The sequence below is a fragment of the Acinetobacter baumannii genome, assembly GCF_009759685.1.
Classification (GTDB): Bacteria; Pseudomonadota; Gammaproteobacteria; order Pseudomonadales; family Moraxellaceae; genus Acinetobacter; species Acinetobacter baumannii.
In genome coordinates this window covers 2,248,330-2,306,000 of record NZ_CP046654.1, presented here as the reverse complement: position 1 = coordinate 2,306,000, position 57,671 = coordinate 2,248,330, and the positions used below count along the sequence as shown (strand labels likewise).

General features: G+C 37.5%; 52 protein-coding genes, 1 other RNA gene and 1 CRISPR repeat array (2 of these 54 only partly in view). Of the genes, 15 read left to right on the top strand and 38 right to left on the bottom strand.

The window, feature by feature from the left end:
* The 6 genes from GO593_RS10960 to GO593_RS10935 form a co-directional block, all read right to left on the bottom strand.
* Positions 1 to 219, bottom strand: partial view of a lipase family alpha/beta hydrolase gene (locus GO593_RS10960; protein ID WP_000167377.1) — the start only. It extends 1,695 nt beyond the left edge of the window; the window shows 219 of its 1,914 coding nt (coding positions 1-219); it begins with the start codon at positions 217 to 219; its stop codon lies off the left edge, out of view.
* Positions 220 to 342: 123 nt separating this feature from the next.
* Positions 343 to 1,050 carry a YoaK family protein gene (locus GO593_RS10955; RefSeq protein ID WP_001115353.1) on the bottom strand — a complete coding sequence of 236 codons (708 nt, stop codon included), beginning with the start codon at positions 1,048 to 1,050 and terminating at the stop codon, positions 343 to 345.
* A gap of 299 nt (positions 1,051 to 1,349) precedes the next feature.
* Positions 1,350 to 2,864, bottom strand: coding sequence for a T6SS phospholipase effector Tle1-like catalytic domain-containing protein (locus GO593_RS10950; RefSeq protein ID WP_000189497.1), 1,515 nt, complete (start codon positions 2,862 to 2,864; stop codon positions 1,350 to 1,352).
* A gap of 28 nt (positions 2,865 to 2,892) precedes the next feature.
* Positions 2,893 to 3,408 (bottom strand): DUF3304 domain-containing protein, encoded by a 516-nt coding sequence (locus GO593_RS10945; RefSeq protein ID WP_000789223.1) that lies wholly within the window; start codon positions 3,406 to 3,408, stop codon positions 2,893 to 2,895.
* Positions 3,409 to 3,613: 205 nt separating this feature from the next.
* The gene (locus tag GO593_RS10940; RefSeq protein ID WP_000402326.1) at positions 3,614 to 4,516 is read right to left on the bottom strand and encodes a DUF4123 domain-containing protein; all 903 of its coding nucleotides are present in this window, start codon (positions 4,514 to 4,516) and stop codon (positions 3,614 to 3,616) included.
* A gap of 2 nt (positions 4,517 to 4,518) precedes the next feature.
* The gene (locus GO593_RS10935) at positions 4,519 to 7,155 is read right to left on the bottom strand and encodes a type VI secretion system Vgr family protein (RefSeq protein WP_000933794.1); all 2,637 of its coding nucleotides are present in this window, start codon (positions 7,153 to 7,155) and stop codon (positions 4,519 to 4,521) included.
* 413 nt (positions 7,156 to 7,568) lie between these two features.
* Here GO593_RS10935 and GO593_RS10930 point away from each other — a divergent pair, with 413 nt between their 5' ends.
* On the top strand, positions 7,569 to 7,844 hold the full coding sequence (locus GO593_RS10930; protein WP_000061134.1) for a hypothetical protein: 276 nt from the start codon (positions 7,569 to 7,571) through the stop codon (positions 7,842 to 7,844).
* Between the two features lie 14 nt (positions 7,845 to 7,858).
* On the opposite strand, the gene GO593_RS10925 is transcribed toward GO593_RS10930, so the two are convergent.
* The gene (locus tag GO593_RS10925; protein ID WP_001105555.1) at positions 7,859 to 8,749 is read right to left on the bottom strand and encodes a LysR family transcriptional regulator; all 891 of its coding nucleotides are present in this window, start codon (positions 8,747 to 8,749) and stop codon (positions 7,859 to 7,861) included.
* Between the two features lie 187 nt (positions 8,750 to 8,936).
* Between GO593_RS10925 and GO593_RS10920 the strand changes: the two genes are divergently transcribed.
* The 4 genes from GO593_RS10920 to GO593_RS10905 all read left to right on the top strand — a co-directional run bounded on the left by GO593_RS10920 (position 8,937) and on the right by GO593_RS10905 (position 13,785).
* The gene (locus GO593_RS10920) at positions 8,937 to 9,881 is read left to right on the top strand and encodes a dihydrodipicolinate synthase family protein (protein WP_000050876.1); all 945 of its coding nucleotides are present in this window, start codon (positions 8,937 to 8,939) and stop codon (positions 9,879 to 9,881) included.
* Between the two features lie 172 nt (positions 9,882 to 10,053).
* Complete coding sequence (locus GO593_RS10915; protein WP_000182793.1) at positions 10,054 to 11,439, top strand: MFS transporter; 1,386 nt, start codon at positions 10,054 to 10,056, stop codon at positions 11,437 to 11,439.
* Between the two features lie 78 nt (positions 11,440 to 11,517).
* Positions 11,518 to 12,864, top strand: coding sequence for an OprD family outer membrane porin (locus GO593_RS10910; protein ID WP_001046227.1), 1,347 nt, complete (start codon positions 11,518 to 11,520; stop codon positions 12,862 to 12,864).
* Positions 12,865 to 13,500: 636 nt separating this feature from the next.
* Complete coding sequence (locus GO593_RS10905; protein WP_000675277.1) at positions 13,501 to 13,785, top strand: hypothetical protein; 285 nt, start codon at positions 13,501 to 13,503, stop codon at positions 13,783 to 13,785.
* 261 nt (positions 13,786 to 14,046) lie between these two features.
* Here GO593_RS10905 and GO593_RS10900 read toward each other — a convergent pair whose 3' ends face one another.
* The 7 genes from GO593_RS10900 to GO593_RS10870 form a co-directional block, all read right to left on the bottom strand.
* A complete protein-coding gene (locus GO593_RS10900; RefSeq protein ID WP_001099955.1) occupies positions 14,047 to 14,481 on the bottom strand; it encodes a hypothetical protein in 435 nt (144 codons plus the stop codon).
* An 82-nt stretch (positions 14,482 to 14,563) separates the two neighbouring features.
* Complete coding sequence (locus GO593_RS10895; RefSeq protein ID WP_025079738.1) at positions 14,564 to 15,049, bottom strand: NF045616 family extracytoplasmic (lipo)protein; 486 nt, start codon at positions 15,047 to 15,049, stop codon at positions 14,564 to 14,566.
* 73 nt (positions 15,050 to 15,122) lie between these two features.
* Positions 15,123 to 15,371 (bottom strand): hypothetical protein, encoded by a 249-nt coding sequence (locus GO593_RS19250; RefSeq protein ID WP_000221456.1) that lies wholly within the window; start codon positions 15,369 to 15,371, stop codon positions 15,123 to 15,125.
* A 221-nt stretch (positions 15,372 to 15,592) separates the two neighbouring features.
* Positions 15,593 to 16,075 carry an NF045616 family extracytoplasmic (lipo)protein gene (locus GO593_RS10885; RefSeq protein WP_000772280.1) on the bottom strand — a complete coding sequence of 161 codons (483 nt, stop codon included), beginning with the start codon at positions 16,073 to 16,075 and terminating at the stop codon, positions 15,593 to 15,595.
* Positions 16,076 to 16,081: 6 nt separating this feature from the next.
* Positions 16,082 to 16,786, bottom strand: coding sequence for a hypothetical protein (locus tag GO593_RS10880; RefSeq protein ID WP_001984294.1), 705 nt, complete (start codon positions 16,784 to 16,786; stop codon positions 16,082 to 16,084).
* Positions 16,779 to 17,297 (bottom strand): PAAR domain-containing protein, encoded by a 519-nt coding sequence (locus GO593_RS10875; RefSeq protein WP_001051772.1) that lies wholly within the window; start codon positions 17,295 to 17,297, stop codon positions 16,779 to 16,781. The genes GO593_RS10880 and GO593_RS10875 overlap by 8 nt, the downstream gene beginning before the upstream one ends.
* Before the next feature lie 3 nt (positions 17,298 to 17,300).
* Positions 17,301 to 17,741, bottom strand: a complete 441-nt coding sequence (locus GO593_RS10870; RefSeq protein ID WP_000203571.1) for a PAAR domain-containing protein — start codon at positions 17,739 to 17,741, stop codon at positions 17,301 to 17,303.
* Positions 17,742 to 18,045: 304 nt separating this feature from the next.
* Here GO593_RS10870 and GO593_RS10865 point away from each other — a divergent pair, with 304 nt between their 5' ends.
* Positions 18,046 to 18,573 (top strand): hypothetical protein, encoded by a 528-nt coding sequence (locus GO593_RS10865; protein ID WP_000837436.1) that lies wholly within the window; start codon positions 18,046 to 18,048, stop codon positions 18,571 to 18,573.
* Positions 18,574 to 18,775: 202 nt separating this feature from the next.
* On the opposite strand, the gene GO593_RS10860 is transcribed toward GO593_RS10865, so the two are convergent.
* Both GO593_RS10860 and cas3f read right to left on the bottom strand, forming a co-directional pair.
* Positions 18,776 to 19,168 carry a hypothetical protein gene (locus GO593_RS10860; RefSeq protein ID WP_000143474.1) on the bottom strand — a complete coding sequence of 131 codons (393 nt, stop codon included), beginning with the start codon at positions 19,166 to 19,168 and terminating at the stop codon, positions 18,776 to 18,778.
* Positions 19,169 to 19,338: 170 nt separating this feature from the next.
* The gene (gene cas3f, locus GO593_RS10855; protein WP_000558149.1) at positions 19,339 to 22,575 is read right to left on the bottom strand and encodes a type I-F CRISPR-associated helicase Cas3f; all 3,237 of its coding nucleotides are present in this window, start codon (positions 22,573 to 22,575) and stop codon (positions 19,339 to 19,341) included.
* Between the two features lie 605 nt (positions 22,576 to 23,180).
* On the opposite strand from cas3f, the gene GO593_RS10850 reads away from it, so the two are divergent.
* The 7 genes from GO593_RS10850 (at position 23,181) to GO593_RS19370 (ending at position 32,056) form a co-directional block, all read left to right on the top strand.
* Positions 23,181 to 23,399, top strand: a complete 219-nt coding sequence (locus GO593_RS10850; RefSeq protein WP_001984286.1) for a hypothetical protein — start codon at positions 23,181 to 23,183, stop codon at positions 23,397 to 23,399.
* Positions 23,400 to 23,574: 175 nt separating this feature from the next.
* Positions 23,575 to 24,741: a hypothetical protein gene (locus GO593_RS10845; RefSeq protein ID WP_001114925.1), complete on the top strand. Its 1,167-nt coding sequence runs from the start codon at positions 23,575 to 23,577 to the stop codon at positions 24,739 to 24,741.
* The gene (gene csy2 / locus GO593_RS10840; RefSeq protein ID WP_000092766.1) at positions 24,738 to 25,622 is read left to right on the top strand and encodes a type I-F CRISPR-associated protein Csy2; all 885 of its coding nucleotides are present in this window, start codon (positions 24,738 to 24,740) and stop codon (positions 25,620 to 25,622) included. Before GO593_RS10845 ends, csy2 begins: the two co-directional genes overlap by 4 nt.
* A gap of 29 nt (positions 25,623 to 25,651) precedes the next feature.
* A complete protein-coding gene (gene csy3 / locus GO593_RS10835; protein ID WP_000151792.1) occupies positions 25,652 to 26,713 on the top strand; it encodes a type I-F CRISPR-associated protein Csy3 in 1,062 nt (353 codons plus the stop codon).
* Positions 26,714 to 26,715: 2 nt separating this feature from the next.
* On the top strand, positions 26,716 to 27,324 hold the full coding sequence (locus GO593_RS10830; RefSeq protein WP_000339854.1) for a type I-F CRISPR-associated endoribonuclease Cas6/Csy4: 609 nt from the start codon (positions 26,716 to 26,718) through the stop codon (positions 27,322 to 27,324).
* Positions 27,325 to 27,335: 11 nt separating this feature from the next.
* On the top strand, positions 27,336 to 28,289 hold the full coding sequence (gene cas1f / locus GO593_RS10825) for a type I-F CRISPR-associated endonuclease Cas1f (protein ID WP_000080845.1): 954 nt from the start codon (positions 27,336 to 27,338) through the stop codon (positions 28,287 to 28,289).
* A gap of 97 nt (positions 28,290 to 28,386) precedes the next feature.
* Positions 28,387 to 31,106: direct repeats of the CRISPR family, unit length 28 nt; unit sequence GTTCTTCATCGCATAGATGATTTAGAAA.
* Positions 31,107 to 31,927: 821 nt separating this feature from the next.
* The gene (locus GO593_RS19370) at positions 31,928 to 32,056 is read left to right on the top strand and encodes a hypothetical protein (protein WP_262385337.1); all 129 of its coding nucleotides are present in this window, start codon (positions 31,928 to 31,930) and stop codon (positions 32,054 to 32,056) included.
* Positions 32,057 to 34,556: 2,500 nt separating this feature from the next.
* Here the strand turns inward: GO593_RS19370 and GO593_RS10820 are convergent.
* The 21 genes from GO593_RS10820 to GO593_RS10715 form a co-directional block, all read right to left on the bottom strand.
* Positions 34,557 to 35,762, bottom strand: coding sequence for a hypothetical protein (locus tag GO593_RS10820; protein WP_001985968.1), 1,206 nt, complete (start codon positions 35,760 to 35,762; stop codon positions 34,557 to 34,559).
* A gap of 2 nt (positions 35,763 to 35,764) precedes the next feature.
* Positions 35,765 to 36,811, bottom strand: a complete 1,047-nt coding sequence (locus GO593_RS10815; RefSeq protein ID WP_000027065.1) for a nucleoid-associated protein — start codon at positions 36,809 to 36,811, stop codon at positions 35,765 to 35,767.
* 973 nt (positions 36,812 to 37,784) lie between these two features.
* Positions 37,785 to 38,360 (bottom strand): hypothetical protein, encoded by a 576-nt coding sequence (locus GO593_RS10805; RefSeq protein WP_000067109.1) that lies wholly within the window; start codon positions 38,358 to 38,360, stop codon positions 37,785 to 37,787.
* A gap of 144 nt (positions 38,361 to 38,504) precedes the next feature.
* Positions 38,505 to 38,693: a hypothetical protein gene (locus GO593_RS10800; protein ID WP_000642900.1), complete on the bottom strand. Its 189-nt coding sequence runs from the start codon at positions 38,691 to 38,693 to the stop codon at positions 38,505 to 38,507.
* Positions 38,693 to 39,367 carry a DUF3800 domain-containing protein gene (locus GO593_RS10795; RefSeq protein WP_000560650.1) on the bottom strand — a complete coding sequence of 225 codons (675 nt, stop codon included), beginning with the start codon at positions 39,365 to 39,367 and terminating at the stop codon, positions 38,693 to 38,695. Before GO593_RS10795 ends, GO593_RS10800 begins: the two co-directional genes overlap by 1 nt.
* A gap of 342 nt (positions 39,368 to 39,709) precedes the next feature.
* On the bottom strand, positions 39,710 to 41,152 hold the full coding sequence (locus GO593_RS10790; RefSeq protein WP_000003532.1) for a hypothetical protein: 1,443 nt from the start codon (positions 41,150 to 41,152) through the stop codon (positions 39,710 to 39,712).
* A gap of 136 nt (positions 41,153 to 41,288) precedes the next feature.
* On the bottom strand, positions 41,289 to 41,492 hold the full coding sequence (locus GO593_RS10785) for a single-stranded DNA-binding protein (RefSeq protein ID WP_001984265.1): 204 nt from the start codon (positions 41,490 to 41,492) through the stop codon (positions 41,289 to 41,291).
* Between the two features lie 323 nt (positions 41,493 to 41,815).
* On the bottom strand, positions 41,816 to 44,281 hold the full coding sequence (locus tag GO593_RS10780) for a DUF927 domain-containing protein (RefSeq protein ID WP_001022433.1): 2,466 nt from the start codon (positions 44,279 to 44,281) through the stop codon (positions 41,816 to 41,818).
* An 11-nt stretch (positions 44,282 to 44,292) separates the two neighbouring features.
* Entirely contained in the window at positions 44,293 to 44,571 is a 279-nt protein-coding gene (locus tag GO593_RS10775) for a hypothetical protein (RefSeq protein ID WP_001064706.1), read from the bottom strand.
* A gap of 114 nt (positions 44,572 to 44,685) precedes the next feature.
* Positions 44,686 to 44,997 (bottom strand): hypothetical protein, encoded by a 312-nt coding sequence (locus GO593_RS10770; RefSeq protein ID WP_000787400.1) that lies wholly within the window; start codon positions 44,995 to 44,997, stop codon positions 44,686 to 44,688.
* A 9-nt stretch (positions 44,998 to 45,006) separates the two neighbouring features.
* Positions 45,007 to 45,375 (bottom strand): hypothetical protein, encoded by a 369-nt coding sequence (locus tag GO593_RS10765; RefSeq protein WP_001046480.1) that lies wholly within the window; start codon positions 45,373 to 45,375, stop codon positions 45,007 to 45,009.
* Positions 45,368 to 45,922 carry a BRO-N domain-containing protein gene (locus GO593_RS10760; RefSeq protein WP_000991775.1) on the bottom strand — a complete coding sequence of 185 codons (555 nt, stop codon included), beginning with the start codon at positions 45,920 to 45,922 and terminating at the stop codon, positions 45,368 to 45,370. Before GO593_RS10760 ends, GO593_RS10765 begins: the two co-directional genes overlap by 8 nt.
* Positions 45,919 to 46,128: a helix-turn-helix domain-containing protein gene (locus tag GO593_RS10755; RefSeq protein ID WP_001016479.1), complete on the bottom strand. Its 210-nt coding sequence runs from the start codon at positions 46,126 to 46,128 to the stop codon at positions 45,919 to 45,921. The genes GO593_RS10760 and GO593_RS10755 overlap by 4 nt, the downstream gene beginning before the upstream one ends.
* A gap of 2 nt (positions 46,129 to 46,130) precedes the next feature.
* Positions 46,131 to 46,346, bottom strand: a complete 216-nt coding sequence (locus GO593_RS10750) for a hypothetical protein (RefSeq protein WP_000153154.1) — start codon at positions 46,344 to 46,346, stop codon at positions 46,131 to 46,133.
* A 127-nt stretch (positions 46,347 to 46,473) separates the two neighbouring features.
* Entirely contained in the window at positions 46,474 to 47,100 is a 627-nt protein-coding gene (locus GO593_RS10745; protein ID WP_000151565.1) for a hypothetical protein, read from the bottom strand.
* Between the two features lie 149 nt (positions 47,101 to 47,249).
* A complete protein-coding gene (locus GO593_RS10740) occupies positions 47,250 to 48,479 on the bottom strand; it encodes a tyrosine-type recombinase/integrase (protein WP_002134292.1) in 1,230 nt (409 codons plus the stop codon).
* Positions 48,480 to 48,658: 179 nt separating this feature from the next.
* Positions 48,659 to 49,018, bottom strand: a transfer-messenger RNA (tmRNA) gene (gene ssrA, locus GO593_RS10735).
* Between the two features lie 161 nt (positions 49,019 to 49,179).
* Positions 49,180 to 51,165 (bottom strand): gamma-glutamyltransferase, encoded by a 1,986-nt coding sequence (gene ggt, locus GO593_RS10730; RefSeq protein WP_001042928.1) that lies wholly within the window; start codon positions 51,163 to 51,165, stop codon positions 49,180 to 49,182.
* Between the two features lie 303 nt (positions 51,166 to 51,468).
* Positions 51,469 to 52,992: a DHA2 family efflux MFS transporter permease subunit gene (locus GO593_RS10725; RefSeq protein ID WP_000857095.1), complete on the bottom strand. Its 1,524-nt coding sequence runs from the start codon at positions 52,990 to 52,992 to the stop codon at positions 51,469 to 51,471.
* A gap of 6 nt (positions 52,993 to 52,998) precedes the next feature.
* Entirely contained in the window at positions 52,999 to 54,150 is a 1,152-nt protein-coding gene (locus GO593_RS10720) for an EmrA/EmrK family multidrug efflux transporter periplasmic adaptor subunit (protein ID WP_000128703.1), read from the bottom strand.
* Between the two features lie 269 nt (positions 54,151 to 54,419).
* A complete protein-coding gene (locus tag GO593_RS10715; RefSeq protein ID WP_002019577.1) occupies positions 54,420 to 54,917 on the bottom strand; it encodes a thioesterase family protein in 498 nt (165 codons plus the stop codon).
* A gap of 142 nt (positions 54,918 to 55,059) precedes the next feature.
* On the opposite strand from GO593_RS10715, the gene hemB reads away from it, so the two are divergent.
* Entirely contained in the window at positions 55,060 to 56,073 is a 1,014-nt protein-coding gene (gene hemB, locus GO593_RS10710; RefSeq protein ID WP_000222569.1) for a porphobilinogen synthase, read from the top strand.
* 25 nt (positions 56,074 to 56,098) lie between these two features.
* Entirely contained in the window at positions 56,099 to 57,214 is a 1,116-nt protein-coding gene (locus GO593_RS10705; protein ID WP_000546700.1) for an NAD(P)/FAD-dependent oxidoreductase, read from the top strand.
* Here the strand turns inward: GO593_RS10705 and GO593_RS10700 are convergent.
* Positions 57,206 to 57,671 carry the 3' portion of a TIGR01777 family oxidoreductase gene (locus GO593_RS10700; RefSeq protein ID WP_001039359.1) on the bottom strand. Its footprint extends 440 nt past the window's final position, so only the last 466 of its 906 coding nucleotides appear in the window; its start codon lies beyond the right edge, outside the window — the gene reads right to left on this strand; its stop codon occupies positions 57,206 to 57,208. The two genes, GO593_RS10705 and GO593_RS10700, sit on opposite strands and share 9 nt — an antisense overlap.

Sequence of the window (57,671 nt, the reverse complement as noted above, 5' to 3'; positions counted from 1 at the left end):
ATTTAAACAAACATTGAAGTTTTGCAGACAAGACGTTTCACTTTCTTTGACCAAATACAGCAAGTTTTGGGTTTGATGACTTAGAGTATTATCGGTCAAAATGCTTTCATTTTTACTTTTTAAAGCACTGCTTAAGTTACTTTCTTTTAAATGAATGACCTGACAACCGCTCAGCAGTCCCATTATTGTAAGCACTAAATAATGGCCGGATTTTGTCATTGTGCATTCCTTTATCGAATGTATTTCCCCACTCAACATTATGCCTGTAAAGCTGTGCCTGAACAATTTCGGCTCAGCTTTGATTGGAATTTATTTGGAAAATAAAATTGACCGTATATTTTATTAAGCTTGTTTAAACTTCTGCTGGGAAGCCAAATAAGAAAAATAGAGTATGGGTAAAATAAACGGCGCTACGCTCCAAAAGTCAAAATAGACATAGAGTACCGCCCCCATCAAAGCACCTATAACAAAGCCAATTACAATACTGGCACTTTTAAGCAAACTTGCCCGATTGGCAGCATTATTATTTTTAAGCAAGTTAGCAATATCAATCCCAAGCTGGGTAGTGTTGCCTGTCATCATGGTACTGGGGCTAATATTTTTAATAAGGGTTTTGCTTGATGTATTACGAATCGCTAAAGCAATTAAACCGAGGCCACCTGTGATTGCAACCGTAATCGAATCGGCATTTTTAAATGGCTCAAAGTAAAGCCCAGCAGCCATAAAAGCAAAGAGAAAAATAGCTTCAAATAAAAATAAATAAGACAGCGTTTTGTGTTTGGTCTGACTACGGTCAATTAAAAGTTTGGTAATCACCACCGTCACAATAAACAATGGAATAGCCGCAAGTTTAATCCATAAACCGGCACCACCCTTCACCAACGCAGCCCCCGCCAATACCAAGTTGCCCGTCACATGAGCAGTAAAAAAACCAAATAACGCGATAAAGCCAATGGTATCAATTGCCCCGCCCACCATGGTCAATAAAACAGGATCTCGACATATTGCCCATGTACTTTGTGTTTCTTGTTGAATTGACGTCTCTGGCATTACCTTTCCTATCAAATATTGGTTTTTAATTAGAAAATTTTTGTCAGAAATTTAATATAAATTCCATTCATTAATAACAACAGATCTTAATGTAAAAACCTAGCTGTTCATTTTAAGACAGAGTGTATTTATACAAGATACAATGCAATTGGACTTTTTATTTTTAAAGATAAGGGATTTTAAATGCATCACTAAGATGCATTTAAAAAGTTCTCTATTAGTTGAGCTTGTTCATAAGCATCAATAAACTGCTTTTGCGGTATTTCTTGTTTAGGAATAATACAAATTGCTTTATTGGATTAAGTAGGTCGAACAATTCCTCTAGGGATAAAATAATTAGGTGCTTTACCATCATTGAGAATTGCTTGGAAGTCACTGGCCTCAGCAATAAAACCACCTACTGAATCACAAACATAATTTTCAAAATAGTAAATCACTTCTTTTGGTAAAGTACTTTTGCGATCTCTGCCTTTTATCACATCATACGGTCTTGCGCCTTCTGGTACATAAACATTTAGGGCCTGACGAATATTTTCAAACAAGCCATCATTAAGTTTTGTTATGGCAGTAATTTTTTCTTTTCGCCCTATTCGCTCTCTCGTTTTACGATGAATAAAACGAGCATATCCACCTTCGCGTATCCATTGATGATATAACGCTATTTGGCCCTGCATTTGCTGTTCAAAAGAGGTTCCCCCTTTGACATATGCCATAAAGTTATTTAAATCTTGTTGCCATTTGGAATCAAAAGCATAAAACCTTGTAAAAACTATTTTACGTTGCTTCGCAGCATTTAATTCATTCAAGGTAAAAAATTTTAATCCATAAGCACAGGCACGGTTATACATAGCATGTAAAGTAATACGAGACAAACCTAAAATACGTGCCTGTTCCATAGGCATATAACCTCCCCCGACATTAGAATGTACACCTGGGTAAACCTTTTGGTCATGAATAAGTCCTTTTACAGTATTTGCAGTAGGTTTACCTGTAGGTGTTAAGGGAAAAGACTGCCGCATTTCAAGAGACGCGACCAAGTGCATACTATGTTCTATATAGTCTTCAATACGTGTTCTATATAATTCAGGATTTTTATTTTGTGCAGCATTACCAATTGACTCTACTGTGTCAAAAATACCTAAAAACTTTGCTTTTAAAGGTTTCCCCCGATAAAATAATTTTTTACCACTACCTGTGCCTTGGGTAGTCACATTCGGTGCATGCTGTAACCAGTTCATAAAAATACGGGCTTCAGTTGCACCACGTGAAAATCCAAAAGCAGAAATATTAATTTCAGTAATTCCTTTCTGCGTATAAATTTTATCCAAATAATCGACTAATTCAAAAATAGCTTTCTGTAAGCGTTGTTTGATACCTAATGCAACACCTAACCCCAGAGCTCCTTGTACACCCTTACCACTTTCACTGTAACCTTGTTTACGCCACTCAGCATCGGTAATATCAATTTTTCTTCCTTGTAAACTTCGTGCAGCAGCGGTAATTTTTCCTGAGTCTACTACTGAATATTTATCAAATCTAAACTGTGTACCTAAACCTTCATAATAAAATTTTTCTATACCATTTTTAGAATCTTGTTTATGTGCTTCAAAAAGAGCCACAACATTACTCTGGTTTAAAGTTGCTGCATCAGCATCTTTATTATTTCCTGTACCATCAAAAAAGAAACTAACCCAAACCGGTACACGACAAGTTTTACATGGGCTTTCTGTAGCCTTACCATCTTTTGCTAAAACTTTAGCTGCTATAAGCATATCTCTAACAGAACGAGTTTCATTTTGTATTGCTTGAGTCATAACCGTTATCTTGATATTTTAAAATTTTTTAATCAGGAAATTGCATACGTGCTGCTTGATTTTCAGAAATGGTTCTCCACATTGTTGGAGAATCTAACTGAATATTTTTTGCTTTATTTCCAAGAGCTTTATCAAATAAATCTTTTCTAAAACTTGGTCTACGCATTGAAACCTCTATTACCCCCGTATTATTTGGGAAATAATGTAAAACCGCATATGAGCGTGGAGTGTCTTTGAGGTTTTCTACGGGAACTTTAATATGATACTGCTTATAACCATCGCCTCGATCAGTATAAAAGCTTACATCAGCTGTATCACTGTTTTCTACTAAATGAACACAACAAGCAGTTCCTGCTTCCCCAATACTACCTAAACGTTCAGCCGCATCAGCAATAGTACTTCCTTTACCATTGACCTGAATTTCGCCAAGCCCTTCCGTACTGTAGTTATAAACTAAGAAAGTTAAGTCGACAGTTTGGGCTTGACACGCAACCATTAGTGGTAATAGTGCTGCTGACAGCACTAATTTAAAAATATTCTTCATGATTTCATTCCAATTTCATCGTATTTAATCTGGGCACTCTATTCGAACTGATTCCTTTTCAGGGATATTGCTCCATATTGTTGGAGAGCTTAAAGTAATTTTCTTAGCTTTTTCAGCTTGACATGCAACCCTCAAGGGTAATGTTACTGTACAAAATAATATTTTTAGAGGGTTTATCAATGTATTATCTCTGTAATAAATATATTTAGACTTGAACTTCTTGATATCTCTTATACCAATCGTCCAGCTCTTCTAAATCAATTTCATCTGTCGTTTTTTGAAAACTCATTGCTGTCATTTGAGTTTTGTTTAAAGCTTTTTTAAAAGGCCCTTCGGCAAGAAGGAACTCGCCAAATTTGTGATATAAAGTACTAAATAAAATTTCATCTTCAAAACTGATTAACTGTTGTTTTTTAGCCTCTTTAAGCAAGTTTATTGCTATTTCATAGAGCTGATAAAAAGGTAAATCTTTTAAATTTTCATCATATTCTTTTAATAGAGGCATTAATCGCATTGGCTTAAGATTAATATTGATGTCTTTAAACTCATCTTCTGAAAAACTTAATGTAGTAAGAATAGAGCGATTGGTTGGAAAATTATCTAAACGATGAAAAGTATTATCAATATTTTGCCAAATCCAATAGTTAATTTTAAAGGATAATATTTTTCTCCATTTCAATTCATTTAATACACTTACCGTTGCATGAAAAGCAAAACTGTCTTGAAATCGAAATAAAGCACTTTTCCCATTAGGTTGCTTAATTTCCATAAGTTCTTCAAGATGTTCTTTAATTTGTTCAATTTCAAAATAAGAATTGAAGAAATTTAGCCCACCTTGGTCTCTAATGTTTTTAATTAGCTCAATATTTTTAATACATTCTTCGTGAGTAAAAGAATAAAGTAGTGCTCCATTTTCTTGTAAATTTTCAGAAAAATCTAAGTAGAGGTTTATTTTCTGCCCACCATCAAATGGAAAATCCTTACAAAAGCTATCCACACCTGAAAAAGAACTACTATCGATTAAAAAATAATAAAAGCTTTCATCAATCTCTTCTGTAGGTGCAAATATATTTTCCAAAAAATCTGCCGATTGAGTAAAAATTTCCATGACTATCCCTCAAAGCCAACGAAGGCTTCATGTGATTCACTCGCGTTCTTCATACAACTCGCAGTTTTCTCTTTAAATGACCACGTTAGTTTTGGTAAGTCAGCCTTTGCACCACTCAAAAAGACATGCTGCCCTGCTTTAACCTCAAATTTTCCATTAGTGGTAATAAATACACCACTTCCATTGATTTTGATTTGGGATTCTTTAGCAGTTAAAGTAATTTCTTCTGGTGAAGTAAGTTCAATATTGGATTTAACAGACAAAATCTTAACAACCTCATTTGCAATCATTTCAATTGATTTTTCATGAGTTTGTATTTCTAACTTTCCTTTGGCACTAATAATTTGCATAAAGTCTTCATAAGAAAAAAGACTTAATTTCTTTTGACTTGCTAAAACCGTATTTTGATCACTCATTAAATTAATATTTTCTTTAGCTGAAATATGGGTATTTGACTGGCTTTGAAGAAAAATATTTTTAGATGAGTTTAAGGTAATATCTGCTGGACTCGTTAGAATAATAATCGCTTCTTTTAACGTTTGTACTTCTGTCTCTTTACCTGCTGCCTCTAAAGCCTCAATACTTTTTGTTAATGTTGCTAAAGCATCTAGTGCCATGACTTTATGTTCTTTTACATTATCTTCTAGAACTGTATTCCATTCTTTATGTGTTTTTAAATCAGCAATTGTCTGCTCTAAATTAAGCGCATCATGAGCTGCATTTTTTTGTTTATATGTTGAAATCAGTAAACCGTCACCTGCGCGTACGGCTCCCCATTGATCAGTTCTGAGTTCAAAGCCTTCTCCCCAGCCTTCGCTTGTCGCGCTGTCTTTAGGATAACTTAAGTTACCTAAATTTAATTGACTTGCCCCATGGCTACTATGGAGCTGAGTACTAATTTGCCCAGTCGTATCATCAAACCGAAGTTGGTTAAAACCAGACCCACTTACTTCTTTAGTACGAATACCACTTAACTTTTTGGTATCCGGTAGCTGGCCTTTAATATCAAATTTGGTAGGCGACCGTTGCCCTTCATGGACTCGCCCTGTAACAAATGGACGATCAATATTTCCATCAAAAAAGTCAATTACAACGATTTCACCCACTCGTGGCAAAAAGCGTGCACCGTATCCTTCCCCTGCCCATGGCGTTAATACATCTACCCAAGCCGAGTCAGTATCATTGTCATTGCTTCCTGCACCTCCATCATGTTGATGGTCATCGGTACGGGTGAATAAAAAACGAACCTTGATACGCCCCCATTCATCTACATGAATTTCTTCTCCATCTAAACCCACTACTTTGGCCCGTTGCACATGAGCCGAGGGACGATGTATTAATGGGTCAAACTCTGGAACAATATCGATATAGCGGCGTACAACCATGAGTTCATTGGCTTGACGTTCTTGCGCTCGATCATGGCTGACTTGCCAATGGCTCAAACTTAATAGTTGTTCAACTTGATCACGTATATCTTTTGGTAAATTGTTCTGGTTATAAAACCGCTTACTTAAAATCAAAAACTCTTTATCAGAACTTTCATGATTTCTTTCAAGTTCAGGATGTTCATTTAACTTGAACCAATAACCAACTTGAGCATCTCGTACGCTGCTTCGAGCAATAAAATACTTTGCCTGCAAAGCTTGATATTGATTTAATTGTTTATTTAGTTTTTCAATCTGACTATTGCTTGAAGTGGTTGCCTGATCTTCTCCGTTTAAGTCCGTAATCCAAGCAGGTGCAATTGTCCATGCCTGTTCAAGACTTAAACTTTCATTATCACGTTGTGAACTATGCTGATGTGCGCTTAAAACACTACCACTTGCATCTTCTTGACTTAAGTTATCTGCTTGCCAACGTTGAAGATGGATTGCCGTGGGCTGCAGCTGTCTTTGTGCAATAAAACTGGTAATACTGTCATTTTGTTCAGTTGCATCGCTTCTATGATAGCGAATAGCTCGACGCTCTAAGACTTTATATTCATTATTATGATCAATAAGGCGTAGTTTTTGAGGCTCAATCGTCTGGCTATTACTCAAGACCATAGACTCTGATTCATCAATTAACCAGTTGATACCCTCTTCCCGCATGAGACGGGTTAAATACGCATAATCACTTTCATTCGACTGCATAGAAAAAGGTCGAATATCATAATTCTTAGTTAAGCCACTGCTATCTAGTTGTAAACTTGCGGCAAATAACGAACTTTTGTTTTGCCATTCTTTAAAAATAATCTCAATAATTTCTACTGCACTTTTATTCATAAACACCCGACTATTACGTCGTTTGTACCATAAACTTGTCGCATCTTGCATAGTCAGTTTATATAAACAAAGTGCGCCATCACTTTGCCCTTGACTCGCCCCTGTGATAATTCCTGTAGTTCTAAATAATTTACCTGAATCTGTTACTTGTTCTACGGCAACTTGGGATCCAATAAATTGTTTTAAAGAAATATAAGGGTTTATTGATAAGCAAATAAGCTCAGCAGAAAGCCCTTCATTTATAGAATGAAAGCCATCAATACGTTGTAAAAAAACCTGATTATTTATTTCAGGATTAGTAAAATAAATATGTAGAGCCCGTTTTTGTGAAGCAAAACCAATCTTGTCTAAGAAATCAAAAATATTATTCAACATTGTTATTTTAACCACGAATTGACTTAATTATGTTAACAAACAGATACAATAAGCTCAAACAAAGAAACATGTTGAATTTCAATAAATTTAATTAAAATCAAACAATTAAATATAATAATATTTTTGTATTAAAAAGTTATCTTAAAATAAGCTTTTGCTTAATTGAATAAATGTAATTTCATAATATTTATTGATTTTAATTAAAAATAAAAATAATCTTAAATTTTTATTTAAAAATAATTATTAAATTCTGAAACTTATCTCCAAAAATTAGTTAGTCATTTTATCACCAAATCAATTTGACCTCTAAAACCGTTCTAACTATGATGAAGCCGCAAGTTTCGCCAATATTTTGCACAAACGGCTGTTGTGCTGAGTGATTGATAAAGAAAACAACAACGACGAGAAGGAATATGTCTCTTTATAATTTTTCAGTTTTTTTGGGTGGATTGTTATTTGTATCGATTGCCTCTGCCGGCTATAAAAGTAATGCACACCGTGACTTTTACTTAAAATGCGTAGCCGCTGGACATAGTCGCGCGACCTGTCTGTGTATTTATCACCGTTTAGAGCGCCAATATTCTCCAAAATTCATGCATAAGCTTGGAAAGTTAAGTCTACAAAGCCCAGAAGTGCCGCGTGATTTTGTAAAAACCATGCTTCGAACAATGCAACAGTGCCAGTCATAAAGTTACAAGTTTTTTTAAAGCAAATCAGCAAGATTTCTAATTTCTTCCATCACCGCCTTACATGCAGGCGTTAAATAGCCATTTTTAGAAATAGACAAAGAAATATAACGCTTGAGCGCGGGATTAATAATTTTTGCAGCTTGAATTGAGGTGTATTGGCTGGCTTTTTTTAAAGCTTGCGGCCCCAGCATGGTATACATGCGAGACTCGGAAACCAAATGGGTTTGCAAACTAATCGAGTCGGCTTCAAACACAATGTTTAGTTCTACCCCATTTTCATAGGCCATGTGGTCTAAAAAATTGCGCCAGTTACTTGGCCTGCAAAAGGTGACCAGCGGCAACTGATTGATTGCTTTAAAGTCGACTTCACTGGCCTGAGTGAGTGCATCTCCTTCGCAGCCGACCAAATAGGTATCGGCTTGGGTAAGGTAAACATCGCCCTGTTTAGGCGTTGGGTTAAAGCGATAAAGAATAGCTAAATCGACGCTGCCATCTTCGAGCCATTTTTCTAAATGTACCCCTTGCCCCTCACGCACCGACAGTTTAATTAAGGGATATTTCTCTTGAAGCACTTTATATAAAGTCGATAACAACGGATGTGCAGTAGACGGCAAACTAGCTATGCGCACCGTACCAATTGGGGTATCGGTCGAGTGCAAAATTTCATTATTGAGTTGATCGGTCACGTTCAGCCATGAACGAATTTTAGGAAGTAAATGTTGGCCTAAATCGGTCAGCTCGACGCCGCGGCCAGTTCGGTTAAACAAACGTCCGCCACATTGCGCTTCAAGCTCGTTCATTTGCCGACTGATTTGCGGTTGGTTGGTGTTATGCAGCATGGCGACTTTGCTTAAACTACCGAGTTCCACCGCGTCTAAAAATATTTTCCATAATTCATAATTCATCGATTCTTCCTAAATCGTAAATAGGCAGCATTTTGAGCTATACATTTTCAGTATAACTGAAATTCAAGAATTGGTAATTCCTACATAGCTCACCTATTTCTATACTCCAATCATGTTCTCTACAACACGATTTAAGTCAGATTAAGAACCAGAGAATATTTAATTACACTGTATAGGAAGTACGATTATGAGTTTAGATTTACGTGGATTAACCCCAGCACCTGTGACTCCTTTTACCCGTGACGGACAAGTAGACCATAATGCAATTCAACGTTTAGGTTCATGGTTAGGCAGTATTGATGGTGTGAAAGGCTTGGTTGTTCTTGGGCATGCAGGTGAAGGAACATTCTTGTCGCAAAAAGAACAAATGCAGGTCATCGAAAGCTTTGTTAAATCGGTAGATGACAAAATTCCGGTAATCGCTGGGATTACACTCGAAGGTACTTCGGTTGCAGCAGAAGAAGCAAAACGTGCAGTCAGCGCAGGTGCTTCGGCAGGTTTAATTTACCCTTCACATGGCTGGTTGCGTTTTGGCTATCAAAAAGGTGCACCGCAAGATCGCTATAAAGCAATTTATGAAGAAAGTGGTTTGCCATCTATTTTATTCCAATATCCAGATGCAACGAAGGCCACTTATGACCTAGACACTCTACTCGATATTTCTGCACAGCCAGGCGTGTTTGCCATGAAAAATGGTGTGCGTAACATGCGCCGCTGGGATGTCGAAATTCCAATTATTCGCCGTGAACGTCCAGACTTACAGGTGTTGACGTGCCACGATGAATATTTGCTTCACACCATGTTTGATGTAGACGGCGCTTTGGTTGGCTACGGCAACATTGCCCCTGAATTGTTAATTGAAATGATTAAAGCAGGTAAAGCCAAAGATTATGCAAAAGCACGTGCTATTCACGACCAATTATTACCAGTAACTCGCAATGTCTATCACCGTGGTTCACACATGGAAGGTACGGTCGCGCTGAAACATGCACTGGTTGCTCGCGGAATTTTGGACCATGCCACTGTGCGTTCACCTCTGCTTCCACTTGCAGATGGTGCTGAGCAAGAAATTCATGATGCAATGCGTCAAGCCGGAATTGGCAAGGTCGATTTAACCCAAGCCGTTGCTTAAATTCCATTCGGGCTAGCATATACGCTAGCCTTTTTTTCCTGTACGCTGCCTGAGGCCAAACATCGGGCATGTCTCTTAAAAACAATAATAAAAAGCATGCAAACTGTGGTGAACAGGTAGTGCGAAATAGAACAACAAAACTACGAGGAATGTAGTGATAAGGAGATATAAGATGACAAATCTAGCGGATGTAGAACAAATTAGTCATCATCAAAAAAATGCGGAAATTATTGCAAGGCTCGAACGGCTACCCGTCACTGGACGATTGCAATTTATGCGAATTACCATCGGTATCGCGACCTTTTTTGACGCTTATACTGTTCTTGCGATTGCCTTTGCTTTACCTCAACTCATAACCGAATGGCACCTGACGCCTGCCTATGTCGGTGCGATCATTGCTGCGGGCTATGTCGGGCAACTGGTCGGTGCGATCTTTTTTGGTTCTCTTGCCGAAAAAGTCGGTCGTTTAAAAGTGCTGTCTTTTACTATTTTACTGTTTGTGGCAATGGACATTTCTTGTCTGTTTGCTTGGAGCGGAATGTCGCTGTTAATTTTCCGTTTCTTACAAGGTGTTGGCACAGGTGGTGAAGTGCCTGTTGCAAGTGCTTATATTAATGAGTTTATTGGTGCAGAAAAGCGCGGTAAGTTTTTCTTGCTCTATGAAGTTTTATTCCCACTCGGTCTTATGTTTGCTGGCATGGCGGCATTTTTCCTGATGCCAATTTACGGCTGGAAAGTCATGTTTATTGTGGGTCTCGTTCCCTCTTTACTGGTCATTCCTTTACGGTTTTTCTTGCCTGAGTCACCACGTTGGCTTGCTTCAAAAGGTCGTTTTAAAGAAGCCGATCAAGTGGTTAAAAGCTTTGAAGACGGTGCCATTAAAAGCGGTAAAACTTTGGCTGAACCTGTGGTTAAAGAAATTAACCCGCAAGGCTTGGCAAAAACCGACTGGCGCGAACTGTTCCGTGGCATTTACCGCAAACGTACCTTTACCCTGTGGGGCATGTGGTTTTGCGTGTATATGGTGAACAATGCCATGGTGACTTGGCTGCCATCTCTCTACAAACAACACTTTGGTCTATCGCTGCAAACCAGTTTAGGTTATGGCTGGATTACGTCGGGCGTGGGTGTGATTGCCTCTATTATCTGTGCGTTAATGATTGATAAAGTCGGCCGCCGTCCTTGGTACAGTGCAGCGTTTTTCTTGGCAATTATTCCACTCATGAGCCTTTCGATTTTAGGCGCAAAATCGGCCATGCAAGTTGTGATTTTAGCAACGCTGAGCTATGCCATTTTGCAAACTATTTCATTCTCTTTATACCTTTACGCTGCCGAACTTTACCCTACTCGCCTACGTGCGATGGGCATTGGTTTTAGTACCGCTTGGCTCCGTGCCGGTTCTGCAATTGGGCCTGTTATGGTGGGTCTGGTTGTTGGTGGTTACGGCATTCAATATGTGTTTAGTGTGTTGGCTGTTGTGGCGCTCATTGGTGGCCTTGTGACCTTCTTGTTTGCCATTGAAACCAAAGGCCAAGTGCTCGAAAAACTCTCTCCTTAATTCATCCATTTCATAAAAAGCTTGCCTAACCTCAGCGTTAGGCAAAGGGCTTATTCATGCTTAAAAAAGGAATTTAAAATGAATAAATATTTGCTATGGGGCTGTATTGGTTTAAGCAGCGTGAGCAATGCATATGCAGAGCTTCCTCAAGAATTTGGCAAGTTAGAATTAAAACTTAACACCCGTTACTGGAACGATGAAGGCACTGCCCACCCCACGCTTGCCAACCCTTCGCCTTCGTCGAGTGAATATGAACAAAGTGCGTTAGGACTTGAGTTAAATTATCAGTCACCTTACTTGTGGGACTGGCTTGGAGTAGATGGCTCACTCTATGCAGTCACCAAGTTATTTGACTCTGGCAAGCCGAGCGCTCAGCTTTTAGAAGTCGAAAATAACGGCAAGCTTGACCAAAACTTTGCGACTTTAGGTCAGCTCTACATCAAAGCAAAACTGGGCGATAAAGGCGAAATTAAATTAGGCCGCCAGTTGCAAGATTCGCTGTTGCTTAAAAGCACCAATAACCGCGCAGTACCCGACACTTTTTCTGGTGCGAGTGGTCAGTTTCAACTAAATGATCAGCTACAAACCTACATTGCTTACTATGATCGCTGGAAACCGCGCAGCATGGACTCTTTTGAAAAACTGGTGACTGAAAATGACGAGCGCATTGATTATGTCGGTTTGCTTGGTGCCAAGTATCAATACAAAAACTGGAGCGTGAATGCCGAATATTTAAATAGCAAAGATTATTTAAAAAAGTATGGGGCGATTGCTCAATATAAATTTCCCTTGCATGGCTTGGTGTGGACATTTAACACAGGTGCTTTTTTCTCACGTGACGATGGCAAGCTGTTTAAATGCGGTGCCGAAACCGAGCTGGACTGTGTCAAAGGCCAAGACATTAACAACCGTGGCAATGGTTACTTTGTAGATGTAAATGTAGCCAAAAATAACCTCGAAGGCGGCATTGCCGTTTCAAAGTTTGATGGTTTTTGGATTGAAGATAACTTTGCTGTGCACTCCGCCCGCAACTCGATTTTAACGCAAGACCACGGCACTAACCCGTTTCCGACCTCTGCGACCATTGGCCCCGACTTTACCAATAACGATGAAACCGCTATTGCCCTTCGCTTGAAATATAACTGGAAAGACTATGTGAAAGGTTTAAAAACCGAGGCGAAGTATATTTATGGCTTTGGCGCTCACCAAAGTAACATCAGCAGTGATATTGAGGGTAAAGAGCGTTACTTTGACTTTACGGTGAGTTATGCCTTGCCGTGGGTAAAAAACTTAGATGTGCGTTATTCATTTTTGCATTATGAATCGAAGATTGAAAATGCAAACCTAGGTGAAAAAATAAATGGCATGTCTCGGAAAGATTGGGACCAGCACCGCGTATTTATTAATTACCGTTATACATTTTAAGAGCAGGCTAAACGTTTAGTTTAGCTTTATTATTTTTATTAATTTAATGATTTAAATCGATTAACTTTTGAGTTTAATTAAAATATAAATTTATATTTAAAATTTTTATAATATTTTATTTAAATTGAATTGACCTATTAAAAACTTATGATTATTATGGTCCCGCTGGCCTACATTGCCAGTCGGTTTTAGCAGACCGTAGATCCATGGCGGGTTATAGTTTCACTATAAGTCGTTAGACCCTTGCGTCCCTTTTCTTTGCGGTAGGACGGGAGGGGGACGCCCTCGTGCGTGCTGGTCCCTTGGATCCCAGTCTGCTAACCCCCTTTCGTTCTACCACCCTAATCAATTGACGGTGATTTTTGGTGGTAGAGCTCCATAAATTCTAGGAGTTGACCATGCCACTATATAAACTTCCCCCCTCTCCCTTATAAACTTTTTATTTATTTAAAATTTAGGTTTTCTATTATCTAAAGTTTTAAATCTATAAATTATTTTTATTTTAAAATTTAAGTCATTTTATTTTATTGCTTTTATAGGCTGGTTAACTATTGCCTTTAAAAATGATTTTAAAACTTAAAATATAGCGGTTTATTTTTTCTCATTGAGATATCCCCAAATCATCACGAGAATAATATGAAATTTTATAAAACTATTTTAGTTTTAGGCCTCGTTGTCGTCGATTACAGCGTTTCGGGTTGTGACCTCCGCACGCAGCAGGAGTTTGAAAAAATTTGCCTGTCGGGTGGGCACACCCAAGCCAGTTGCGACTGTATATACCAACGGCTTGAACAAGTTTATTCGCCTCAGCTCATGCAACGCCTAGAACATGTCAGTTTGCAAAGTCCTGCTCTCCCACAGGACTTTGCCCCTACTTTTTTTAGTGTGATGCGGCGGTGCGATAAAAATGACATGGGCTAAGCGTTTGGCTTAGCTCCCTTATCTCTGTGTCGCAATGGTGGATGACTTTAAATCAGCGCAAAAAATTAAAGTTCTGTTGTGGCATGGGGGCCTTGGGGAAAGTTATATTATTTATATTTAAAAATATCAAAAAATCAATATCTTATGTGAATTTTCATTCTTATTTACTTCTCTTGTAATGATAGAAAATAAATTTAAAAAATACTGAAGCTTAGACTTTTCAAAAAGATAAAAGAGTATTTGATGAACTAGAAAATATCTTTATAAATTGTGGCATTTGTTTGTAAAACCTTGATCATCCTTTTTGTCTTCTTGAAGATAAACAGTTTTATCTTTAATACAAAACCCAAAGGTTTGTAAGACTGTTCCTTCTTTTGTCACTATTAAATAATAGGCATGATTATCTAGAATATTTTTCTTTTTATAATCTTCAATTGAGATTTTCTTAAAACCTTCATAATCTTGATATTTAAGAATATTTTTATAATTTAAACCATCTTTCTCAAACTCTTCTAAACTATTAACTTGATAGGCTAAGATTACTGTATCTTTATTTTTGAAACTGAATAGTAGATTTTTTGACTCAATTGAACCAATTAGCTGAGGTTCTCTTTTTAAGATAGAACATCCTGAGCTGAGTAAAATTAAAGATGAAATAAAAATCAACTTAATACTATTTATAATATCCACATTCATATCCTGCCTTAAAATTCATCAAAAACTTTAAAAAACCATAAAATAAATATATTTAGTAAAATTATATTTTATCAAACTCAACCTAGATTAATAAGCCAACCACCCAATAATAAAGATTTTTTAATTTAGCCAAAAGACTATTGCTAGAGTAATTATATTGGTTAGTGCCACAATATGTCCCTTTCTCTAGGTCTGCTTTAGCTTCTAATAATACCGTTTTTCCTTCAGAATTTTGTTTTACGCATATCCTTTGATTATATTCTCTATCTACTTCAAGCGTAATAGAGTAAGGAAAATTTTCTTTAAATTCTAAACTATTTATCCTAATGCAGTTTTCTTCAGTAATAGGCATTTTAAGATTCAAATAAATTTTTGAATATGAAGAATGAAAGGCATTAATTCCATCTACTTTACCCATATAAATTAAAGTCTGGTTTCCATATGCTTTATCATAGCCTCCTTTTGTAAATACACACGCATCATTGTCTTTAATTTTTACATATAATATTGAACCTGGAGAAGCACCAACAGAACCACTCATAAAAAGCAGTAAATACAATAATTTAATGCAAAGTACTTTTAATGTAATCCCCCAAATACTAGGTCTGAGGTTAAGCATCTGCGTAGTTTTATTTACAACATTATAAATCATGGCATTTTTGAATAAATGTATTAGTGTTCTCACTTTTCTGCTCAGTAAGAATTTTATCTTTATACAAACAAAAACCTATAGTAGTGAATCCAACACCAGTGTTATTTAATCCTTGTTCTCCTAGCAACATATAGTAAGCATGTTTTTCTACAATTTCATTTGATTTATAGTTCTCCAAAATAATCTCTTTCATTTCTTTGTCAATTTCTTGAGAAACAAATAGTCGTTTGTAAGTCATACCATCTTATTCAAAGTTTTCATAGTCATTAATTTCACAATGATATACCAAAACTTTTTTATCTTTAGGGAATAAGAAATAGAGATTTCCTTCATTATTTATAAATAACAATATCGGTTCTTGTTCTGTTATAGCTTGTACAACCCATAACTAGAAAAGGGATAAATAAAATAAGAAACTTATTAAGTGATTCCATATAAAACACTTTGGAATTTAAAGCTCTAAAATAAGCTAACTAACCAATAACAAAGATTTTTTAATTTAGTCCAAAGGCTATTGCTAGAGTAATCATATTGGTTAGTGCCACAATATGTACCTTTTTCTAGATCTGCTTTAGCCTCTAATAATACAGTTTTTCCTTCGGAATTTTGATTTACACATATTCGTTGATTATACTCTTGATCAGTTTCAAGCCAAATGGAATAGGGCAAATTCTCTTTAAACTCTGATTTATTAATTTTAATACAGTTCTCTTCAATAATAGGCATTTTAAGATTCAAATAAGTCTTTGAATAAGAATCATGAAAGGTATTAATTCCATCCACTTTTCCCATGTAAATCAAAGTTTTGTCATCTGGTGTTTTATCGTAATCTCCTTTTGTAAATACACAGACATCATTGTCTTTAATTTTTACATATAGGGTGGCATATGGAGAGGCGTTAACAGCACTACTAATAAAAAGTAATAAATATAATAATTTCATAGAATTTTAACTCTTCGGCAATAGTGATTTATCACTAGGGTTCTCTAAAAATTCTTTTAAAGTATATAAAACATAAGGTTCTAATTTAAGACTAAGTTGATGATGTCTTCTAGTAGGTTTTGCATATCTTAGAAACTTAGCATCAAAATAAAGTTCTATAATACGACCCTGTTGTTCATAATTAAATTCATTAAATTTTTTATATAAGTCTCTACCTCTTAAATCTGTTGCATATGGTGATATATCTTCACCTCTACTTGCATCAGGAGAGCCAACTGTTTTGAAATATTCACCACGGCAGACACGTTTTACTTTATTCATACCTTGAAAGCCTAATGCATTCTGCCAGACATGTGTTACCTCATGCATGAACCAATGTTTCAATGATGGATCTGCTGTTGTAAAATCAGGATTGTCTATATAATCTTTTCGTGGAAGAGTAATAATATGACCAAAGGGAGTGATAGCATTACCAGATAAACTCTGTACAAAACCTCCCATAACGATCCAAATTTTTTTATAATCAATCGAATCTTTAAAGACTGATTTACACATTATAATTTCTCTATCAGTTAACCTTCTTCTTGTCACAATATTTATTGTTTTTGTTGGTGCTGGTCCTTTCTTTTTCAGTTCTTCGAGTGTTTCACTCATTGAAAATATTTTTTCACGAGTATCAATTTCATTCTTATTTGTAAAAATATCAGCCATGGTCATGTTCCTCATAAATGATATGAATTTGGATTTCTTCTTTATTTTCGCTAGTAATTAAATCTGTAAAGCCATTTTCATCCGTTTTCCCATGAATAATATTTCCACCTTTCTCTATTTCATAACATATATTGCTTAAAGGTTCTCCTGTTAGCTCATCTTGCAATAAGAATCTTTGGCCATATTGAAGAGTAGGAACAAAACTAGAATTATTTGTATTATCTGATGATCGGCTATAAGGACTACCACTTTCCCCTACAACATGAGACTGTTGTGGTTGAATCGTTGCACCACATGATAACTTATCACCCACATATGCTACTGGTTTACCATCAAAAATCACATGGTCATGACTTTTAATAACTACAGACCAACACCTGCATTTAGGGCACATATGACCATCGCCAGCTCTAACAAACAAGTTTCCCATTTGAGAGCTTATTGCTTGCGTAGATGGAATAACTCCACCATGATCTGTAATAGCATTATGAATTGCAAAACCTTTAGCCATGATTTACTCCTTAAAATTAGTCATGACTAAAAAGTTTTTAGGCTTTGGTTGATCTTTATAGATTCTGATAGCGACTGAAGTATTAGGACTATCAATAATTTCATCACCATTTTCTAAGCGACTACCTACTAATGCTACTGGCAAGCCTTCAACAACACATGCTGTACCCGCACCAGAGATAATCTTAGAGGTTGTACCATCTGCATAAATAACTTCATCACCTACACGAGCAATAGATAATCCTTTTATTTTCGTATTAGTAGAAGATGCATTAACTAAACCATCGTTCTGAGTTTTAGCTCCATGTACAGCTACGTAGTAGATGACATGTGGTTTATTATTCCAATAAATTTTTTCAGCATTAGAAATCTTTTGAATATCATTTTCTGAAAGTTTTTCTAATTGTTCAATAGGTAGGTCTTGTAAAAAAATAGGACTTGTCATTATGATTCCAGCTATCATTTCTAATACAATAATATCAAAACTTACTTAAACTAAAAATAAGTTATATGTAATTATATAGAATTAATAACTTAGAAAATTATTTAAAATTTCAAAGAGAGCCATTCCTATGTTAATAGAAGATTCCTTTATAAAAGACTCTCCTTCTAAGAGATATCTTTTAATTAGCTTAGCCTTATTCATGTTAATAATGTATAAGGAACTTTGTATAACTAATTTTATAAATTAGTTATAGTTGAATCTAGTTATATATTCCTCTGCCTGAATAAAAAATGGTTAATTAATTGTGAAATCTAAACTTTGTATTATTTTATTGTCTCTTTTAACGGTAGCGTGTAGTCAAGTCCGTCCTCAGAAACATGGAATTACTGAAGCTGATATAACCCAAGCATATGAAGCATCACTCTATGCCCAGTTTAATCAGCTTTATTACACAAAATCCTTATATAAAGCAGCATACAATGAAGTTAACAAGGTAACTCAAACTAATGATCAGTTGCTAAGTTATGCCACTTTTTTAATGTATGCAGTCAATACAACTTACGATTCTTTAGACATAAAGCTTAATGATGATCTAGATTTAATAGCTTCGGGTCAAAAAAGTAAGATGTCAATTGATGCTTTAGATTCATTATGTGTAAGTAATAAATACATCGAAAAATATATAAAACTTAAAGAAAAAAACGGAAGTGAGATATCAGCTAAAGCGAAAGAACTTTCAAAGGAGGCTTTGATACTTCAACCCAAAATTGAAAAAATCATTATGAAAACTGATTCACCTCTAAATGATATTGAATGTAAAAAATTAATCTAAGCTAGAAAAGGCCCTAATTGTTCAAAGCTTTTTCTACAAACAATTAAAATTCTGTTGTAGCACGGGGGTCTTGGGGGATTCAAATGTTTAAAGAGTTTTTCTTAATTAACGAATTATATTTATAGAAGCTGAAGCAATTGAAAGATTCACTATTCAAAAACTGATATCTAATTAAATAAAAAAGAGCTCATTAGAGCTCTTTTTACTTATTACTTTCTATAAATTTTAGAAAATTAATTAATGCTAATTTATCTTTAAAGTTAACTCCTATTCCATACCGTGTAGGATTTCCATCACACTTCGATAGATCACATTTTGGAAATTTAGCAAAGGCAGAATTCATATTTCCTTTTTGCTCAAAATTGAATTCTACTTTTTCTAATTTTCTCAGCTCATCTTTATGATCAATATATTTAGGGTGGATCATCAGTCTAGACGGCTCAGATACTCTTTTTTGATTATCTTCCAATCGCTTAACATAAATATATTGACCATTTTTTAATTTAAATTCATGAGCATATTTACGAGTATTAGTTTGTGTATACCCTAGATCTGTCATGAGTTCATAAATTTCATTACACGATAAAAAAGTCATTTCACTTAACCTACATATCATTTTGAGGTATTTCTAACGAATCAAGAAACAAAATTCTAAGGAAGAAACAGCGATACTATAAAAAATAAAATTAGCTGCGATGGAAGGCTACTCTAAGTCGATATAAAAATTAAGCTTCTGTTGCGTACGAGAACCTTATTTTTAGTAATCTATTTTTGCATCACGCCAAAGCCATAATCATAAGACCAAGTAGGCACTTCATCTCTATTGTAAGGTGTTAAAGATATACGGCAGCCTTGCTCATTGGCAATTTGGTACTCATAACAGTAATCTTTCATTTGTTGTGGATCGAGAGCTAACCATGCTTGTGGCTTAGCAGGAATTTCTTCGAACTTCACTAGATCCCATACCAAACCATATTTTGGATATTTTAAAGTTTTAGTCGCTTTTTCATCAAAACCATAAACTTGTTTTTTAACAATCAAGCTATTAGTCCACTCAAACATATAGGTTTCTTGATAGTTACGTTCTCGTAAAGGCGTTAAATTATAAATATTCTCTGTCATGATACTTGCATCTACATCCGACCGAGAAAATAACTGCTCCCCTTGATCATTAAAATAATTTTGGCAAAAATCTCCTATTTGTTGATCATCATGTTTTGCAAATAAACAATTTACTTGATCAAAACGCAAACGGGCATTAATGACTAATTGAGATTGATGATCCCATGGTAAAAGCTCTTTTAAATCTTGAGATGAATAAGTTGATGTTACAGATAAACCATATCCTTCATAACCAGGGTATACAAATACAGGTCGACGCTGCTTACTTTGCTGCTTAAGTTTTTCAATATCACGTTGTTCACAATAACGATAATTCCACTGGGGAATCATAATATTGGGTTGTTGTACTTTTTCTAACCGGTGACGATTAACTCGGCCTGCTGTTTGTACAATTGATTGTACACTTGATGCATCAATAATAGCCCAATCAAAATCATGATCTCGCCCAACTTCTTCCACTGGTGTTGCAATTACAATAAATGGAATATTTAAGGAGCTAGATTTCTGAATGAGGTTAATAATTTCATCATCTTGTTCGATCTGCTCATTACCCGTTTTTCTTTTCTTGCCGTCTTTATGACGTGTTAAAAGCTGATCTAAACGTTGCTCTTTATAAAATCTTGAAATAAGCCAGTCGTTTGCATGATAACAAGCTATTTTTGCCTCAGGTAAATGATCTGATAAAAATTGGGCAAGTCGAATTGCATGTTTAATATTGGCAACCCGTATAAGCCCCAAAGAAATTTTTTTTTCAGTCTTTTTAAAATTCCATGCATGCTCTTGATGAAGTTGCTTCACTGCTTCTAATACTGACTGTTTCCACGATAAAACTGTAGTTTCAGGTAATGAAAGCAACTGAGCCAGTCGATGAGTAGGCTTAGAGAGTAAGTGAACTTGTAAATTATCTAAATGCTTTTGGTAGTTGGTATTAAATTCTGATTTTTGACTTGATCGTTCTAACCAAACCTGTGGTTTAAGCTCATTATCAATAATCGCAATGATTGATTTTTTCTCGGTACCATAAAGGGCTGCCCGCATTTGCATACCCGACTCAAAAGCCCGATGAATTGTTTTGGCAACTGTAAGTGATAAGGTTGCCGACGAACAAATAACGTTTCGACCATACATTGCAGCTAACTGAACTAAACGTAAAACAGCGATCAATGCTTTAGGTTCATAGCCATCAACTTCATCTAAAATCAAGTCGCTACTCACCACTCTAAGTAATGCTTTAACGTGATGTCCTTGTCTATGTGGTTCACCCGCTGCAATCAGATAATCAATGGTTGAAACTAATAATGGCGAAGCAAGGATTGTAGTTTCCTTTTGATCTAAAACTTTATGTCCATTTTTTTCAACCGTAAATAATGGATGTAACCACTCAGGTAAATCACAGTCCTCACCCCAAGCATCAAAAATAGGTTCTGGATGATTTTCATCTTCATCAACAAACTCAATTTTCTCTTTACTTTGATCGAATAAAGTCTGGGTAACCGTATCTCCAATAATTACGGCGATTTCATCTTCCGATAGATTCATCGACGTTTTAAGTGCATGCCCAGTCTGCAAAGTTAAAGAACGCAAATTAAGCGCAATCGCTAGTCTTGGATCATCTGGTCGTAAAGTACAAGCGGCGCGCAAATTCATGCGGGTTTTACCACTTCCAGTCCCTGCAATATTGAATACCAACGCTGGTGTTTCAGGATGCTTCTGTATATTTTTTTGCAATGCATTTGCTGCAATATTTTGCCATTGGAAACGTGGGTGAGTTGTTGGCTGACAAATATATTCAACTGTTTGTTCAGATAGGCCAGATAAACTCAAATCAGTCATCATTTGAACTGCAATGCGTGAAGCCCGATCTCCGACTTGGTGTAAATGCCATTCTAGTGGTTGATCTTGTAATTTGGCTTTTTTGTCTTGGTCTATAGTTTTAAGCTTTGTATTTGCAAATAACGATACATTTTCAGGTTTTTGCAAAGAATATTGTTGTGCTGAGACAATATGATCGGCATGAATCAGAGCTGCTCGCGAATGCAGTGCTAAAGCTTTCCAATATAAAAGCTGGTCTATTTTTTGTTTTGGTATTAATGCAGTTAAACGCTGCATACGTTTTTGATGACTTTTAAAAATAGAGTCTGCCAACTCACCTGCACAGCTCATTTGTTCAAGGCTTGGAACCAATGTCCGGACATGATTTTCATAGTGAGGTAAGGCTAATGGATCATTTTTTAAAGCTTCTTCCACCCCTAACAATCCATGATGCGTAACAACCAAATAATCGACTGCTTCTAATTCGTTTTGGATTCCCTGTTCAATTTCATGTCGATCACCTAAAGTAAATTTCTCTAAACCTTTACCTAAATTCTTCCAAGCAAGCTGCCAGTCCCATCCATTTTTTCTGAGTTGTTGTAATAGTTTTAAAGACAACCATTCATGTCGAATGTCATCTCTAATTTTTTGTCCCCCCATTTCTGGACTTAATTTTTTCTGAAAATGTTGGGATGCCTTACCAATATCATGCATGTCCCCTGCTGCACCCGCCAACAAGCTACTTGCTTTGACCCATTCATCTAGCATCAATAACTTTTGCTGTTTCTTGGTCGATGCAACTGGATATGCACCGTCATGGGCAAATTTATGTTTTGCTCCTACAACCCATGCAAGCTTCATTCTTCGCACACCAAAATTAATGTAAGCGGCCACCGCAGTTTGTCGGGTGGCTACTTTTTTTAATGAACTACGGATTTCTTTTAAGCCGTCCATTGTCATTGGTGCTTGCCAAGATGAATGTCCTGTACGAATAGCATAGCTATCCAAAATCGCTCGAGTTTTCTTTAAAGCTCTTTTTTCACAAGCCGAGATGAGAATGACATGCATAATTTATTGTTAAAGTTTAAATATCATAAAAATATAATCTTTTGTTTTAAAAAGAGAAAGTTTTAATAAAAAGATATAATCTTAGAGCGACATCTTATGTCGTTTTAAAAGTATATTTTAGCTTATCTGTACTTAACAAATAGTTGCAGGTGGTTGCAGTCATTTCTGTATAATCTTTTTTGTTCACTACTGTATAAGTAGTTGAGAAATTAATTCTTAGAGTCCAATTCTTAGAATGATTATTTGCCATCGTTTAGATGGATTACGAACTTTAAAAAAAACACCTTAATACTGAGGTGTCATTTCTTGCTTACATTAAAAATTCAACCCTTAATACTTAGAGCCCGTTTATTACTTTAATTTTTAAAAATAAAAAATTGACATTTTAAAACTATTAAACAATACTCACAATGTAAATGGTCATAAAAAAAGCAGATATTCGGCCTGAGAAACTTCATATCTGCTTTTGTCCGTTTCCAAAGCTCTATAACTTAAAGAAGGACTATCCAAATGATAGCACAACATTTCAAACTTTTGTCTCATCCTGCTATACAGCGAGGCGTAGATCTACCTTCAATCCTTATGATCTGGGGAGGGTAAGAACTATGTCTAAATTCATTATCAATCAAAATGTCCAAGCAAATGGCGATTATGAAGTTCACAACCTAACAACAGGTTGCTCATTCATGCCATATCCTCAAAATAGAGTAGATTTAGGTGAGCATTTGAATTGCTTTAGCGCAGTTTTAGCAGCAAAACGAAGATGGCCTAACGCTCGAATTAATGGATGTTATTACTGCTGTAATGCATGTCATACCAGCTAGGACTCTATTTAAAGCCGATATTTATGAATAATGTCGGCTTTACTTAAATTAATTACCAATCACTTTAATATTCAAAACACTTGGCGTCAATTTATGACGTCAAGTGTTTCTCCAACACTTTCATTTTTCAAATAATGTGTTAAAAATTGGCTAGATAACAAAAACGGGGAAGATAATGCCTGAACCACAAGCAGATATTTTTATAAACGCTTTAGAAGAATCGGTACACTTTAGTTTAAAGACGATTAATTCCAATATTGAAAAAGGTGGGATTCGTTTAAGTAAACGGCAAGCACTTGATTTACCCTATCTTAGTGCTCGAACCTTATTAAATGAAGACTTCCTTATTCCAACCGATTATCAGGCAAATGCAGGTAAAACGGCTTCTATTTTTAAAGTCGTAAAAGCAGCCATGATTAATGATGATATCAGTTCAGAAGAAGCTGAGTTTCAACAACAAGTGGAACAGCTCAAGCCATCCATTTCATCTATTTTTAATGAGCCGTATCAAGCCGGTACAGAAAACATTGATATACGTATGCGCCAGCTTTTAATTCCCAAAAATGGTGAATACGTTTCAGTTAGCCCACTTACTGCTGCTGGCGTAAATTATCTGGTGAACCAAGAAGTTGATGCTGTAAATGAATTACGCAAAGAAAAAGACAGTGAATTTAACCGCATTCAAACTGCTGTTTTTGGCATAGGTGGAGCCAATCCACAAAATGTGGGAAGCCTCGTTCGTTCAATGCAACGCCCTATTACAGTGGATGCTCCTCAAGCAAGTGAAAAAGTACGCCAAGCATTAGCGATTTTCTATAACGGATTTACGATACGTCTATCCCGCAAAATAAAACTGCTTAATGGAACTAAACGGGCAAAAGAAGCAATTAAAGAGTGGTCAGAAATTTTAAATCGCCAACTTATTATCACCGCGACGAATACCATTCAAAATTGGCATGACCTCGAGATTTTCGCTCCCTCTACCAATCGGGATGTTCGAGATCAGGAAGTTATTTTCCTGAATATCCTTGCTAAAGATGTATTAAGACAGGCGACTTTTCAAAAAAATATTTTAGAAGAGGCTGAATCAATTTTACCAAGTATGGAAGAAATTGAGCGTCCTTCATTCTGGGTTCATCCGAGCCTTTCGTTTGTTTTACAAGGTTTGATTGACCCAGAACTACGAGATGATCACTGGAGAATAAAGTTCTCAGATTATCTTGCTAGAAAAATCACCAATGAAACCTTTGATATAGAAATAAATAATGAAACTGTAACGATTAGCCTAGATAGCAATTCAGAAGGTTATATCACCCGCCGCTTACGGGAGATTATTCGATGAGTCGTTATGTCGTTATTCCTCGTATGCGAGTACAAAATGCAAATATGCAAACTAATGGCTTCTTATTAGGTGGTGTGCCTTTGTTTGCAGCCAATATGTTTGCACATCATTTGGCAAGACAATTAGGCACTCAAGAAGAAGGCATTATTTATATTCATCATGACCAACAGCGTTTAGGTGGACAAGCCTATGGCCGCTTTACGCCTGCTCAACGTCGTGGTGCCGTGTTTATTGGTAAAAAGGACTATTCTTCTAAAAATAAATACGCGTTGTCTTTACAACCAACCGCATCTTGTCATTTAGAGTTTAGCCTTGTTATCAAATTTTCTAGCTCTCGGATTAGTCCAGAAAAACTAACAAACATACTTAAATGTAGCCGTTTTGCTGGTGGACAAATTATCGAGTTTTTAGAAATTACGACACATTCTGAAAATGAACTAGAAACAGCCCTAAAGAAAATCAAAACTGGATTTGCCATTTTAGATCGACAAGATTTGCTTATTGAATATCAGCAACGTAAACAAATTAATCGAGTTCAGGCATTTACCCAACTGTTGGCGTTAAAAGCAGATGCACTTAGAGCTTTCTTTAATGACCAAAATTTAAGTTGGATATCGGCAACTAATTTGGGTTATGCCCTACTTGAGCCACTCACAGACCAACGAGCTGGTATTCGCCAAGCACAAGATCAGGAAAATACAGCACACGCCTATGCAGAACCGCTTACCGGCATTATTCAGTATTTTTCTTTAGGTGAGATTCTAAGGAGAAATACTGAGGCTGAGGATGACACTTGGCATAACTTGCAAAAATTATTGTGGACCTACCACTGGCCGCAAGACGACATTTTTCTTTTAAAACAAAATTGCATCAATGCATAACTCGCTTTTAAACATAAGGAATTTTTCACATGACAATTTTTAAGAAATTACCGGGCAGCCTTTCTTTACAACGCGGTACAGTGGTGAGTGATGGGGCTTTTTTTAATTTATTTGAAGATGGTAAACAAGAGCCGTTACATGTGATGTATCACGGAATTCGAGGGACTCAAAACGTAGCAGGTAATAAAGAAAAAGGTGCTGCAACAGGCAACTCTCTTGCTCGTGAAGTCACCAATATTCAGCTTACCGAATCTGCGAAATTACAACCTAAAGCTAAACTTTTGGTGAAATGGGACTTTCGTTTTATTGACTTGAGCTATGTACTGTTTGCAAGTGCGTCTAAAGCTGGTGCTGACAAAACCGAAGAATATAATTTCCGCCAAGCGTTCTTAAATTTTGTAAATCGTGCCAAAGAAAGCGATGGACTAAAAGAAGTTGTGCGTCGTTATGTACGTAATATCGTGAATGGTCGCTGGTTATGGCGTAACCGTATTGTTGCTGAAAGCATTACCATTCAAGTGACTGCTCAAGACTACCCTGAAATATTTAGCTTTGATGCTCTTTCTTATAACCTTAAAAGTTTTGATCAACCGTCTGAACAAGAACAAAAACTAGCAGAAATTTTATTAAAAGGAATTACAGGTGAATCCACAAGTGCAGCACTACATATTGAAGCGATTGTTGACTTCGGAATGGGTGGTGTAGAAGTTTTCCCTTCTCAAAATTACTTAGAAGATAAACCAAAAGGTTTCTCTCGATCTCTGTATCAATTAACACCGAAAAAACCAGACCACCAAGCAAACGACAACCAATATCTGGGGCAAGCTGCTTTACGTGACCAAAAAATTGGAAATGCTCTAAGAACAATTGATACCTGGTATCCATTGTTTAAAGAAAACGATGAGAAACCAATTGCGGTAGAGCCTAACGGTGCAAACCTAGAAGGTCAGATTTTCTATCGCGTAGGTAAAGACAAAGTTTCTGCATTCGATATTTTAAAAGAAATTGATGAGCTTGATCCAAACAGCGAAAAAGGTATGTTCCTAATTGCCTGTTTAATTCGTGGTGGCGTGTACTCCGAGGGTGAATAATCATGGATGCCAATTACTATCTGGATATCCGTGTTCTTGAGTCATCAGACGATACGGATTTAAAACTTGGTCATATTCGTAATCAAATTTACACCGTCATTCATGGTGCTTTTCGGAAACTGCCTGCGCATTACGCTCTTGCACTAGAGATATCTGATAAATTGAAAGCGAAGCAGGAACAATTTGAAAAAAAACATGGTCGTTCGGCTAAACCTAACTTTGATATTTTGCGAATTTTTGCTGAAAAACAGGATGAGTTAGATGAGTTAATCGAGGCAATTAAAGGACACTGGAAAATTCGCGACTATACCGTTTTAGGTGCCGCAATTCCTGTTCCTACTGCCAAAATTTCTGGTTGGAAAAGTTATCGAAAGTTTCGTATTCCAACTCTGAAATCTGAACGTACTAAGCTTTCCCACCAAAATGAACCTTTAAGAGATAGACGCTTAAAAACGGCCAAAGGAATGCCCTTCTTTCAGGTGGTCAGTAGTACAGGTCATGGTTTTACAGTCATTATTGATGTTCAGGAGAGTGAAAACGCGGGATACGGGCTGCCAGATAGCTATGGGCTTGCCCGTAAGGAAAGTCCTTTTGCCCTACCCGTCTTTTAAGGAAATATAATATGAGTCAACTCCGTCAAGAACGCAGCCGCCCACTTATGCTTTCAAAGCGTGCCTGCGTATTTTACCTAGAAAAAGTTCGTGTCGTTTTAAAAGATGATCGAATTGTTTACTTGACGGAGAACTCACAACCTGTGGAATATTTTTATAATATTCCAGAGAAAAACACCGCCTTTTTACTACTTGGCAAAGGCAGCTCATTAACAGATGCGGCTGCCAGACGTTTAGCGGAATCTAATGTCATGGTTGGGTTTTGCGGTTCCGGCGGTTCCCCTTTATTTTCATCATTAGATTTAACATTTTTAGCGCCCCAAAGTGAATATCGCCCCACTGAATATATGCAAATCTGGATGAGAGCATGGTTAGAAGATGACGCACGCTTACTCATGGCAAAAATATTATTACTTGAACGTATTGCCCTCGTATCACAATCATGGAAAAAGAATTTTGATTTGATTCAATCTGGTATTTATATTGATGAAAATGCTTTAAACACATTCAAACAAGATATTGATCGCTCCGAAAATCTACAGGAATTACTTGCAGCCGAGGGACGTTGGGCTAAAACGTTATACAAACAACTTGCTAAAGGCTTTGGAGTTGAATTTATTCGTGATGAAGGAAAAAACTCTCAAGACTCTATTGCGGATATAGCCAACAGCTACCTTGATCATGGAAACTATATTGCCTATGGCTATGCAGCAGTTGCTTTAAATGGAATGGGAATTAGTTTTGCCCTCCCTATTTTGCACGGTAAAACACGTCGTGGAGGTCTAGTCTTTGACCTAGCGGACCTAGTTAAAGATGCTTTTGTTATGCCAGTCGCTTTTACATGTGCAGCAAAAGGATTAAATCAAAAAGAATTCCGAATGCAGCTTATTGAAACATGCCAAGACCAAGATATTTTAGATTACATGTTTAGCTTCATTACTGACATATGTAGTAAAATCAAATAAAATCATACATTTAACCCAAATACCTTATAACGAAGTATTTTCACTCATTAAAAACTTATATAATTGATTTTAAGAGTTTTGTTTTAACTTAACTCTAGTTCTTCATCGCATAGATGATTTAGAAAGTAACGCTGGTACTCTGTACGTTCTACGTTAAGTTCTTCATCGCATAGATGATTTAGAAAATCAAGAGAAGTTTTATAGTGTTCGTGTATCTGTTCTTCATCGCATAGATGATTTAGAAAATTCACTGGATTACGTTCTAAGCCTTCCTGAAGTTCTTCATCGCATAGATGATTTAGAAAAATAAGCCTTATGAGGTAGATACTTCAAAAATGTTCTTCATCGCATAGATGATTTAGAAAAACTCGGTCACAAGGCGTAGTCTACGGTTTTTGTTCTTCATCGCATAGATGATTTAGAAAGTATCGATACGCCAATGAAGCTATCAGAGTTCGTTCTTCATCGCATAGATGATTTAGAAATCAATTGGAACGATATCAGGCTAATAACTACGGTTCTTCATCGCATAGATGATTTAGAAAGGTACAAGCCATCACATGTATCTGCTAGTTCAGTTCTTCATCGCATAGATGATTTAGAAAAACACATGCCAGATGGTTCAAATGGTTCTTCATCGCATAGATGATTTAGAAAGTATCGATACGCCAATGAAGCTATCAGAGTTCGTTCTTCATCGCATAGATGATTTAGAAAAGTAGGAAGCTCTACATCTAGTTTTAAATAGGGTTCTTCATCGCATAGATGATTTAGAAATATGAGTGAGGGAGTAGCAAATGTCTGAACAAGTTCTTCATCGCATAGATGATTTAGAAAAAGAAAGCTGAGCAATTGCCTGCTTTGCCTATGTTCTTCATCGCATAGATGATTTAGAAAAATCCCATTAAAGAAATCATTTTGGTCTTGGAGTTCTTCATCGCATAGATGATTTAGAAAAAGATCAGAGGCACCAAGCAATGCAGACTCCCGTTCTTCATCGCATAGATGATTTAGAAATTTACCCTTGCCATGCTTGCCAGAATTAGAATGTTCTTCATCGCATAGATGATTTAGAAATACCACCCATTGAACGTTAGCCATATGAGCAAGTTCTTCATCGCATAGATGATTTAGAAATTCCATGCTTCACATAGAAATTCATTGCAAGTGTTCTTCATCGCATAGATGATTTAGAAATACTGCTTCCCAAGTCAGTAAAATGATTGTTAGTTCTTCATCGCATAGATGATTTAGAAAACAGTAGTATCATTTCAATCGAGTAACGTTGAGTTCTTCATCGCATAGATGATTTAGAAAAAAAAGACCCAAAGAAATTCGCTCGTTTCTTTGTTCTTCATCGCATAGATGATTTAGAAATACACGGCGATCTTGTTTAATAGTCTGAGTTTGTTCTTCATCGCATAGATGATTTAGAAACAATACAAACATTTGACTGCACATCTGGAACAGTTCTTCATCGCATAGATGATTTAGAAATAGAAAGCTTGGAAAACAAAGGTGACTGTAATGTTCTTCATCGCATAGATGATTTAGAAAAGAAACATCTGTTATTTTTATTGATGAGGTACGTTCTTCATCGCATAGATGATTTAGAAAACCCTTTGGATTGAAGACTCTGCTTTTGCTGCGTTCTTCATCGCATAGATGATTTAGAAAATTCACCAGCCTCGGCTAGACTTGATGCTCCTGTTCTTCATCGCATAGATGATTTAGAAAAAGCAAAATTCAAAAGAATTACCCCAGCCAAGGTTCTTCATCGCATAGATGATTTAGAAATTGGTGTGCCTGCGCCCACTCAAGCCATGATTGTTCTTCATCGCATAGATGATTTAGAAATTTAACCGAGATCAAGAAGTAATTGCTTGGGCGTTCTTCATCGCATAGATGATTTAGAAATACAATACGACGTGATAATGCAACTAAAGCCCGTTCTTCATCGCATAGATGATTTAGAAAACGGTAAAATTAAGTTACCTGCTAAACTTGTGGTTCTTCATCGCATAGATGATTTAGAAAAATCAAAGCCTTAATCGCTAAATCAACTGCTAGTTCTTCATCGCACAGATGATTTAGAAATTTTGTTTATACGGTTAATAAATCAGTACAATGTTCTTCATCGCATAGATGATTTAGAAAATTACACAGGCATGGCAATGAAAGTGTTCTTTGTTCTTCATCGCATAGATGATTTAGAAACCTCGTGGAAAAACTTAAAAGCCATCTTCGTAGTTCTTCATCGCATAGATGATTTAGAAATTCATCTAAATGTTTTTGACGTTCAGCTTCAGGTTCTTCATCGCATAGATGATTTAGAAATAGACAGCTCATTTAATCCGGGTGAGAAACAGGTTCTTCATCGCATAGATGATTTAGAAATAGATAATGTTGAATGGGTTGAAACTACCTACGTTCTTCATCGCATAGATGATTTAGAAAAGTTCAGCATTCCCCTTCGGGGTCAACGTCCAGTTCTTCATCGCATAGATGATTTAGAAAATTACCCCTCCTTACTTTCTGCTTTAACTTCTGTTCTTCATCGCATAGATGATTTAGAAAAAAACACCAAGCCATAAAATTAATTACAGCAAGTTCTTCATCGCATAGATGATTTAGAAATGTTTTGCTAATTTATCAATATCGATTTTCACGTTACTCATCGCATAGATGATTTAGAAAACAGGGGTCAAGTTCAGAAGATTTACGTTACAGTTGCTCATCGCCCAGATGATTTAGAAAGGTATTAGTGCGAATTGGCTTTTAGCCCACGCGTTCCTCATCGCGTAGATGATTTAGAAATTAAATGCTCAACTATTTCTGTAGCTAATGGAGTTGCTCATTGCAAGATGATTTAGAAATTCAAATGATTTAATGAGCTTGTAGCCATTTTGTTGCTCATCGCTTAGATGATTTAGAAAACGTCTTCTAATGATGGACTTTAATCCAATATATTGATCATCGCTCAGATGATTTAGAAAATCTCACTGAAGATATGACCATCACTTTCTTCGTCGCTCATCGCCCAGATGATTTAGAAAAAGCCATTTACTTTGATAAAGCGTCACATAGCGTTCTTCATCGCATAGATGATTTAGAAATAGGAAATTCTATCGGCCCAGCATCTACAAATGTTCTTCATCGCATAGATGATTTAGAAAAAGAGACACATCGTTAATAATCTCTTGTGCGGGTTCTTCATCGCATAGATGATTTAGAAAATGAGCAAATTATCAATTGATCTATCTGCAAGGTTCTTCATCGCCCAGATGATTTAGAAATAGACGGTGTTACCTGTAGGCGGTGTCTACTGGTTTCTCATCGCCTAGATGATTTAGAAAATCGTTTGAATAATATGGACAATCCAGCCAATGTTCGTCATCGCTCAGATGATTTAGAAAGCAGCATCAAACGAGATATTGGCTAACATATTGTTGTTCATCACCCAGATGATTTAGCAACAAATAGTTTTAGCTATCTGAGCATTTAATTTGTTCGTCATCGCCTAGATGATTTAGAAATTCATCACGTAGCCTTTTACACGCATCTTGCGGTTCTTCATCGCATAGATGACTTAGAAATGTACGCTGAGTATTGATATTGACATTCAGGGCATTCAGAATTTGGCGCTCGTTCGTCATCGCACAGATGATTTAGGAAACCAGTTTGCTGAAAATCACCAATACGGTCTTGTTTCTCATCGTCCAGATGATTTAGAAAGATTCTATGAGCGTGACCATGACTCTATTTAAGTTGCTCATCGCCTAGATGATTTAGAAAATTATCCAGATAAAACCATATCTACAAAGTGGGTTCGTCATCGCATAGATGATTTAGAAAGATCATCTACAGTGATTGAATAAACGGTTTTTGTTGCTCATCGTGTAGATGATTTAGAAACAACGACGACGCCGTGTGTTTGTTATCGGAAGGTTGCTCATTGCTCAGATGATTTAGAAACAAGTAGGATTTGCAGCCCCAATAGTCTTTATGTTCGTCATTGCACAAATGATTTAATAATTTGAATCTTAAAAAGAAAAAACCCCGAAACTTACGTTTCAGGGCTTTTTCGAATCTTGGTGGGATGGCGTCAATTGAACTGATAAAACAAATAATTGTTTTTTAAAGTTAATTTCAATTCAAAAAATAACAGTGTACACAATAGTGTACAAATTATTTGTTACTAGGGCATTTCTCTGAGTTTAGTTGTCATGCTGGGTGACGAACTCAGGAGTTAAAAACACTCCTTTTAGTGGATCGGATTATGAGGCTCGTTATTTGGCTTCAATAAATTTATTGAGCGCAAAACCATATTTGGTGATTGGATTTTAAATCTTGAATTAACTTAGCCGTTCAAGTGGCTGATTAAGTAGCTTGGTCGCGTTTTAAGTGTGAGCAAGTTATAAAAATCACGAAATACTTTCGATTGCAGATACGTGCATCCAGTCGCGTGTACATTGCCGAAGTTGAGGATTTAGATGGTGGGGGGTATCCCTATGTTCAGGTTATTTGCAGAAGTAAACCGCCCGAATAATCGCACTGTAGTTCTATTGGGATTTTAAGCCTTAAAACCATATTTGAAGCATCCCTCTCGCGCGCGCGTGTTTGTTGCAAAACGCGATTTTGCGCTTTGTTGAATACCGTTGCTCAATTTTGAGCTTTGCTTTTAAAACATGGATTAGCCAACGCAATTTTGCGCTCACCTTTGGTTTTAAATGTTAATCCGGCATTGGACGCACCTAAAACCCGATAAAACCTTATCATTTCTTATCATTTGCTCTTAATAAAACGTAATCTTTTATCTAGGTAGCTACTACGAATTTCTCGTAGTAAGGCACTGTATTTAAAACGTGGAATTGTTTTTTAACTTTCGCCAGTGATGAAGCTTTATAGACATGTTTCCCTTGATGTACCTTGATGAAATGAGATTCCTTAAAATAGCGATAAACCTTGTTGTATATAGCTTCAAGGCCATTTTAATGGTCTTTCTACTGGTGTCCTATCAAGGATAGCTGAATAAACGTTGTAAAGAATAATTTAAGGCCGTTTTGTTTTACGTAGTTTTACGAAATCAATTTCATTAAATTCCTGTATGCCTTGCTATGACTGGCATAGATGGCATTTTTCATAAATACGCCGTAAAGCAAAAATTAATTAGATGAAATAAGCCATTCACGTTGATGGAATAGAAAACTATCCATGTTTTTAGGCATGTTTTTTAATTGATTACTGGGGAATATTGCATGCCCCTAGAACGACAAATCCGCTTTACTTGTTGGACGTAGTTGGACAAAACAAGGTTCTATTTGAATCGCTATACTCCCTATATAGCTTAGATTTGAGTTGGTTTTTTAAGGGCTTTTTAGTTTGCCTTGTCCAACAAGATTTAAGGCTATTTTGTGATACGTAATGCTATAGATTAAGAGATATAGAAATCTCCCTATTAGATTTCAAATCTATAAGGGTGAATTTCCGATTCAACAATCTAAATTTGTTATACGTAGTTATACGGATTTACCTTGACGTACCTTGACGAAATATCACTTTTAAAACTTTACTAAAATTGACTGTGCTTCATTATTGATAAGGCCTTTAGCTGAATAGGCAGGCTGTTTTAAATATCGGTCTGTCAAGGTAAATTGCTTGTATCTTGTATAACAAGATTTAATCTCTTTTTTCCTATCTTGCTGTACGTAGCTGTACGGATTTACTTGGACGTACTTGGACAAAACTTCATTTTATAGCCCTCTCTAAAATCCCCTTGATGCTCGGTCTATAAGGCTTTCCACTAAATTTGGATGTGGTTTAAAACATAAAGTTGTCCAAGTAAATTGCACCTGTCTTGTACAACAAAATACATGGCTATTTTTACTATTATTTTTAGACGGATTGGTGGAAATGGCACACAACTTGAAGCAATTTAAAATGTGGCCAAGTTTTGCTAGACGTAGCTAGACGAAATCATTTTTTAGGTTGACAGAACGGGGATTTATCAAAATTAGCTAAAGCCTTGCTATACATGGGTTTGATTGAAATTTAAAGTCTAATTACTACCAAAGGCCGTCTATCTAAATTTAAATAGCCACACTTTTTATCGCTAAAATTGTCACTTGTTTACACTTTAAAAGTGGCATTTAGAGGGAAAATTCTAGTTTCACAATCTGGTTACATCATATTTTAATTTTCAAATAGTGGATTTCTCTTTTTATAAATACTGATCTATAAAAAAGCCCTTTCAGGGCTTTTTTATTTCTAGAGAATACTACTTTGATAAAAAAGGTATGCCGTATACACACCTAATGCAACACAAATAATAATCGCCACATAAATGTAAGACATTACTCTATCGAACTTATCATTTACTTCACCTTTTATTTTTCTAATTTCTGCATCTACATCTTCAAATTTTTTTTCTAATTCATCAAAAATATCTAAATACTCTTCTTTCACTTGATTAAGTGTATTACGTTGCCCATGTACATTAAGAATCATAATAAATATCATTGATAAAACGGTCATTAATACAATGAAGTTTTTGGTATATATAAAACTACTAATAGTTTTCATGGTAGTCATTTGGGCTGTAGCGAACCAAATACCTGCTGGTATTGCAAACATTTTTGTAGCGACAGAATCGAAAGTATCATTCAATTTTTTGATGTATTCAGTTTTCTTTTCTTTATACTCTTTTCTCACCTTATCAAAGGTATAATCCTCTACATAGCTTTGATAACTATGATTGATATTCGTAATCAAGGGATTCAAGTTACGAATAAGATAGCTAAATCTAACATCTTCAATTTCGTCTTTAACAAAAGACGTTAATTCTTTGCACATCAGATTAATAATAGCCTCTCGGTGCATATCTTGATGTTTGAACTTACCTAAGCTTTTAGTATCAATCGGATAATTTAAATCATCTTCACAAGCTTTAATTTTAAACTTATAACTACGATTATAAAAAATACAATCTTTGTCTGCATTAGACTCCTCAGACAAAAATTTAATGAATGAATATAGTTCACCCATGGCAAGATAATTTTTATATTTACTATCACTAGAGTCAATATCAAAATAATCTTCGACATCTGTTAAAAAAATTTTCTTTATAGGATTCTTTATATAATGTTCGTATTTAAGAACTGTATTCCAGCTATCACAAACAATGAAATCGTGTCCCAAATTAATATTAGTTTTATTTAATTTAACTTCAAAAATGTATTTACTATTAAATTGACTGCTTTGAATTCTCTCTAAATCTACGCCTGATCCACGTTGCTTCCCTTCAACTTTTACATCAAGGCTGCCAGCAGCCAATGAGTATGCATTTAAAGCTTTTAGAGAAGCAAGTTTGTCTGCATCTAGTTCCATCCAGCTTACAAATTGGTCACAACTTTCCTGTCTGTCTTGCATAGACAGAAAGATGTCACGATAAATTTGTACTGGATTCATAGTCATTTCTATTCATCTGAATTGCTTGCTGTTGTAGCTGCTTTAAGTTCTGCTACCAAACTATCCGACAGTAATGAGCTGTCGATCTTGAGTATATCATTTTCAAATTTAATTTTATCGTTCAGCAAAGCTTTTGCAAAAGTAATTGAAAGGTCCTTTCGGCTACTACTAAATTTCTTAAATCCCTTTAATTCTGTTTTACTTATTTGCAAAATTCCTGACAAATTATGCCCTTCGCTTGCATATTCAAAAAACTCATTACTATCAGCAGGAAAAACATGTTTTGCTACATTCGACAAAACAACATCGTCACCTTTGGTTATACAATCATTAATATATGAGTGGGCTAAAGCAAGATAGTCATCTGCAGCAGTTTGGGATAGTTTAAGTTTCTCAGTAGCAAAGGATTCAATAGCTTCTTTTAATTTCTTTGTTTCTTCATTTGCAGCTTGTTTATCGACTTCACAACCAATAAATTTTTGAAAATAATCAGTTACCTGTTCTGACTGACCATTTTTAAAACGAATATATCGTTCCGAAAACTCATCACGCCACTCTGTAATATTGATTGTTGCACCCAAATGCAATTTATCTAGATCCAGAATTTCTTTGGCAATAAAATTAAGATCAGGATTAATGTCAGTCGCATTCGATTTATTAATTACAGCAACTGCTAACTTGGTATGTTCATCACCTTTAAACTCAAAAAAAACAAGAAAACCACCAGTAATACTTTTATTTTCAACAAGAAAAGTTTTAAAGTATTCTGCCAACTCTCTTGTCATTTCAACAAAGTCTAGACAATTTTCACCAGAATAAAAATTATCTAACCCTTGTTCAAAGGCTGGTTTCTTTTCTGTATCATTCCCAATAGAAAACTGTCCTACCATTAAACTAGAACTAGAAAAAAGTTTTAATAATTTTGCTGCTAATTCACCATTTAATGATCTTAAATCATTCTCTGTATCTTTGATCTTAGCAATTAATGTTTCTGTACTTTTTTTTTCTTCTTTAACGCGTCGAATTTCGTGAACAATAATATGTTGGATAGACATGATACATCTCTAGAGTAAATAATTAGATTCAGTGAAAGTTCTTTAAATCAATAGATGGAATAACCCCCCTACCCTATAGGGAATTCAGCCATAGGTATTACATGCTTTAATAGAAACTCGATATATCTTTAGATGTTCAACCATTCATGAGCCCCCTCATATGTTTGATCTTAAATAATTCTTATAAGGCCTCTTTAAAGGAGTACTCCAATATTCTTCAGAAGCTATAAAGCCCATTCACTAGGGCTAAATAAGGTTTAACACTATAAGAGTGTTAACTTTTTATCCTATTGTATTCACTTGTGAATATATTTCAATTAGTGAATACAAAAATATGAACTAATATGCACCAATATGGTCTAATAAAAATAATCCAAACAATTGCAATACATCCGCCCGAATCTCTGTTACCTCTCGAACTATGCCATTTTTAGTCTTTCCACTTCCCAGTACACAATGAACCCTCAATATATGCCTTACTGCCATTCTTGAGATATTTGCTAAACGTCCGTTGCTGCTGATTCTGTGCCATTAAAGTTATCTCTTTTTGTTATACATGGTCATACAAAATTAAAAAATGAATGGAAAAATTTAGTCAGCCTTCAAAGGAGAATTTAAAGACATTTACTCTTACGTAGTCTTACGAGATAGTATTTGCCAAAAAAGTCGTAAAGCTTGTGCTATATAGGTTAGAACCTATTTCACCTTTGTTCAAAGATAAAGTTGCTTTCTGTAGGGGGCGTCAAGGTAAATTGAAGATAGGCTGTCTAGCAAAATCATACAGTGTTTTTACACCATTTAAGATGAATTTAGGTTGACGTAGGTTGACAGAATGGGGATTTATCAAAAAGGGCTAAAGCCTTTCTATACATAGGTTTGAGTGGTATTTATTGCCTAATTTCTATCGTATGCCGTCAACCTAAATTCAAGGTGCCTGAAACTTAATTATTCAATAGCCTTTAATCAGACACTATTAATCGAAGATAGGTAAACTCCCTTTAAAAAAAGGGAATTCAAAAAGTGCTATTTCTCTTATTTCTTGTGCCAAAGCATCATCGCCATCGCTATGATTCCCAACATTTAAGTAATAATTTTTCCCATTGCAATGATGGTAAATAATCCACTCACCAGTTAACTTTCCATCATTAATTCTATCTATATATTGCTTCCCAGAACACAAGTATCCTAAGGCTTCAATTCTTTTATCCTGAGGAATTTCAGAGTTATTGAATATATCGCAAAATTCTTTAAAAAAAGTATTATTGAATATCTTCTGCTGCTTATTATTCAATCCCATCTGCTGCTTAATATTCATTGCCATAGATTTAAGCCCGACCTGCTCATAATGCTTATGCCATAACCCTTCTAGGGGCTGTTTAATGAATTTCGTTGCAGGCTTCATTCGTTTATAATTTTTACTTGGTTTTTCTAATTCCCTAATTTCATTAATAATACTATCTAGGTGAGCTCCACACATAAATGCATATAACATTTTTATGATAAAAACAGTTGTGAATCTTGATTCTGTAATTATTTCTAAATTGCTCATTAATAGCCAATTGAAAAAAAATGAACCTCTTGCGGCAGGTTTTCATTATTAGTTTTTAAATTTTCATAAATTTTTTCTATTTTGCCCATAGATACCTTCTAAGTGATTTTCTTAATTTGCTATTTGTTGATTTTGTTTGGAGGGTTAATTTTCTCTTTTACTAATAGCTCTAGCATAAGCACTATTAATCTCATCCGCAGAATAACGGCGATTCAAGATATCTTGCTGGATACTTGTTGGTAGGCTCAATACATCCGCCCTTTTCCCATCAATCATGTTCTGATTTGCTTTACGGATAGGGGCAAGGCTCACACTTCTAAAAAATGCTTTCATTATTGATACTCAAAGAACATCAATTGATTAGATGGATTTGCGACATCAAAATATTGATCTACACGCTCGTCTTTAAACTCATATTTACTCCAAACAAGCCCCGCATAGAAGTCTATGAATTGAAGTTCTTTCGTTACTCGGCTATCGAATGGTTTAACATTCAAAGTTTCATTTAGAACATCATCTAATTGCGAACGCTCTGCAATCATCTGTTTTAAATATATTTCTAAATTCCAGCCTACATTGACTTTTTCACATCGAGAATCAGGAATGAAGTCTATATGCTTATGATTGCATAAATGGTTTAAGAGCATATTTTTAACCATATAGTTATATAGGGCATTAGGGTCATTTCTTAATTTTGTTTTTACCCGTTTTTTGTTTACGGTTATGGATAGCAATTTTATATCTGGGTGGTTTGAATGCAATTTGATAATTTGTTGAACAAATTGTTCTTTTTCTTTTGAGCTAAGATCATATGATTTTAATTCATTATTGAGAGGGCGTTTTCTAGCTTTATAAAATCCAGTCACAATTCGATTAAGATGCTTTGTCTTATCTCTTGGGCAAATCACACATGCTATTGTGAGAGTTCTACTTGACCCACCTTTCCCGTATGGGGCTGTAAAAGTCCAACCTAAATCACCGCTTTCATCTAAATAGATGGCAATCATATAATCCCCAGAAAGACAAAAAGCCCACGAATGGGCTTTAAGATACGGCGTGTAACCTAGTATTGGCGAACTTACAGAACGCTTACGATCATAACGGCATTTATCGCAATTGCTCTAGGCTGATTATTTATAACATCTCCGTTACTACAAGCATATTATTAATCATATGGGGCTTATTTGCAATTGGATGATACAAAAATATGCACTGATATAGACTAATACGGACTTATACGGACTAATCAAAGCAACTGCAACACATCTGCCCTAATCTCTGTTACTTACCAATCTGGTGCTTAAGTACAATATTAATATCCAAATACAATTTTTCTCGTGAGAATTTCTCTAATCCGGAGCTAACCAAGCATTCAATGGACCCACATACTTGTTGATTCCATATGCAAATGATTCTTGTTGATAAGGTGCTCCTTGATAGAGAATATAATCATTTGTTACTTCCAACTCTTTATAAACTTTATTATCTGTAGCACAACTATACAATAGAGCTATACCAATTTCTTTACCAAGCTTTGATGCTCTTACTGTTATATATCCACCAGATTTAACAGGTTGCCCAAAAGAATGACATTGCCATCCATTATCTCTAAGTCTTTTAACTATTTCATCATTCATTTTAGTTGATAAAGTTGCAGAGCGACCTAACCAACCATCATCTGAAGCTGTTGGGTTGAAAGGTAAGCACCCATCGATTTGTAATTGCTGCAAAAGAGTATTTTTGATGACTTGTAAATTTAAGCAAGCAAAAACATCGTTACGAAAAGATTCTGATCTTATATCTGGAGTTGGTGGGAAAATTGATAACTTAGACTCTTTCATGGCAAAACATTCAATAAATGCCAATGCTTGAATTAGACCCATGGCGCGAAAAAAATTAGACTGATTTTGCCAAATTTCAGATTTAGCATGAGCAAAAAAATGTCGATTAAATCCTGAAGTATTTTGGTAGTTTTCGGTATTCTCATAAAAACTATTTTTAAGCCAATTACCTATTAGTTCAATAATTCTAATACGCACATTCATTACTTTCAGCACATCATCTTGAACATACTCTTCGGGAATCCAATCTGCACCTAATATATGATCATGTTTTATATTGTGTTTAGCACGTTTTATGCATCGATCAACTTTAGTTTTTAAATCAAGATTCTCAAAGGAATCCTCAATGATAGTATTTAAAATATCTTCGATCATCGGAATTAAGGATGCTATAGAAGCTACTCTCATTCCGCTATAAAAAGCTAAAATTGATTCTTTAATTAATGGTACATGCTTTGATATAGCTATTGAGTCTGAAAAAGTTTGTACAGTGATGGGAATAATGTTGGAGAAATTATATACAGTCGGGAAAAACTCTTGAAAACGTTTTTGTAACTCCTCTTTAGGCAAAAACTCGTGGTAACCAATTTTCAAATTAGCTACTTTAAAGCCTTCACCTATTTGTTCTCGATTCATAAAGACTGGTGGGAACCAGTCTACTTTAGCCCAGAATTCTTCTTGTTTTTGGAATGGTATAATATTGTTCTGATAAATTTGAATTTCTGATAGTTTCTGTCGAGGTAATAAAGCCGTTACATTGTTTACAATTGAAATCTTAATTGCTGGAATGCTTTGGTTAAAACCAAAAGTACATTCTTCAATCTCAATAATCTCTATCCCCCTTTTTATACAACATATACGCATCTCATCAAGGGTAACCGTTGACATTCTATTTTGATTGTTAAATTTACACCAAATTCCCTTAACTTTTCTTAATTGCTGTTCTGACATAACTAACCTTGATATAAAAGTTGAGTTTATTAATTTAAGCTAAACCTACTAATTGAATTTAAGAATAGCACTTCAACTTTACCCCCTTAACTTTCATTTGTAAGAAATTAGCCTGCCCCTTCCCTTAATATAAACCTTACGGCCTTTGGCAACACTCTTTAAACGATTGTTGATACAGATTTATGCTATTAGCCTCTTTACGCTCACCTGTGGTCTTGTCTTTCCAAAACTCAGTAGTTGCAACGCTGAATGTCGTAACGCTGCCACCGTTGGAAAATTGTTTAGTTTCAGGGTTAAGACCTAACACACCCATGACAGTAACTTTCTTTACGTTTGGCATTGTTCAATCTCTTAATATGCTTGTACTTGTATATGTGTAATTTTAGGTGGACATGGTGGACATTCACTTCTATATACATGATTTTAAATAATTAAATCTGTCCACCCATAGGAAAAACAACATATAAAAAAAGTGGACATTAAAATCATAGTAGGTGGACAAGATATATTTACCTTGAATCATGTCCACCTTATGTCCACCTATTAAAATATGTATATTTATATAAAGTGGACATAATAATATCTATATATAGCAATACATTAACTATAAATATTTTCTTTATGTCCACTATGTCCACATCGTCCACCCTATAAAATCTATTTTCAGATTTCACTATCTGAGTTCTGCATGGCCTCAGTGCTAAAGTGCATCATTCTCGGCCGTGTGCCGTCAGGTAGATTGACGCTAGACTTTTTCACATATAGTTTCTTGCCTCCCTCGATAAACTCTTTAATCCAGCCATGTTTGATTAAGACTTTTTTAACATTCGCCTCGTTCATGCCTATGCACATTTCCTTTTTAAACATGGTCGGCGATACAAGATAGACTTTATCATCAGGATCGTAATACCCAACGCGGTTATGAGTGCGCGGACGGATTACTTCGCCGTCTGCCTGTCTGATTACAGTTAAGTCTTCAAAACGGCTCGTTCCGTTGGATTCAAAAAAGGCTTTGATATGTTCAAGAATCTTTGTTTCTTCCATATTCTCGCCACCGCCTAGACTATTTAGCCAAGTATTAAAACATTGCGCTACGGCTTCAAATGCGCGTCCTTGCTGCCAGCTTGTAATGCCTGCCAGTGTTGCCAGCTCTCCAGCCACCGCCACCAATGCAAAACGGCGTAAAACGCGGTTAGCTTGTCCGTTCTTTGCTTGGGTGTGCTGCTCAATAAAGCTGTCTAGTAATTTCTGGGCCTGCTGCATTACTACATCTTTATCACTGGTCAGATACTCAAGCCATTTGATGCCAGCATGTCCGTAATGCTTCGCAGCAAGCTCATTAATGCGGTTGCCCAAATCGCTTGAATTGCTGCCATAGTTGACACATTCAAATACGCCGTATCCTTTGCCTGCATCACTAGGGATATGGGCGAACCTAAGCAATAAACCTGCATCTAGCTCGATACCGCCACGCCGTAAATGTTCCTCGAGGGTGACTTCGCCAGTGGACGTATACATCAAGTTGAATTGCTTAGAATCCCTATTTTTGCCTGTCTTGCTGCTTCGTGATTTACCTTGCCCACCAGTAAGCATATAAACAATATCCGACACGGCCTTAGGGGGCGCCTGTCGCAATTCATCAAGATTTAGAAAGCTATCGTTTCTTAATTCGGCTTCGTTCTCCAGGGCATTGTCTGTGGTGCGCCATTGTTTCGATACTTCTCTAGGATTGCCCCACACGCTACACGCTGCTTTTGTAATGGTACTTTTTCCATCGGTAGATGAGCCATAGATATGAAAGCCACCACTCTCTAAGTTTAATGGCGCAACCAATTGTCCCGAAAATGCACAAGAAAACGCCAGTACACCCAGTGCATGAGGCTCTATCAAGCGGCTTAGTTCTTGCCATCCTGCAAGGCTGCCATGCACGGCGTAGGGGTTTTTCATTTCACTATTAAATAAAAGTTCTTCTCCGCTAGAATCGCCATATGTTTTGCTTGGCGTAACGTATGAATGACCATGCCATCCGGTACGGTCAACACATCGAAAACGCTTTTCTATTGGATAGTCCTGAATGTAGTTAATAAATACATTCTTCTTATTTGGTTGTCGTGGTGGCATTAATCCATGATTGGCAATGATCTTTAATGCTTCTTGTGCTTCACCCATGAAATGCTCATAGGGAATGAGTAACGTATGCTGAACATTGTCTTTATCATTAAACTGAATTACACGCTTCCAGTTATTATTATTCAAGCTTCTGGCTTCACCTAATATAATTGCTGAATCAGATATTCTGGTTCTAGTACGTTTAATACCGCCTTCTCCATCATCATGTTCCTTCACTAGATATAAGCCATCCATAAGGATATTTAAATATTCGCCTTCCTTGATCTTAAATGGTTTAGCTAAGTGTCCTTTTGCCAGGCTCTTGGCTTGATCTATCGCCACCTTAATCATGCTGTCTAGCTCATCTTGAAGCATAGCAATGTTTGGAGGTTCAGGAATAAATGCCATTTTGACATCCATACCACTGTAACGCCGTTGTATGGCATCTTGCTGATGGACTGGGGCTATCACACATAGATCAGCATGTGCTTGCATCAATATCTTGAGGGTATAAGCATTAATCTTATCTGATTGATACGGTGCATAGATTGGATACGCTGTTTTAAATGCAAGATGAATGTCATCCGTCACAATCAAAGGTAATTCATTCAACTTTGACCGGTTGAAATACAAACCGCCATGGCCGAAAACAATATCCTTAAAACCTTTAATAGTTGGGTTAGTGAATACTGCACCTGTAGGCTGTAAATGCTCGTTGTATAGATCAAATACGGCTAAACCATATAGGGCATTATCATCAGCTTCTCCATATTGGGTGGCTTTCTCAATCACTGAACGGCGGATTTCTACAGGACAACCACCCACCATTTCAGCCATTGCACCGTGTAGTGGATTATTGTTAAATAATGGGACTGTATGTTCTTCAAGTGCTTCAATTATTGAATGACTTGCACCATTGCCCACTTCCTCCAGTGGGCTTTGTTGTGTTTGCGGGGTAATATTTGAAATGCTGCCCTCAAACATATCAGGCTTGGTATCCCAAGTGGGTTTAATGTTCATTGTCCCCCTCCTTACCCATGCCATTCTTTTTTATATTTCTCTGCCTGCTCTGCATGATAGCTGTGACGTTTTTCAGCAATATACTGGTACATATCAATAACATTTTCCAAAGCATAAAAGCCCAAAACATCCTTACCACCAAGTTCGGCTTTTATTTCTTTTAAACGATTTTTAATATCTGAAATTGCTACTTCCATCCAGTTCATATCAAATTCAGCTAATGATTGAATGTCCAATAAATCGCCTGCATCATAAGTTTTAGGCGTGTTTTTAGCGTTTTGGTTATTCATAGTAATTACACTCCCCATACTTTTTTAAGCATTAAAGAAATGCGTTTAACCAATCCCTGCTTTTGTGCAAATGCTGCTGACTGGATACGCTGGCGTGTAATTTGATGGATATTTTTAGGCATGATAATGCGCTCCTGAGTTTGTAGGAGCTTTGCCAATTACGACCAAATAATTTAGGTGGCAAAGCTGAAAGGGGTTGGTCGACCAGTAACTCAGGTGACTGGCAAGCGCGAACGCTTCCCCCTCCAGCTTCGCCATAACATGCGAACGCATAGAGAAATGACGCATACAAAAAAAGCCCTTTAAGCGGACTGTATGCGCTGAGTATTCATAGCCGACCAAAGCTAACTTTGAGATTTTGCTCAAAGCCCGATTAATATAACCATACTTGGGCATGTTAGCAATATCGAATGATTCATTTTTCATTATTGGCCCTCACTGCACACGGTTGATATGAATATTTGAATCAATCAAAACGCCGTCATTTGATAATCCGACTTGCTGGCGGTTATCCATCATCTGCAATAAACGCTGTTCAGCTTCTTCAAAACTGATACCAAAATGTTTGGCAATGTCCTCTAACTGGTACATGGGTTCGCCGTCATCCGTGTAACCGCTTGGCGGTGGCAATAGGTTTAACTCTTTTGCCTTTTGGTGCATTTCCGCTTTGATATGCTCAGGCGTGTAGTGTATTGTCAAAATGAGGGCCTGCTCAGTGATGGGGTGATGTTCCCCATACTGGGCCAGCATTGCTTTGTAATGGTCAAAGGCTTTGAAAAATTCAGGGTTTACATACTTATTCATGGTGTACCCCCTCAAAAGCAATCTGTAAATTTGCTTTGCATGTTTGGATACGCTTGGCGTTTAAATGCTTTTCATATTTACGGCGGTGCATACCTAAACTATGAAATGTACCTTTATCCTTAGATACTTTCTCTTGCATACATAAACGGTTCAATTCTTCATAAGCTGACTGTCTAGCAGAATATGAACCGGTTTTTCTAATTGACGGCAATACCTCAGCAAATACCCAGTTTTGGAAATTCAACGCTTCGGTTTTATTAGATCGAAAGATGATGCGATATAAATTCGGCTCATTAATAAATTTGAGTTTTTGAATACCGCCATTTGTAGGGGTGTGGTAATCCGCCACACCCTTTGAATCTAATGCGCCATTTCGCTTAGGGGTTTCGTTTTTAACGTCCCCCCTTTGAATCTGTAATAAATCAGATGATCTTGAAATGTCTAAAGCCTTACATACATCGGTTAAACAAAACCACGGTTCTTGATTATCATCTAGGACAATACGAACAGATCTGGATTTAAAATCGAAATGGGTTATGGCGTTCATGCTGTCACCTCTTTTAATTCGTATCGGGCATGAGTGCCTTTGCTGTTTAGGTTTGGCTCTTGATGGGTCACAATGTTATGACCTAATAGGCGTAAACGCTGAATAACAGCACTTAGGCGGTAACAATCGCATAACTCTATGGCTTCGGCTTGGCTTAGGGTCTTGCCTTGTTTGAGATAATCTAGGATGACGGTTTGATGGTTCATGGTTATGCCTCCATAGCTGCAAGGCTTTGTTTTTGGTTGTTATGCCACTCTACAAGCTCGGCATAGTCGAAATAGACTGGAGCCTGTTTGGTAGTACCTATTTTTATTGCTTTCGGGAAAGTTTCATCTGTACGCTGAATGTGACGCAATGATTCGCGGCTTATGTCCAATAGTTCACAAGCGGTTTTAAATTGAACGCGGATAGGTTTAATAGTCATAAAAAAGCCCATATATGAAAGAATATGGGCTTATTATGATATTGATTTTTATATTGAAAATATTTGTTCTAGCATAATACCCATTATGCTAGAACAATGGGAATTGTGCTTCCATCTTGGGTGACTTTTAAGATTTGCTATATTTTTTTGATAGCCATAGCTCTATTGTTTTTGGGTTTAAATCAAATTTGCTAGAAAAATCTCTCGCACACCTAGAATAACTGTGAAATGCACCTTTCTCCCATTCTCTAAAAATTTCACTTTTATAAGTATCATATTTTTTGGCTCTAGTTCTTCCGCCTAACGATTGTATTTTGTTAAAAACATTAAGGTCACTTACTATATGAGAATAAACTATCCCTATATCTTTATAAATTCTATCAAACGAATCCATTGCAAAGCCTATATCTTCATTCGTTGGCGGTGTTTCTTTATTAAAAATATAAGAACATACTTGATACGTCGTATAAGCATCGGATAAGGAAATATAGGCGTAATCTTCCATTTTTATCTTAGATGCATCTCTAATTTTTTCTATAATTTCATTTTCATTCTTTTCAAAAATACTTACCACTTGAGGGGTTATTTTATTTTCATAAATATTAGTCATACATTCATGAAATAGTTGTATATCTTGAATACCTATCAAATCAACAAGATTAAGAATATCATTTGCTATTCTACTATCTGACTTGTACGTTTCTCTAAAGTAGCGGCTAAGTTCATAATCAAATTCATCATATTCTATAGTCATGTATACCTCCCACAGCATCCCCAAAATGATGCTAAGTCAATCGGATTGGGTGTCCAACTTTCGGGAGCTAACCTAGACTTAGCAATCTATATATAATCTATATTTACCTATATTTGTGCATTTATTGGCTAGTAGTGCGACATATATTGTCATTTAGCCTTTTTAAACTGAATAATGCTTTGATCTGCAATTTCTTCTAAATGATTCGCATACCATTGCAGCATGATTTTTCTATCATCTAAATATTGAGCCTTGTTATATACGCCTGCCACGCCATCCTTTACGTGTGCCAGTGCTGCTTCAATATGACGTTCATCAAAACCACGATTGTTTAACAAGGTGCTGGCAATGTGCCTAAATCCGTGCGGTGTTTGTCTACCTTCATACCCCATACGGCGCAAGGCCATAATAAAAACTGTGTCCGACTTTGGCTTGCTCTTGTCTGATCTGCTCGGAAATAAATACTCAGAATTGGTTTCGTAAGTTTTTAACTCATTTAGTATGGCAATAGCTTGCCTAGGTAAAGGCACTACATGCTCACGGCGTTTCTTCATGCGCTCGGCTGGTATATTCCATATCCCTTGATTCAAGTCGAACTCCTGCCACTTGGCTTCCCTTAGCTCGGTAGGTCGACAGAACAACATGGCCAAAAGCTGCAAGCCCATCCGAACGTCCATAGTTGGGTAGCTATTAATGGCCCTCAATAGTGCTGGTAACTCCTGTTCACTCACATGTGACATATTTTGTTTTACGCCCTGCTGTAGGAACTTTTGCAGCCCCTCTAATGGGTTGTAATCAATACGGCCTGTCACCTTTGCAAAATCGTATATATCACGACACATGGCCCGAACTCGGTTTACCTGTTCATATATTCCTTGATGTTGCTGAATACCTTTTAAATGATTCATCCATTCAATCGGCTTAATGCTGGTGTACAAGCGTTTACCAAAAATGGGAAATATATGTTTTTCCAATGCACCCTTGTTTCGGGTCATGGTGTCCTTTACCCAAGTATTTGCTTTGGTATCCAGCCATTCACGGGCCAATACTTCAAAGGTGGCATTATTTTGCTCAAGCTCTTGGCGTTTACGTTCTTGCTTGGAAATGATTGGATTATCACCTTGTGATATATCCTTGATTATCTCTCTAGCCTTCTTCCTTGCGCCTGCTCCTGATAATTCAGGATAAGTACCGATACCCAGCCATGACCATTTACCATCTGCTTTTTTATATCTGAATAGCCATGCTTTTTTACCATCAGGCTTTACACGGAAATATAAGCCTTCGCCGTCCAGCTCCCGATATTCTTTTGATTCCGGTTCAAGGTTAGCTAGTACGGTATCTGATAACGGTCTACGTTTGATTTCTGTTCTTTTCATGGCTTGTACACCAGCGAGTTCAACAAAATGTGCAATGTACAAGGCAGTGTACACGGTGCATGTACACTATGGCTAGTTATATTTAGTTATGTTCAGGCAAGAAAAAAGGCCCAATCCCTTTAGAATCAAGCCTTTTCGTTTTAAAACTTGGCATATTTTGCCATGTTTTGTTAGGTATTTGGTGGAGATGGCGGGAGTTGAACCCGCGTCCGCCAGCACTACGCTCGAGAATACTACATGCTTAGATATCGTCTATTGTTTTAACACCAAGTGACCCGACGAACAGGGTACAAGGTGCGATCCTCTAAGTTTGGTATAAAGCCCCGAGGCTTGACTCTATACGGACTTGTGTGCGTGCGCTTCAGTCGGGTTCCCAGACCACAAGTATTCTAGGAAGCGGACAAGCGGCCCTTAGGCAGCTAGAGCGTAAGTTTCGTCGTTTGCGACTATTTAAATGCAAATTTTATTTACGAGAGAAAATGCGCTCTCGGCATGCATCTATGAGTTTCATCACCGGCGTCGAAGCCAATAACATCCCCATGAATGTCTGCACATCATAGCATAACTAAAATAAAATGCTGTGCATTTTATCAACAGTCTGCCACTGATGAACATACTTACATAATTGAGTGCCTTTTGTTTTTTTCAAGGCCCCTTATAAAAAAAGCTGCCAAAAATGACAGCTTTTTTAAAGTTTGCTCTATAAAGCACCATTGCCTAGCACGATCCCTTCACGGCGTGGGTCTACTCCACCTGCGTATTTACTTTGATTATTTATATTTACTTTCATAATCGTTGAAATACCACTGGTTTGCGCAGTGTTCGATATGCCATGCCCTTTTGCTTTTAAGCCTTCAATTAGGTCAACTAAAGAAAGCTGTACATTCGAGCTATCTACATTGGTGTTTTTGCTATTGGTCGCGCCAAAGTTTACAAGCGAAGTGGCCTGCTGTGCATTTAAGTTCCAGTCCAGCGCTCCCACCAAAGTTTTAACCACATATTGAATGATCGTACCGCCGCCTGGTGAACCTGTTGCCATATAAAATTCATCTGGCGTGGTGCCCTTAAATACTAAAGTTGGTGCCATAGTACTACGTGGGCGTTTGCCGCCTTCTACACGGTTGGCAACTGGTGCCCCAGTGCTGTCATAAGGGTTTGCGCTAAAGTCAGTTAACTGGTTTGACAGCAAGAAACCATCCACCATGTGGAATGAACCCATGCTCGATTCAACAGTCGATGTCATTGAAACCACATTGCCATAGGCATCTACTATCGTGAACTGAGTTGTGCCATGTTCAACAGTGGTATCCACTCCTGCCGCTGTATTGAAATTACCTGCTGGTGCTACACCCATACTTTGGTTCGGGTTAATCAGTGCTGCACGCTGCTTCAAGTAGTTTTTATCAATAAAACTTGGAATACCCTGTGCCGGCAAACGAACAAAGTCGGTATCTGCCACATATTTATCACGGTCGGCGTAGGCCAAACGCTCTGCTTCAGACACTAAATGCACGCCCATGACATCGGGCACACCGCCTTCATTTTCAGGGTTTTTAGGTGGGTAAAGCGACATATCAAAGTTTTCTAAAATACCCAACGTCTGTGCAACCGCAATCCCTCCCGAAGATGGAGGTGGCATGGTACATACATAGTAACGGTCACGGTACGTCGTACAAATCGGGTCGCGTTTTTTCACCTGATAGTTCGATAAATCCTGCAAGGTCATCAAACTTGGAGTAATTGGAGTCCGTGCTGGGTCATCACCCACGGTTTGCCCTGCTTTTGCCACAATGGCTTGCGCAATTGGACCAGTGTGCAGTGCGTTTGCCCCTTGTGAAGCGAGTGCTTCAAGTGTTCTGGCATAGGCTTTATTGGTCATGGTCTCGCCGACTTTACGTGGTGATCCATCTGGGTAGAAATAAGTCGCCATTGCATTTGCATCGAGTGCTAAATTGCTTGCATTACTTGCAATGGCATCTGCCAAACGCCCCGGAATGCGAAAACCGTTATCAGCCAAAACAATCGCTTCACCAAAAAGTTGGTTCCACTTAAGTTTGCCATGCTCTTTTTGTGCTTGTTCCAATAAACGCATCACACCCGGCACACCAATCGAGCGACCACTACGGCGCGCACTTGGTACTGGCGGAGGTGAATTTGGGTCATATATATTTTGGCGAATTAAATAAAATTCGTTGGCTGCTGCTGGTGCGGTTTCACGGCCATCATAAGCGGTGACCTGTTTGGTTTTGGCATCGTAATACATCATAAAACCACTACCGGCAATGGTACTCGACTGTGGCTCGACCAAACCAAGTACGGCTTGCACTGCTACGGCTGCATCAACTGCACTACCGCCTGCTTTTAACACATCACAACCTGCTTTTACCGCAAGTGGCGTGTTTGCCACCACCATATATTTATCTGCGTATTTAACCGTGTTACCGAGTCTATAACCCGAAGCACCCTCTGGCGCGGCAGGGTCACCATTTTGGTTTGAACCGACCACCACGCTTGAACCGTCTTGTGCCAGTTTGCTACAACTGGTTGGGTCATTATCTACAATTAAATTGGGTGGGGTTGTATTTGAATCATCCTTGGGCTGATCTGACGAGGAGTCATCTCCACATCCTTGTAATAAACCGACTGCTAATAAACTACTGAACAAAAATGAATATCTTTTATTCACGTGATAACTCCAATATATACGCCTGCCTATCCATGCAATTGTCATGCAAGCTTCTTTGTTTTCAGGTCTTCAGTTTTTTAATCTTTGATAAAAATAAAGTTTTAATAATATTAAATGATTAAGGGTGTTTATTTTGTGCTCTATGTGATGTCTCCTTGTTTGTTATCACACTCTTTTATAACTGATTTGCCCAATTCTGGCATGCTTTATTTCTTTAAATACAGGCAAAATTTCCTATTTATTAACTCACTCATTTTGTAGTAGGCCTAAAAAAAGCACCTCCGAAGAGATGCTTTTTGATGTTTAGTGAGAAGGCATACCGCTGACCTGTTTGGGTTTTGGACAGAGCCAAATGACCAGTCCTGCAAAGACAAACACAATCGCAAATAGCAAAAACACATGGTTTGCCGACATGGTAATTGCTTCTTTATCAACTAGATTTGAAATAATTCCAAGCGTCGAGTCAGCCGTAAAACCATTTTGCAAAAGTGTGTTTTGTACTTCGGTGGTATGAAGGTTTGACACCATTTCACTACGGGCAACTTTGGCGTGGTCGTCCCACACGGTCACCGCAATTGAAGCGCCAATCGCCCCTGCCATGGTTCTTAAGAAGTTCATGAGACCCGCAGCAGATGCAATTTCTTGCTGGAGTACCGAACCAAGTGCAATGTTAGACAGTGGAATAAAGAAGAACGGTACTGCAAAACCTTGCAGGATTTGTGGCCAAGCCAGTGCCATAAAGTCGGCATCTGTGGTCCAGAATGCCCGCATTAAAGTCACAATACCCAGCAAAATTAGACCAAAGCTCGCCAGTGCACGCGGGTCATGTTTGGTCGAGAGCTTTGCCACAATCGGTGACATGGTCAAACTACCAAAGCCCATGGTTGCAGTTAAATAGCCGGCCCACGTCGCGGTATAAGAAAGGTTCATTTGCAGCCACTGCGGAATCAGTACAATACTGCCAAAGAATGCGCCAAAGCCGAGCGACAAGGCCAGTACCGAAATGGCAAAGCCCCTATGCCTAAAGACTTTGACATCCACCACGGGGTGTTTGTCGGTGAGTTCCCATATCAGGAACACCACAAAGCCAATGGCGGCAGTTAAAGCTAAAACCACAATGCTCGTGCTGTTAAACCAGTCGCGCTCATGCCCCAAGTCAAGCATAAGCTGTAACGCACCAATCCACAGAATTAACAGGCCTAAACCAACAGTGTCGATTCTTAAAGAAATAGTTTCTGTTTCGGCTACTCTTAACAAGCGCATTGCTGCTAATACACAGACAATACCAACAGGTAAGTTAATAAAGAAGATCCAGTGCCAAGACAGGTTATCACTAATCAGACCACCCAAAATTGGTCCTAAAATTGGCCCGACGACTGTGGTCATTGCCCATAGGCCCATTGCCTGCGCATGCTTTTCTTGAGGGAAAATACGCATAAGCAAGGTTTGGCTGAGTGGCATAAGTGGACCACCACAAAGGCCCTGCCCAATACGGAAAAACACCAACATTTCTAACGATGTTGCCAAACCGCATAGGAAAGAAAAGACCGTAAAGCCAATTAAACCAAAGATAAAGACCCGCACCGTTCCAAAGCGGCCTGCTAACCAACCCGTTAAAGGTACACAAATCGCTTCTGCAACTGCATATGAAGTAACGACCCATGTCCCTTGTGTGCTTGAAACAGCAAGGTTACCGGTAATATGCGGTACAGAGACGTTGGCAATGGTCGTATCAAGTACGACCATAAAGTTCGACAAGGCAATAACAAACGCTGCCAGTAGTAAACGGCCACCGCTTAACTCGGCAAAAGGTGTTTGCGTTTTCATAAGCGTTTACTTCGCAGATAAGTCGACTTTTGCTTCCATCGACAAGCCAACACGTAATGGGTGTTCAGCAAGTTCTTTCGGGTCAAGTGCAATACGAACCGGTAAGCGTTGAACCACTTTAATCCAGTTACCTGTTGCGTTTTGAGCCGGAATTAAGGCAAAGGCAGAGCCTGTACCACCAGAGAAGCCCACCACTTTGCCGTGGTATTCAACATCATCACCATATAAATCTGATGTTAATGTGACTGGCTGACCTGGGCGGACTTTTTTCAACTGACTTTCTTTGAAGTTAGCATCTACATATAAATCGTTAAGCGGCACAATCATCATCATGCTTGTACCCGGTGCAACGCGTTGACCAACTTGAATATTACGGCGTGTAATCACACCATCAACTGGTGCACGAATCACGGTACGTTCCAAGTCAAGCTGAGCTTGTTCTACATGCGCTTGTGCAACTTGTACATCCGGAGTCGAGGTTTCGCTTACACCCTGAATTAACGCTTCGTTTGCAGCTAAGGTGCTTTCGGCTGCCTTACGACTAGAAGTCGCTTGTGCAAGGCCAGCTTTAGCAAGCTCTAGTCCGGCTTTAGCAGTTTCAACCGCACTTTGTGCTTTGGTGAGTTCTTCTTTAGACACAGCGCCAGAGGCAGCAAGCTGTGCACGACGGTTCAGTTCTAAAGCAGCTTTGTCATAGTCGGCCTGTGCTTGAGCAACCTGTGCTTTAGCACTGTTAATTTCGTCAGCACGAACCACCACTTGAGAGTTTAAAGAACTACTGTTTGCCGCAGTTTGTTTATATTGGCGTTTTGCTTTGGCAAGCTCTGCCTCGGCTTGTGCCAACGCGATTTTGGCATCACGGTCATCAATACGAACCAGCACATCACCGCGGTGTACTGTTTGAGTATCTTTTACCAAAACCTGAGCGACCTGTCCGCTAACCATTGAGGTAATTTGCGCGGTTTCTGCACCGACATAAGCATTATCCGTACTCACCGAGTGATTTAAAAATAATGCCCAGATTGCATATAAAATAGCGGCGATCAATAAAATCAGCGCAAAGAAACCAAGAAATTTTTTGCGCTTGTTTTGCATGTTGTCATCCGAGGCAGATGTTGTTGGCACTGTTTCTTGTACATTGCTTTGTGCATCAGTCATGGTATGTTCCTAAAGATGAGTTGGCTTTGCCATCAATCTCGCACTACACCTTGTTATAGAGTTTTTATTTTTCTATAAACAAGACATACCGCATTGTCAAAGGAGATAATTTTAACGCTAAAACCTCATGATATGAGAATAAAAAAATATAACTAATGCGTTCGTTCTAATTAAATTAATGTTTATCTCAAAGTTTTTGTAAAATTTTTATCTTTTTTAATATGAAAAAAAGCGCCCTGAGCGCTTTTTAAATGCTTTAAATGCCTAGATTAATAGGCATATGAGGCAATACCGGCAGCAATGGCTTTATCTTCATCATTGACCATGGTCATGCGCATGGTACAGCCCTTACGGCCTAAACGTAGGACTTCGGCACGTGCAATAAAATATTTACCACGCCCCGGTGCCAAATAATCTACACGCATATCGACAGTTGCCAAGCGTGTAACCTGTTTAATGGTTTCAGGCAGGGTTTCGGGAGTTGAACGGCGATAGAGATGTTCCATTGCCACAATTCCACCAATGCTATCGAGCAAAGTTGCAGCCACACCACCATGCAAAACCTGAAAAGCCAAATTGCCAATGAGGTCAGGTTGCATTTCAACATAGCCTTCAATGTGCCCATCTACCACACGCATAATCATTCCACTATGCTTAAAAAATGGACAGCTATTAAACGCCTTACACAATTGGTTGAGAACCACATTTAGGTCAGTTTTGGCGCCTAATTGTATGTTCCCCGTCCAATTTTTCTTTTCATCACTCATACGTTGCCTAAATTTAAAAGCATGATAAACACCCATAATTTTGTACAAATCCAGCATTATGGGGCTACAATACAGCAGTCGGTTGACAGTAATGGAATATCCGCCAACCTATCCTAGTGTAATACCGAACATCGAGATTGTTATGACTTATACGTTCAATCGTCCTGCATTTCCAGCTACTCGCATGCGCCGTATCCGTAAAAATGACCAGTTGCGTGCGATGGTCAGCGAAACACAGCTCACTACCAATCACTTGATTTATCCAGTATTTGTATTACCAGGACAAAATCAAACCCAAGATATTCCAAGTATGCCAAACATTCAGCGTTTGTCGGCAGATTTATTACTGAAAAAAGCTGAAAGACTTCTGGAATTAGGTGTATCCAAACTGGCTCTTTTCCCTGTAACACCTCAAGAAGATAAAAGCCTTACCGCAGAAGCTGCATGGCGTGAAGATGGTTTAGTACAAACCACCTGCCGTCTGCTTAAAAAAGAATTACCAGAAATGGTGTTAATCACTGATGGTGCCCTCGACCCATACACCACGCATGGTCAAGACGGCATTATTGATGAAACAGGCTATGTGCTAAATGACGAGACTGTAGAGTGCTTGATTAAACAAGCCTTAAGTCACGCAGAAGCAGGTGCCGAAGTGATTGCTCCAAGTGACATGATGGATGGCCGTATTGGCGCGATTCGTCAGGCTTTAGAAGCCAATGGTCACATCTATACCAACATCATGGCCTACTCTGCAAAATATGCGTCTAGCTTCTATGGTCCGTTCCGTGATGCTGTTGGCTCTGCATCCAACCTAAAAGGTGGTAATAAATATAACTACCAGATGGACTTTGCCAACCGTGCCGAAGCGTTACATGAAATCGCGCTTGATATTCAAGAAGGCGCTGACATGGTGATTGTAAAACCGGGCATGCCATATCTGGATGTGGTACGTGAGGTGAAAGATACCTTTGGTATTCCGACATTCATTTATCAAGTGAGTGGCGAATACGCAATGTTAGCTGGCGCAATTCAAAATGGCTGGTTATCAGACTCAGTGATTTTAGAATCGCTCATGTGCTGCCGCCGCGCTGGTGCAGACGGAATCTGGACTTACTTTGCAGAAACCGCTGCTGAAAAACTCAAGGAAATGAACTAAGTTCGCAGAGAAAGGATAACACTGCATGCATATTGCAATCATTGGCGCGGGCATAAGTGGATTAATGTCTGCGCTGGAGTTGGTTGAACAAGGCTGTACGATCAGCATTTTTGATCAACAACAAGCGGGACAAGCAGCCTCTTGGGCTGGCGGAGGTATTCTCTCTCCGATGTACCCGTGGCGTTATGTGCATGCAGTGAACCAACTCGCTCAATTTGGCAAAGCCTCTTATCAAGCATGGAACCAAAAGCTCTACCCTGTTACAGGGATTGATTTTGAAATACATGACACAGGCATGCTGATTTTTGATGAAGAAGATTTTGACGTTGGACTTTCCTACGCCGAGCAGCATCAAGAGCCGATGCAGCGCTGTGAATATTTACAAAGAGATGCCTTAGAACAAGTTAATCCGCACATTTCCGAACAATTTCAAGAAGCGATTTATTTCCCTGAACTGTCTAATATTCGCAATCCACGCGTATTACAGTCCCTGATTAGCTATTTAAAGCAACATCCAAATGTTGAGTTTTTCGAACACACTCCTGTTAAAAAACTGATTCAACAAGGTGATGCCATACAAGCACTCCAAACCGAAGATGGCCGCAAACATACAGCAGACCATTTTGTAATAACTTCGGGCGCTTGGAGCCATTACTGGAACTCACAATTACAACTCGACATTCCAGTCGAACCTGTGCAAGGTCAGATGCTGTTATTTAAAACCCCTGCTCACTGGCTACCGACCATGTGTATGAATCGAGTCATGTATTTGATTCCACGTATGGACGGTCATATTGTGTGCGGGTCTAGCATGGCACATCGCGGCTTTGACACCTCTACCGATGAAACTACACAGCACAATATTTTAGAAGCATGTTTAGAAATGGTGCCTGAACTGGCCGATTTCCCGATTGTACATCGATGGGCAGGTCTCAGACCAAGTTCACCAAACGGTGTTCCATACATTGGTAGAATGCCTGAAATGGACAACCTATGGGCAAACTTTGGGCACTTTAGAAATGGTTTGTGTATGGGCGCAGGTTCTGCGCAATTGCTCCGTCAGCTTATGCTAGGACAACCAACATTAGTTGATGCCAAAGCATATTCCCCAGAGCGTTTGCAAAATAAAATCTTAGCCTGAGGCGAGTATATTCTCTAAAGCCATTTTTAATTGAGGATAAGCAAACTCAAATCCTTCTGCTTGTAAGGCAGCGGGTTTGACGTATTGCCCATTTAAGATCAATTGCGACTGCTCTCCTAACAAACAGCGAAAAACTGTACTAGGCGCCGACAACATTGGTTTCTTATTCAAAACTTTGGCAGCTTGTTCAACAAATACCTTTTGGGTCACGTTTTCTGGGGCCACGACATTGTGAATTTGAGCAGATTGAGGATGCTTGAATATAAACTCAATTGCGTTTAATACGTCTTCAATATGTACCCATACTACAGGCTGACGTCCGTGACCAATTTGACCGACTAAATTGAGTCGAATAGAAAGCAACATTTTAGGCAAGATGCCGCCACCCTGCCCGAACACAACGCCTAAACGAATAATTTTAGTATTTTGCTGAGAGTCTGCTAACGCTGCGCGTTCC

What these genes read in the sequence shown, in the direction of transcription:
- GO593_RS10955 (WP_001115353.1), bottom strand. Translation starts at nt 1,050, where the DNA reads ATGCCAGAGACGTCAATTCAACAAGAAACACAAAGTACATGGGCAATA.
- GO593_RS10950 (WP_000189497.1), bottom strand. Translation starts at nt 2,864, where the DNA reads ATGACTCAAGCAATACAAAATGAAACTCGTTCTGTTAGAGATATGCTT.
- GO593_RS10945 (WP_000789223.1), bottom strand. Translation starts at nt 3,408, where the DNA reads ATGAAGAATATTTTTAAATTAGTGCTGTCAGCAGCACTATTACCACTA.
- GO593_RS10940 (WP_000402326.1), bottom strand. Translation starts at nt 4,516, where the DNA reads ATGGAAATTTTTACTCAATCGGCAGATTTTTTGGAAAATATATTTGCA.
- GO593_RS10935 (WP_000933794.1), bottom strand. Translation starts at nt 7,155, where the DNA reads ATGTTGAATAATATTTTTGATTTCTTAGACAAGATTGGTTTTGCTTCA.
- GO593_RS10930 (WP_000061134.1), top strand. Translation starts at nt 7,569, where the DNA reads ATGTCTCTTTATAATTTTTCAGTTTTTTTGGGTGGATTGTTATTTGTA.
- GO593_RS10925 (WP_001105555.1), bottom strand. Translation starts at nt 8,749, where the DNA reads ATGAATTATGAATTATGGAAAATATTTTTAGACGCGGTGGAACTCGGT.
- GO593_RS10920 (WP_000050876.1), top strand. Translation starts at nt 8,937, where the DNA reads ATGAGTTTAGATTTACGTGGATTAACCCCAGCACCTGTGACTCCTTTT.
- GO593_RS10915 (WP_000182793.1), top strand. Translation starts at nt 10,054, where the DNA reads ATGACAAATCTAGCGGATGTAGAACAAATTAGTCATCATCAAAAAAAT.
- GO593_RS10910 (WP_001046227.1), top strand. Translation starts at nt 11,518, where the DNA reads ATGAATAAATATTTGCTATGGGGCTGTATTGGTTTAAGCAGCGTGAGC.
- GO593_RS10905 (WP_000675277.1), top strand. Translation starts at nt 13,501, where the DNA reads ATGAAATTTTATAAAACTATTTTAGTTTTAGGCCTCGTTGTCGTCGAT.
- GO593_RS10900 (WP_001099955.1), bottom strand. Translation starts at nt 14,481, where the DNA reads ATGAATGTGGATATTATAAATAGTATTAAGTTGATTTTTATTTCATCT.
- GO593_RS19250 (WP_000221456.1), bottom strand. Translation starts at nt 15,371, where the DNA reads ATGACTTACAAACGACTATTTGTTTCTCAAGAAATTGACAAAGAAATG.
- GO593_RS10885 (WP_000772280.1), bottom strand. Translation starts at nt 16,075, where the DNA reads ATGAAATTATTATATTTATTACTTTTTATTAGTAGTGCTGTTAACGCC.
- GO593_RS10880 (WP_001984294.1), bottom strand. Translation starts at nt 16,786, where the DNA reads ATGGCTGATATTTTTACAAATAAGAATGAAATTGATACTCGTGAAAAA.
- GO593_RS10875 (WP_001051772.1), bottom strand. Translation starts at nt 17,297, where the DNA reads ATGGCTAAAGGTTTTGCAATTCATAATGCTATTACAGATCATGGTGGA.
- GO593_RS10870 (WP_000203571.1), bottom strand. Translation starts at nt 17,741, where the DNA reads ATGACAAGTCCTATTTTTTTACAAGACCTACCTATTGAACAATTAGAA.
- GO593_RS10860 (WP_000143474.1), bottom strand. Translation starts at nt 19,168, where the DNA reads ATGACTTTTTTATCGTGTAATGAAATTTATGAACTCATGACAGATCTA.
- cas3f (WP_000558149.1), bottom strand. Translation starts at nt 22,575, where the DNA reads ATGCATGTCATTCTCATCTCGGCTTGTGAAAAAAGAGCTTTAAAGAAA.
- GO593_RS10850 (WP_001984286.1), top strand. Translation starts at nt 23,181, where the DNA reads ATGTCTAAATTCATTATCAATCAAAATGTCCAAGCAAATGGCGATTAT.
- GO593_RS10845 (WP_001114925.1), top strand. Translation starts at nt 23,575, where the DNA reads ATGCCTGAACCACAAGCAGATATTTTTATAAACGCTTTAGAAGAATCG.
- csy2 (WP_000092766.1), top strand. Translation starts at nt 24,738, where the DNA reads ATGAGTCGTTATGTCGTTATTCCTCGTATGCGAGTACAAAATGCAAAT.
- csy3 (WP_000151792.1), top strand. Translation starts at nt 25,652, where the DNA reads ATGACAATTTTTAAGAAATTACCGGGCAGCCTTTCTTTACAACGCGGT.
- GO593_RS10830 (WP_000339854.1), top strand. Translation starts at nt 26,716, where the DNA reads ATGGATGCCAATTACTATCTGGATATCCGTGTTCTTGAGTCATCAGAC.
- cas1f (WP_000080845.1), top strand. Translation starts at nt 27,336, where the DNA reads ATGAGTCAACTCCGTCAAGAACGCAGCCGCCCACTTATGCTTTCAAAG.
- GO593_RS10820 (WP_001985968.1), bottom strand. Translation starts at nt 35,762, where the DNA reads ATGACTATGAATCCAGTACAAATTTATCGTGACATCTTTCTGTCTATG.
- GO593_RS10815 (WP_000027065.1), bottom strand. Translation starts at nt 36,811, where the DNA reads ATGTCTATCCAACATATTATTGTTCACGAAATTCGACGCGTTAAAGAA.
- GO593_RS10805 (WP_000067109.1), bottom strand. Translation starts at nt 38,360, where the DNA reads ATGAGCAATTTAGAAATAATTACAGAATCAAGATTCACAACTGTTTTT.
- GO593_RS10800 (WP_000642900.1), bottom strand. Translation starts at nt 38,693, where the DNA reads ATGAAAGCATTTTTTAGAAGTGTGAGCCTTGCCCCTATCCGTAAAGCA.
- GO593_RS10795 (WP_000560650.1), bottom strand. Translation starts at nt 39,367, where the DNA reads ATGATTGCCATCTATTTAGATGAAAGCGGTGATTTAGGTTGGACTTTT.
- GO593_RS10790 (WP_000003532.1), bottom strand. Translation starts at nt 41,152, where the DNA reads ATGTCAGAACAGCAATTAAGAAAAGTTAAGGGAATTTGGTGTAAATTT.
- GO593_RS10785 (WP_001984265.1), bottom strand. Translation starts at nt 41,492, where the DNA reads ATGCCAAACGTAAAGAAAGTTACTGTCATGGGTGTGTTAGGTCTTAAC.
- GO593_RS10780 (WP_001022433.1), bottom strand. Translation starts at nt 44,281, where the DNA reads ATGAACATTAAACCCACTTGGGATACCAAGCCTGATATGTTTGAGGGC.
- GO593_RS10775 (WP_001064706.1), bottom strand. Translation starts at nt 44,571, where the DNA reads ATGAATAACCAAAACGCTAAAAACACGCCTAAAACTTATGATGCAGGC.
- GO593_RS10770 (WP_000787400.1), bottom strand. Translation starts at nt 44,997, where the DNA reads ATGAAAAATGAATCATTCGATATTGCTAACATGCCCAAGTATGGTTAT.
- GO593_RS10765 (WP_001046480.1), bottom strand. Translation starts at nt 45,375, where the DNA reads ATGAATAAGTATGTAAACCCTGAATTTTTCAAAGCCTTTGACCATTAC.
- GO593_RS10760 (WP_000991775.1), bottom strand. Translation starts at nt 45,922, where the DNA reads ATGAACGCCATAACCCATTTCGATTTTAAATCCAGATCTGTTCGTATT.
- GO593_RS10755 (WP_001016479.1), bottom strand. Translation starts at nt 46,128, where the DNA reads ATGAACCATCAAACCGTCATCCTAGATTATCTCAAACAAGGCAAGACC.
- GO593_RS10750 (WP_000153154.1), bottom strand. Translation starts at nt 46,346, where the DNA reads ATGACTATTAAACCTATCCGCGTTCAATTTAAAACCGCTTGTGAACTA.
- GO593_RS10745 (WP_000151565.1), bottom strand. Translation starts at nt 47,100, where the DNA reads ATGACTATAGAATATGATGAATTTGATTATGAACTTAGCCGCTACTTT.
- GO593_RS10740 (WP_002134292.1), bottom strand. Translation starts at nt 48,479, where the DNA reads ATGAAAAGAACAGAAATCAAACGTAGACCGTTATCAGATACCGTACTA.
- GO593_RS10725 (WP_000857095.1), bottom strand. Translation starts at nt 52,992, where the DNA reads ATGAAAACGCAAACACCTTTTGCCGAGTTAAGCGGTGGCCGTTTACTA.
- GO593_RS10720 (WP_000128703.1), bottom strand. Translation starts at nt 54,150, where the DNA reads ATGACTGATGCACAAAGCAATGTACAAGAAACAGTGCCAACAACATCT.
- GO593_RS10715 (WP_002019577.1), bottom strand. Translation starts at nt 54,917, where the DNA reads ATGAGTGATGAAAAGAAAAATTGGACGGGGAACATACAATTAGGCGCC.
- hemB (WP_000222569.1), top strand. Translation starts at nt 55,060, where the DNA reads ATGACTTATACGTTCAATCGTCCTGCATTTCCAGCTACTCGCATGCGC.
- GO593_RS10705 (WP_000546700.1), top strand. Translation starts at nt 56,099, where the DNA reads ATGCATATTGCAATCATTGGCGCGGGCATAAGTGGATTAATGTCTGCG.